General features: G+C 34.7%; 45 protein-coding genes and 3 tRNA genes (1 of these 48 only partly in view). 26 read left to right on the forward strand and 22 right to left on the reverse strand.

The window, feature by feature from the left end:
• The 3 genes from pepN to QE177_RS05345 all read left to right on the forward strand — a co-directional run.
• Positions 1-2,547, forward strand: partial view of an aminopeptidase N gene (pepN, locus tag QE177_RS05335; protein WP_280551761.1) — the 3' portion only. It extends 75 nt beyond the left edge of the window; the window shows 2,547 of its 2,622 coding nt (coding positions 76-2,622); its start codon lies off the left edge, out of view; it ends in the stop codon at positions 2,545-2,547.
• 306 nt (positions 2,548-2,853) lie between these two features.
• Positions 2,854-3,864 carry a quinone-dependent dihydroorotate dehydrogenase gene (gene pyrD, locus QE177_RS05340; RefSeq protein WP_280551763.1) on the forward strand — a complete coding sequence of 337 codons (1,011 nt, stop codon included), beginning with the start codon at positions 2,854-2,856 and terminating at the stop codon, positions 3,862-3,864.
• Positions 3,865-4,092: 228 nt separating this feature from the next.
• Positions 4,093-4,641: a cell division protein ZapC gene (locus QE177_RS05345; protein WP_280551764.1), complete on the forward strand. Its 549-nt coding sequence runs from the start codon at positions 4,093-4,095 to the stop codon at positions 4,639-4,641.
• Between the two features lie 113 nt (positions 4,642-4,754).
• Here the strand turns inward: QE177_RS05345 and QE177_RS05350 are convergent, their stop codons facing one another.
• On the reverse strand, positions 4,755-5,864 hold the full coding sequence (locus QE177_RS05350; protein WP_280551766.1) for a YcbX family protein: 1,110 nt from the start codon (positions 5,862-5,864) through the stop codon (positions 4,755-4,757).
• A gap of 102 nt (positions 5,865-5,966) precedes the next feature.
• On the opposite strand from QE177_RS05350, the gene rlmKL reads away from it, so the two are divergent.
• From rlmKL to pqiC, 5 genes are read left to right on the forward strand one after another with little or no spacing between them, the layout of a single operon-like run.
• Positions 5,967-8,084 carry a bifunctional 23S rRNA (guanine(2069)-N(7))-methyltransferase RlmK/23S rRNA (guanine(2445)-N(2))-methyltransferase RlmL gene (gene rlmKL / locus QE177_RS05355; protein WP_280551768.1) on the forward strand — a complete coding sequence of 706 codons (2,118 nt, stop codon included), beginning with the start codon at positions 5,967-5,969 and terminating at the stop codon, positions 8,082-8,084.
• A 3-nt stretch (positions 8,085-8,087) separates the two neighbouring features.
• Positions 8,088-9,998 carry an ABC transporter ATP-binding protein gene (locus QE177_RS05360; protein ID WP_280551769.1) on the forward strand — a complete coding sequence of 637 codons (1,911 nt, stop codon included), beginning with the start codon at positions 8,088-8,090 and terminating at the stop codon, positions 9,996-9,998.
• A gap of 33 nt (positions 9,999-10,031) precedes the next feature.
• Complete coding sequence (gene pqiA / locus QE177_RS05365) at positions 10,032-11,324, forward strand: membrane integrity-associated transporter subunit PqiA (RefSeq protein ID WP_280551771.1); 1,293 nt, start codon at positions 10,032-10,034, stop codon at positions 11,322-11,324.
• Entirely contained in the window at positions 11,317-12,954 is a 1,638-nt protein-coding gene (gene pqiB, locus QE177_RS05370; RefSeq protein ID WP_280551773.1) for an intermembrane transport protein PqiB, read from the forward strand. The genes pqiA and pqiB overlap by 8 nt, the downstream gene beginning before the upstream one ends.
• The gene (pqiC, locus tag QE177_RS05375; protein ID WP_280551775.1) at positions 12,954-13,511 is read left to right on the forward strand and encodes a membrane integrity-associated transporter subunit PqiC; all 558 of its coding nucleotides are present in this window, start codon (positions 12,954-12,956) and stop codon (positions 13,509-13,511) included. The genes pqiB and pqiC overlap by 1 nt, the downstream gene beginning before the upstream one ends.
• Positions 13,512-13,588: 77 nt before the next feature.
• Here the strand turns inward: pqiC and fabA are convergent, their stop codons facing one another.
• Positions 13,589-14,107, reverse strand: a complete 519-nt coding sequence (gene fabA, locus QE177_RS05380; RefSeq protein WP_280551777.1) for a bifunctional 3-hydroxydecanoyl-ACP dehydratase/trans-2-decenoyl-ACP isomerase — start codon at positions 14,105-14,107, stop codon at positions 13,589-13,591.
• An 87-nt stretch (positions 14,108-14,194) separates the two neighbouring features.
• A complete protein-coding gene (locus tag QE177_RS05385; protein WP_280551778.1) occupies positions 14,195-15,934 on the reverse strand; it encodes a Lon protease family protein in 1,740 nt (579 codons plus the stop codon).
• 547 nt (positions 15,935-16,481) lie between these two features.
• On the opposite strand from QE177_RS05385, the gene matP reads away from it, so the two are divergent.
• A complete protein-coding gene (matP, locus tag QE177_RS05390) occupies positions 16,482-16,931 on the forward strand; it encodes a macrodomain Ter protein MatP (protein WP_280551780.1) in 450 nt (149 codons plus the stop codon).
• 120 nt (positions 16,932-17,051) lie between these two features.
• Here matP and ompA read toward each other — a convergent pair whose 3' ends face one another.
• Positions 17,052-18,101 carry a porin OmpA gene (gene ompA / locus QE177_RS05395; protein WP_280551782.1) on the reverse strand — a complete coding sequence of 350 codons (1,050 nt, stop codon included), beginning with the start codon at positions 18,099-18,101 and terminating at the stop codon, positions 17,052-17,054.
• 378 nt (positions 18,102-18,479) lie between these two features.
• Positions 18,480-18,995, reverse strand: coding sequence for an SOS-induced cell division inhibitor SulA (gene sulA / locus QE177_RS05400; RefSeq protein WP_280551784.1), 516 nt, complete (start codon positions 18,993-18,995; stop codon positions 18,480-18,482).
• A 485-nt stretch (positions 18,996-19,480) separates the two neighbouring features.
• Between sulA and QE177_RS05405 the strand changes: the two genes are divergently transcribed.
• A complete protein-coding gene (locus QE177_RS05405) occupies positions 19,481-20,080 on the forward strand; it encodes a TfoX/Sxy family DNA transformation protein (protein ID WP_280551785.1) in 600 nt (199 codons plus the stop codon).
• A 67-nt stretch (positions 20,081-20,147) separates the two neighbouring features.
• Here the strand turns inward: QE177_RS05405 and yccS are convergent, their stop codons facing one another.
• Positions 20,148-22,298 carry a YccS family putative transporter gene (gene yccS / locus QE177_RS05410; RefSeq protein ID WP_280551786.1) on the reverse strand — a complete coding sequence of 717 codons (2,151 nt, stop codon included), beginning with the start codon at positions 22,296-22,298 and terminating at the stop codon, positions 20,148-20,150.
• 129 nt (positions 22,299-22,427) lie between these two features.
• Between yccS and helD the strand changes: the two genes are divergently transcribed.
• The gene (helD, locus tag QE177_RS05415) at positions 22,428-24,482 is read left to right on the forward strand and encodes a DNA helicase IV (protein WP_280551788.1); all 2,055 of its coding nucleotides are present in this window, start codon (positions 22,428-22,430) and stop codon (positions 24,480-24,482) included.
• 84 nt (positions 24,483-24,566) lie between these two features.
• Here helD and QE177_RS05420 read toward each other — a convergent pair whose 3' ends face one another.
• On the reverse strand, positions 24,567-25,025 hold the full coding sequence (locus QE177_RS05420) for a methylglyoxal synthase (protein ID WP_280551790.1): 459 nt from the start codon (positions 25,023-25,025) through the stop codon (positions 24,567-24,569).
• A gap of 159 nt (positions 25,026-25,184) precedes the next feature.
• Between QE177_RS05420 and QE177_RS05425 the strand changes: the two genes are divergently transcribed.
• Entirely contained in the window at positions 25,185-25,598 is a 414-nt protein-coding gene (locus QE177_RS05425) for a CoA-binding protein (RefSeq protein WP_280551791.1), read from the forward strand.
• Between the two features lie 52 nt (positions 25,599-25,650).
• On the opposite strand, the gene hspQ is transcribed toward QE177_RS05425, so the two are convergent.
• On the reverse strand, positions 25,651-25,971 hold the full coding sequence (gene hspQ / locus QE177_RS05430) for a heat shock protein HspQ (RefSeq protein ID WP_180560911.1): 321 nt from the start codon (positions 25,969-25,971) through the stop codon (positions 25,651-25,653).
• A gap of 201 nt (positions 25,972-26,172) precedes the next feature.
• Here hspQ and yccX point away from each other — a divergent pair, with 201 nt between their 5' ends.
• Positions 26,173-26,460 (forward strand): acylphosphatase, encoded by a 288-nt coding sequence (gene yccX, locus QE177_RS05435; protein ID WP_280551793.1) that lies wholly within the window; start codon positions 26,173-26,175, stop codon positions 26,458-26,460.
• A 3-nt stretch (positions 26,461-26,463) separates the two neighbouring features.
• Here the strand turns inward: yccX and tusE are convergent, their stop codons facing one another.
• Positions 26,464-26,793: a sulfurtransferase TusE gene (gene tusE, locus QE177_RS05440; RefSeq protein ID WP_280551795.1), complete on the reverse strand. Its 330-nt coding sequence runs from the start codon at positions 26,791-26,793 to the stop codon at positions 26,464-26,466.
• 183 nt (positions 26,794-26,976) lie between these two features.
• Here tusE and QE177_RS05445 point away from each other — a divergent pair.
• A tRNA-Ser gene (locus QE177_RS05445) sits at positions 26,977-27,064 on the forward strand.
• A gap of 374 nt (positions 27,065-27,438) precedes the next feature.
• On the opposite strand, the gene QE177_RS05450 is transcribed toward QE177_RS05445, so the two are convergent.
• Positions 27,439-27,855 carry a hypothetical protein gene (locus tag QE177_RS05450; RefSeq protein WP_280551797.1) on the reverse strand — a complete coding sequence of 139 codons (417 nt, stop codon included), beginning with the start codon at positions 27,853-27,855 and terminating at the stop codon, positions 27,439-27,441.
• A gap of 1,508 nt (positions 27,856-29,363) precedes the next feature.
• Between QE177_RS05450 and QE177_RS05455 the strand changes: the two genes are divergently transcribed.
• The 3 genes from QE177_RS05455 to QE177_RS05465 all read left to right on the forward strand — a co-directional run bounded on the left by QE177_RS05455 (position 29,364) and on the right by QE177_RS05465 (position 34,648).
• On the forward strand, positions 29,364-31,679 hold the full coding sequence (locus tag QE177_RS05455) for a LodA/GoxA family CTQ-dependent oxidase (RefSeq protein WP_280551798.1): 2,316 nt from the start codon (positions 29,364-29,366) through the stop codon (positions 31,677-31,679).
• The gene (locus QE177_RS05460) at positions 31,652-32,737 is read left to right on the forward strand and encodes a tryptophan 7-halogenase (protein ID WP_280551800.1); all 1,086 of its coding nucleotides are present in this window, start codon (positions 31,652-31,654) and stop codon (positions 32,735-32,737) included. The genes QE177_RS05455 and QE177_RS05460 overlap by 28 nt, the downstream gene beginning before the upstream one ends.
• A gap of 144 nt (positions 32,738-32,881) precedes the next feature.
• Positions 32,882-34,648 carry a hypothetical protein gene (locus QE177_RS05465; protein ID WP_280551802.1) on the forward strand — a complete coding sequence of 589 codons (1,767 nt, stop codon included), beginning with the start codon at positions 32,882-32,884 and terminating at the stop codon, positions 34,646-34,648.
• Between the two features lie 252 nt (positions 34,649-34,900).
• On the opposite strand, the gene QE177_RS05470 is transcribed toward QE177_RS05465, so the two are convergent.
• A complete protein-coding gene (locus tag QE177_RS05470) occupies positions 34,901-35,119 on the reverse strand; it encodes a hypothetical protein (protein WP_280551803.1) in 219 nt (72 codons plus the stop codon).
• Positions 35,120-35,285: 166 nt separating this feature from the next.
• On the reverse strand, positions 35,286-35,627 hold the full coding sequence (locus QE177_RS05475) for a hypothetical protein (protein ID WP_280551805.1): 342 nt from the start codon (positions 35,625-35,627) through the stop codon (positions 35,286-35,288).
• A 451-nt stretch (positions 35,628-36,078) separates the two neighbouring features.
• Between QE177_RS05475 and QE177_RS05480 the strand changes: the two genes are divergently transcribed.
• The 4 genes from QE177_RS05480 to QE177_RS05495 all read left to right on the forward strand — a co-directional run bounded on the left by QE177_RS05480 (position 36,079) and on the right by QE177_RS05495 (position 40,528).
• A complete protein-coding gene (locus tag QE177_RS05480; RefSeq protein WP_280551807.1) occupies positions 36,079-37,059 on the forward strand; it encodes a hypothetical protein in 981 nt (326 codons plus the stop codon).
• A 199-nt stretch (positions 37,060-37,258) separates the two neighbouring features.
• Positions 37,259-37,942, forward strand: coding sequence for a hypothetical protein (locus QE177_RS05485; RefSeq protein WP_280551808.1), 684 nt, complete (start codon positions 37,259-37,261; stop codon positions 37,940-37,942).
• Between the two features lie 526 nt (positions 37,943-38,468).
• Entirely contained in the window at positions 38,469-40,088 is a 1,620-nt protein-coding gene (locus tag QE177_RS05490; RefSeq protein WP_280551810.1) for a hypothetical protein, read from the forward strand.
• Between the two features lie 2 nt (positions 40,089-40,090).
• The gene (locus QE177_RS05495; RefSeq protein WP_280551812.1) at positions 40,091-40,528 is read left to right on the forward strand and encodes a tail fiber assembly protein; all 438 of its coding nucleotides are present in this window, start codon (positions 40,091-40,093) and stop codon (positions 40,526-40,528) included.
• Positions 40,529-40,897: 369 nt separating this feature from the next.
• On the opposite strand, the gene QE177_RS05500 is transcribed toward QE177_RS05495, so the two are convergent.
• Positions 40,898-41,134 carry a hypothetical protein gene (locus QE177_RS05500; protein WP_280551813.1) on the reverse strand — a complete coding sequence of 79 codons (237 nt, stop codon included), beginning with the start codon at positions 41,132-41,134 and terminating at the stop codon, positions 40,898-40,900.
• A 576-nt stretch (positions 41,135-41,710) separates the two neighbouring features.
• On the opposite strand from QE177_RS05500, the gene QE177_RS05505 reads away from it, so the two are divergent.
• Entirely contained in the window at positions 41,711-42,202 is a 492-nt protein-coding gene (locus QE177_RS05505) for a DUF1003 domain-containing protein (RefSeq protein WP_280551815.1), read from the forward strand.
• A gap of 77 nt (positions 42,203-42,279) precedes the next feature.
• Here the strand turns inward: QE177_RS05505 and QE177_RS05510 are convergent, their stop codons facing one another.
• A complete protein-coding gene (locus QE177_RS05510) occupies positions 42,280-43,095 on the reverse strand; it encodes a polysaccharide deacetylase family protein (RefSeq protein ID WP_280551816.1) in 816 nt (271 codons plus the stop codon).
• A gap of 243 nt (positions 43,096-43,338) precedes the next feature.
• Positions 43,339-44,475, reverse strand: a complete 1,137-nt coding sequence (locus QE177_RS05515; protein WP_280551818.1) for a glycosyltransferase family 4 protein — start codon at positions 44,473-44,475, stop codon at positions 43,339-43,341.
• Between the two features lie 739 nt (positions 44,476-45,214).
• Between QE177_RS05515 and QE177_RS05520 the strand changes: the two genes are divergently transcribed.
• From QE177_RS05520 to QE177_RS05535, 4 genes are all read left to right on the forward strand, one after another.
• Positions 45,215-45,571: a YcgJ family protein gene (locus QE177_RS05520; protein WP_280551820.1), complete on the forward strand. Its 357-nt coding sequence runs from the start codon at positions 45,215-45,217 to the stop codon at positions 45,569-45,571.
• Between the two features lie 1,711 nt (positions 45,572-47,282).
• The gene (gene agp / locus QE177_RS05525; RefSeq protein WP_280551822.1) at positions 47,283-48,542 is read left to right on the forward strand and encodes a bifunctional glucose-1-phosphatase/inositol phosphatase; all 1,260 of its coding nucleotides are present in this window, start codon (positions 47,283-47,285) and stop codon (positions 48,540-48,542) included.
• 682 nt (positions 48,543-49,224) lie between these two features.
• Positions 49,225-49,656 (forward strand): DUF3757 domain-containing protein, encoded by a 432-nt coding sequence (locus tag QE177_RS05530; RefSeq protein WP_280551824.1) that lies wholly within the window; start codon positions 49,225-49,227, stop codon positions 49,654-49,656.
• Positions 49,657-50,122: 466 nt separating this feature from the next.
• The gene (locus tag QE177_RS05535; RefSeq protein WP_280551825.1) at positions 50,123-50,353 is read left to right on the forward strand and encodes a hypothetical protein; all 231 of its coding nucleotides are present in this window, start codon (positions 50,123-50,125) and stop codon (positions 50,351-50,353) included.
• Positions 50,354-50,555: 202 nt separating this feature from the next.
• Here the strand turns inward: QE177_RS05535 and msrA are convergent, their stop codons facing one another.
• The 7 genes from msrA to QE177_RS05570 form a co-directional block, all read right to left on the reverse strand.
• The gene (gene msrA / locus QE177_RS05540) at positions 50,556-51,086 is read right to left on the reverse strand and encodes a peptide-methionine (S)-S-oxide reductase MsrA (RefSeq protein WP_280551827.1); all 531 of its coding nucleotides are present in this window, start codon (positions 51,084-51,086) and stop codon (positions 50,556-50,558) included.
• A 297-nt stretch (positions 51,087-51,383) separates the two neighbouring features.
• Positions 51,384-52,910: a peptide MFS transporter gene (locus QE177_RS05545; protein WP_280551829.1), complete on the reverse strand. Its 1,527-nt coding sequence runs from the start codon at positions 52,908-52,910 to the stop codon at positions 51,384-51,386.
• Between the two features lie 502 nt (positions 52,911-53,412).
• A complete protein-coding gene (locus tag QE177_RS05550; protein WP_280551831.1) occupies positions 53,413-54,357 on the reverse strand; it encodes a Kdo(2)-lipid IV(A) acyltransferase in 945 nt (314 codons plus the stop codon).
• A 402-nt stretch (positions 54,358-54,759) separates the two neighbouring features.
• Positions 54,760-55,359, reverse strand: a complete 600-nt coding sequence (locus QE177_RS05555) for a LuxR C-terminal-related transcriptional regulator (protein ID WP_026823668.1) — start codon at positions 55,357-55,359, stop codon at positions 54,760-54,762.
• 475 nt (positions 55,360-55,834) lie between these two features.
• Positions 55,835-56,884 carry a dihydroorotase gene (pyrC, locus tag QE177_RS05560; protein WP_280551834.1) on the reverse strand — a complete coding sequence of 350 codons (1,050 nt, stop codon included), beginning with the start codon at positions 56,882-56,884 and terminating at the stop codon, positions 55,835-55,837.
• Between the two features lie 168 nt (positions 56,885-57,052).
• Positions 57,053-57,128: transfer RNA gene (locus tag QE177_RS05565), tRNA-Asn, on the reverse strand.
• A 202-nt stretch (positions 57,129-57,330) separates the two neighbouring features.
• A tRNA-Asn gene (locus QE177_RS05570) sits at positions 57,331-57,406 on the reverse strand.
• Positions 57,407-57,671: the final 265 nt, after the last annotated feature.

Consider the following 57,671-nt stretch of genomic DNA (forward strand, 5'->3'; position numbering starts at 1 on the left):
GATTTTGAGCTTGATCCAGCAACCACCATAGTTACCGCTATTAGCCAAGTAAAACGATTAAATGCACAGGCTAATCGGTTGATACTCGATGGTGAAAACTTGATTTTGCATACGATTCATATTGATGATAAGCCATGGAGCGCCTATCGGGAAGAAGCTGGGAAATTAATTATTGAGTCAGTGCCTGATAGTTTTGTCCTTAAGATCGTTAATGAAATAAATCCACTAAAAAATACCGCGCTAGAGGGGCTTTATGTGTCAGCTGATGTCCTTTGCACTCAGTGTGAGGCAGAAGGTTTCCGTCATATTACCTATTATTTAGATCGGCCAGATGTGTTAGCGCGTTTTACAACCTCTATTACCGCCGATAAAACCCGTTATCCTTATTTGCTTTCCAATGGCAATCAAATTGATAAAGGAGAAAAGGAAGATGGCCGTCATTGGGTAAAATGGCAAGATCCTTTCCCTAAGCCGAGTTATCTTTTCGCCCTAGTAGCAGGTGATTTTGACGTCCTATATGATAATTTTGTTAGCCAAAGTGGCCGAAATGTAACGTTAGCACTTTTTGTCGATAAGGGTAATCTAGATCGTGCCGACTGGGCAATGGTGTCGTTGAAAAACGCCATGCGGTGGGATGAGACACGTTTTGGTTACGAATATGATTTAGATATTTACATGATTGTTGCTGTTGATTTCTTTAATATGGGGGCGATGGAAAATAAAGGACTCAATATTTTTAATGCCAAATATGTGTTAGCAAAAACAGAAACGGCAACGGATAAGGACTATCTAAATATCGAAGCGGTGATCGGTCATGAATATTTTCATAATTGGACGGGTAATCGTATTACTTGCCGTGACTGGTTTCAATTAAGCCTTAAGGAAGGATTAACGGTTTTTCGTGATCAAGAGTTTAGTTCGGATTTGGGTTCTCGTTCAGTAAATCGGATTGAAAATGTCCGGCTGATGCGCGCGCAACAATTTGCTGAAGATGCCAGTCCAATGGCGCATCCTATTCGTCCAGAAAAAGTGATTGAAATGAATAATTTCTATACTTTGACTGTTTATGAAAAAGGGGCGGAAGTTATTCGAATGCTGCATACTCTGTTAGGTGAGGAGCTATTTCAGGCGGGTATGAAACTTTATACTGCTCGTCATGATGGTAGTGCAGCAACCTGTGATGATTTCGTCCAAGCTATGCAAGATGCCTCTAATATCGATCTGACGCTATTTTGTCGTTGGTATAGCCAATCGGGTACACCTTTAGTGACGGTCAGAGATGAATATTTAGCGGATAAGCAGCAATATTTACTGCATATTAGCCAAACCACAGCGCCAACGGCAGATCAAGCAGAAAAATTACCCTTGCATATACCACTAGATATCGAGCTGTATGATACCAAAGGTCATGTTATTCCCTTACAGCATAATGGTCACGCTGTGCACTCAGTGCTTAACGTGGTTAAAGCACACCAGACTTTTGTTTTTGATCAAGTTAATTCGCGGCCGATACCTTCATTATTGCGTGAGTTTTCCGCACCCGTGAAATTGGATTATCTATATACCGATGAGCAATTAGCATTTTTGATGCAATATGCTAGTAATGAGTTTGCTCGTTGGGATGCGGCGCAATCACTACTAGCAATTTACACTAAAGACAATGTGGTACGCCTACAGCAAAGGGAAGATTTAATATTACCGTTGCATATTATTGATGCATTCCGAGCGGTTTTACTTGATGAAGCCTGTGATCCGGCTTTAAAAGCGCAACTATTTACTTTGCCATCAGAAAATGAAGTCGCCGAGTGGTTTGAGATCATTGATCCAATAGCGATCCATGTTGTTATTAACTTTATTAGCCAAAAATTTGCCACTAAAATGGCGGCTGAATTTATTGCCGTTTATCATGCCAATAAAGTGACCGAGTATCGGATCGATCATGGCGATATTGCCAAACGTTCTTTGCGAAATAGATGTTTATTTTACCTGGCTTTTGGCCATGATAAGCAACAAGCTGATAAATATGTATCCGAGCAGTATTATCAGGCTAATAATATGACTGATGCGATGGCGGCATTAAATGCTGCTACGGCGGCACAATTACCGAGTAGTCAACAGCTTATGGCAGAGTTTGAACAGCGCTGGCGCCATGATGGTTTGACAATGGATAAATGGTTTATGCTGCAAGCTAGCAGTCCGGCTAAAAATGTTCTGACAACGCTACGTTCTTTGCTAACTCATCCAACATTTAGCATGGAAAATCCTAACCGAGTACGTGCACTGATAGGGGCTTTTGTTGCCCAAAACCCCTCGGCGTTTCATGCTGAAGATGGTACTGGCTATCAATTTTTAGTGGAAATGTTAACGATTTTAAATAGCAGTAATCCGCAAGTTGCTTCGCGTTTAATCGAACCATTGATTCGTCTAAAGCGCTATGATGAAACACGGCAAAATCGGATGTATCTAGCGTTAAAACAGTTACAAGGATTAAGCGATCTTAGCGCTGATCTATTTGAAAAAATTACTAAGGCGTTGGAAAACCAATAGCATTTTATTTTTTTACTAAATTGCTAGTATTTTCCTTAATCAAAACGATTAGTCAAATAAGATATCCCTTCTTTTGCAAGATTATCTGGCGGGATATCTATTAGTTCACTTTTACCTATTATTTTTAAAAACTTAAATGACAAAAAGCAGTGTCATATTAGGCATATTTAAATTATCATGATCATCTGTACATACCATTTGAGTTTACTGATAAATTTAGCAGTAGACTGTTTTATAGAGTAAAAAGCGGCAAATGGTTTCTACGACTAAATAATTTACATTATCGATCAAAATAAGGTACAGCTAATGTTTTATCCCCTTATCCGCAAGGCGCTATTTCGTTTAAATCCAGAACAAGCCCATGAAATTACCTTCCGGCAGCTTAAATACATCATGCATTCACCGCTCCAGTTTATGATCCGGCAGTCGGTCAATTTTAAACCAACGACTTGCATGGGACTAACATTTAAGAATCCATTGGGATTAGCGGCCGGTCTTGATAAAGATGGCGAATGTATAGATGCTTTTGGTGCGATGGGATTTGGTTTCGTAGAAATAGGAACGGTCACACCTCGCCCACAGCCAGGTAATGATAAACCTCGGCTATTTCGCTTGGTTGAAGCTGAGGGCCTGATTAATCGCATGGGTTTTAATAATCTAGGTGTTGATAACTTAGTTGAGAATGTTAAAAAAGCAAAATACGACGGCATTATTGGTATTAACATTGGTAAAAATAAAGATACACCGATTGAACAGGGTAAAGAGGATTATTTAATTTGCATGGAAAAAACTTATTCCTATGCAGGTTATATTGCGGTCAATATTTCTTCACCTAATACGCCAGATTTAAGATTATTACAATATGGCGAGGCATTAGATGATTTATTGCAGTCAATTAAAAATAAACAACACTTATTAGCAGAACAACAGCAAAAGTATGTTCCTGTGGTAGTAAAAATTGCGCCTGATTTAACGGAAGAAGAGATTATCCAAATTAGCGATAGTTTAATTCGTCACCAGATTGATGGTGTTGTGGCGACAAATACCACTTTAGATCGGAATTTAGTGAAAGGATTAAGATATTCAGAGGAAGCGGGTGGTTTAAGCGGCCGTCCTGTGCAATTGAAAAGTACTGAAATCGTTCGTTTATTGGCAAAAGAATTAAAAGGGCAGTTGCCAATCATCGGCGCTGGTGGAATTGATTCTTTGGTTGCAGCTAGAGAAAAATTGGCAGCAGGAGCATCATTATTACAAGTTTATTCGGGATTTATTTATCACGGACCTAAATTAATTAAAAATATTGTTAATTATATTTAATCTTAATTTAGATCATAAAAAGGTAGGCAGCTTTTTTTATTCATTAATATTTATTTTGTAATCTGATAATTTATTAAATTCAGGATCTTCTTTGAATATCTTTACATAAAAACTCGAAATTTTTTTTATTATTTCTATTATTTATTTATAGCAATACTTTTTTATCTTAATTTTAATTTGTATGGATTTTAAGTTAGTAAATAGAGTGATCAGATTGAGGGGTGATAAATGAAAATAAAACCCAATAATCAGTGGCGCTGGTATTACGATGATGAACATGAAAGGATGATGTTAGATTTAGCTAATGGAATGTTATTCCGTTCATGTTTTCCAGCAAAAATGTTGGTTGCATCTGCTTATGGCGAAATGATTTTCAATATTGATGATGCGGGGTTATATCATTGTATTGAAGAACAGGTGCAAAAATTATCACTTTCTAATGAGCATAGTGCGGAATTGATTTTAAATGCATTAGTTGCTTTTCGTTTTTTAAAGCCGCAGATGCCTAGAAGCTGGTATTTTTTACCAGTACATTGCCATGATGATTTGGTGTTAGGGGATGTTGTTCAGGTTCATATTGAAGATAGCGGACAACAAGCGTTGTTTTTAGTGGCAGAAGCAGGAAAATATGCCAGCTTATGTTTATTAATTGAGCCTAAATTAGTATTGAAAGATCGGGTAATGCGGTTTTGTGACCCGATTAAGATTATGAATAATCGTTTAATGATTTATCAACCACCAGCCAATAGTTTATTATATGAAAGGGCTGTTTCATAAAACATAACCTGAATTAATCAATATTCAAGGTTTATATAATAACTAAATTGCAAAACATCTTTTAACCAACAGTAAATATCCATCATTCATTGATGACGAATGATGGATAAGGATTAGTTTAATAATAATTTAATATTTGTTTTCGGAATGCAGCTACAACTTAAGATAATTCCATCTTCTTTGATTGCTGTTTTTGTTAACGGGATCACTTCTCCTGCTATTAGTTTCATTTTACAACAACCACAAATACCTGCTCGACATGAATAAGGAATTTTTAAGCCATGTTTTTCCAATTGTTCCAAAATAACCATTTGGTTATTAGCTAAAAATTCTGTGCCATTAACATTGATTAATAATGTTGTTTCCTGTTCTGGATTAACTATTAGGGCCTGGCTATTTTTTACTGCCCTATACTGTTTTGGCTGTTTTTTAGTTAAGATTTTTACCGCATCACCAATCCGCATCAAACCGCTATTTTTGGCAATGGCATTTTGGCCAAAATCAATTTCACCATTCTCGTCAGTGCGGAAATTTTTTAGTGTAGTTAATGGCTCCCCAGTTGGATGTTGTGCGCCATGATCAACATCAACGGTCGTCAAAATGCAGCGGCTACAAGGTTTGACCAGTTCGAAAATAACCTCACCGATTTGTATCGTTTGCCAGCTATCTTCAGCGAAAGCCTCTGCACCTGTGATGATCAAATTGCCTCTAAATTGTTCTATGTTGATTTTAGCAGGGCATAATTGTTGAACTGCTTTAAATGACGCTTGATTAATAAGAAGATAAGGATAGCCATCAGCAAATGAGAGCGGAATGGTTGGAAATCTTTTTATTCGGCGGCTGGGTATGTTACCTAACCATCTTAATTGAACGGTAAAATTAAAATATTGCGACAGCCATTGATTAATCTTTGTTGGTGCGGCAAAGGCGGTAAAATGATTTCCCCACACTTCTGTTGGCAACGGATCATTAATAAAATCTTTATATAAAATAGTTGCTGTTTGATTATCAGGTGCCTGTATTTGGATACCATTATCAAGTATTATTGGCTTAAATAACAGCATTTGTGGATATTGCCGCGCAGTAATGAACCCACCTTGATCATTGGTTACCATAAAATTGCGATCGAAAACCAGGCCACTATTTTCTGCATAAGCCTTTGACAAACGAATGCCTTTCATTGATTTAACGGGATGGATATAAAGACGAGATAACCGGATCATTCTTAACTCCTGTTTAAGCGCAATAATTTTGCTAGTAACTTTATGATATGTGCGCAGGGTTAGCTATAATGTGCAGCAATTTTTTATTTAGGTGACAGCGATATGAAAGCTCTGTTTGCTACTACAGCATTTGGACTGGAAGAATTACTTAAAAGTGAACTGGAAGTATTAGGCGCAAAGCAGTGTCATATTGCACCAGGGGGCGTGCATTTTCAAATTGACGAACATGGCATGTATTTGAGTTTGTTATGGAGTCGTTTAGCCTCAAGGATTTTATTACCCTTAACTCGCTGCCCGGTTTTGAGTGATCTTGATCTCTACCTTGCAGCACAGACAATTGATTGGCCGGCTTTATTTACCGTTAATGATACTTTTGCCGTTTATTTTAATGGCACTAATCAAGTTATCCGCAATAGCCAGTATGGCGCTCTACGGGTGAAAGACGCTATAGTTGATAGCTTTCAGCGTAAAATGAACAAGCGGCCTAATATTGCCAAACAGCAACCCGATATACGCATTAATGTCCATTTATATAAAGATAATGCCACAATATCATTAGATCTAAGCGGTGATCCGCTCCATATTCGTGGATATCGTAGTTTGGCAGGGCAAGCGCCTATCAAAGAGAATTTAGCCGCAGCAATTGTTTTACGCTCAGGTTGGCTGCCTGGCTCGCCAATGATTGATCCGATGTGTGGTTCCGGCACACTTTTAATTGAAGCAGCAATGATGGCTTGTGATCGTGCACCTGGTTTAGCGCGACAAGTTTGGGGATTTCAGCGTTGGTCAGCTTATAATCCAACGCTTTGGGCTAGGGTAATTGCTGAAGCAGAAAAACGTTTTCAAACAGGTATCCAGCAAGCTACTGCGCTTTTCTATGGTTTAGATATTGATCGCCACATTTTAGAACTCGCCAAAAAGAATGCTAAACAAGCGGGTGTTCAATCCTTAATAAACTTTCAACATGCTGATGCGGCTAAGTTGGAAAATCCATTTACCTTTGCCCAACAGGGTTTTATCATCAGCAATCCACCCTATGGTGAGCGTTTAGAAAGTGAACCTGCATTAATCGCACTTTATAGTCTATTAGGTAGGGTAGTAAAAAGTCAGTTTCCTGGTTGGCGTTTGTCACTATTTAGTGGTTCGCCAGAACTATTAGCCTGCTTAGGACTACGAGCTGAACGTGAGTTTAAAGCTAAAAATGGACCGTTAAATTGCCTGCAGAAAAATTATCTTTTATCCGCTAAATCCGTTGGTGTTCAGGCCATGGTTGGCGAAGATTTTGCTAATAGGCTGAAAAAAAATGAGAAAAAACTTAATAAATGGGCAAAGCAACAGGGGATTGATTGTTATCGAATTTATGATGCAGATTTACCTGAATATAATGTCGCCGTCGATCGTTATGGCGAACATATTGTTATTCAAGAGTATGCTCCACCAAAGAATATAGATAGCCATAAAGCGAAACAACGTCTGTATGATGTGATTAGTGCAACTATGCAGGTTTTGGCGTTAACTTCCACACAATTAGTGTTAAAAACACGCCAGCGCCAATCAGGTAAGCAACAATATGAGAAATTATCCCAACAGGGTAAATTTTTATTAGTCCATGAATATAATGCTCAATTATGGGTAAATTTGACCGATTATCTGGATACAGGATTGTTTTTAGATCATCGTTTGGTGCGTAAAATGCTAGCCAACATGAGTAAAGGAAAAGATTTCTTAAATTTGTTTGCTTACACGGCATCGGCGTCGGTACACGCGGGTCTCGGTGGTGCTCGTTCAACCACCAGTGTTGATATGTCGCGCACCTATTTAGAATGGGCAGAAAAAAATTTACAGACTAATCAATTAACCGGACAGCAACATCGGCTTATTCAGGCCGATTGTTTAAGTTGGTTAGCACAGACGACAGATGAATTTGATTTGATTTTCATTGATCCACCCACTTTCTCCAATTCAAAACGTATGAATACTACCTTTGATGTGCAACGCGATCATATCAACTTGATGATGCAGATTAAGCGCTTGTTGCGTCCTGATGGTACAGTTGTATTTTCTAATAATAAGCGTGGTTTTAAGATGGATATGTCAGGGATTACTCAATTAGGATTAACGGCTAAGGAAATCACTCAGCAAACTGTTTCACTTGATTTTATACGTAATCGCCAGATCCATAACTGCTGGCTGATTGGTCATGCAGATGAGGAAAAGTAATTTATGTCATTAATTAATATGTCAGCTGCCTATCTGGCTTTTAGTGATGCACCATTATTAGATAATACAGAGTTGCATATTGAAGATAATGAAAGGGTCTGCTTGGTTGGTCGTAATGGTGCTGGCAAATCAACCCTAATGCGTGTATTGACCAAAGAACAACCGCTTGATGATGGACAGGTCGTTTATCAACAAGATCTACAAGTTGCTCGTTTACAACAAGATCCACCGCGTGATATCGGTGGTACGGTTTTTGATTTTGTCGCTGAAGGTGCTAAAGAGCAGGCAAATTATATTAAGTCCTTTCATAAAATAACCAAAATGGTCGAGCAAGATCCCAGTGAAAAGAATCTTAATAAGTTAGCGGAATTGCAAGAGATATTAGATCGCGATAATTTGTGGTTACTCGATACACAAATTAATGATGTGATTAAGCAATTGCAATTACCAGCTGATAGTCCATTATCTGCTTTGTCCGGCGGTTGGTTACGTAAAGCTGCGTTGGCGCGTGCCTTAGTTTGTGGGCCACGCGTTCTTTTTCTTGATGAACCAACCAATCATCTGGATATTACTACTATTTTGTGGTTAGAAAATTTTCTTAAAGATTTCCAAGGTAGTATCGTGTTTGTCTCTCATGATCGCTCTTTTATCCGCCATATGGCAACGCGCATCATTGATCTTGATCGGGGTAAATTAGCTTCCTGGCCCGGTGATTATGACGATTATCTGACCAACAAGGAAGAAGCATTGCGGGTAGAAGAGCAACAGAATGCTGAATTTGATCGCAAATTGGCGCAGGAAGAAGTTTGGATCCGCCAGGGAATAAAAGCACGTCGTACCCGTAATGAAGGCAGAGTAAGAGCATTGAAATCCTTACGGCAAGAACGTTCGCAACGTCGTGAGGTACTTGGCACAGCAAAGATGCAGGTTTCTGATGCAAGTCGTTCTGGCAAACTTGTGTTTGAGCTTGAAAATGTCAATTATCGCATAGGTAAGAAAGTGTTAATTGATAATTTTAGTGTACAAGTACAACGGGGTGATAAAATTGCGTTAATTGGCCCTAATGGCTGTGGCAAGACAACATTGCTCAAGCTAATGTTAGGGCAACTTGAGGCGGATAGCGGCAATATTTATCGCGGTACCAAACTTGAGATTGCTTATTTTGATCAACATAGATTAACGTTAGATCCCGATAAAACTGTGATGGATAATTTAGCTGAAGGTAAACAGGAAGTGATGGTTAATGGACAGTCGCGTCATGTTCTTGGCTATTTACAAGATTTCTTATTTCATCCTAAACGGGCAATGACACCGGTACGAGCCCTTTCCGGTGGAGAGAAAAATCGATTATTATTGGCACGTTTGTTTTTAAAACCTAGTAACTTATTAATTCTTGATGAGCCAACCAACGATTTGGATATTGAAACACTTGAACTATTGGAAGAGCTCGTTGATAGTTATAAAGGGACAGTCTTATTGGTTAGCCATGATCGTCAATTTGTTGATAATACCGTAACCGAGTGCTGGATGTTTGAAGATCATGGTAAAGTTGAGCGGTATGTAGGTGGTTTTTATGACGCTTCTTCTCAGCGTGAACAAAAAGTTTCTTTATCACATTCGACTACTAGTAAAACCAATATTAAGGACGTAGAAACAACTAAAGAACAGGCAAAACGAAAAAGTAATAAAATTAGTTATCATTTATTGAGGGAACTAGAAGAATTACCGGTACGGTTAGAAGCCTTAGAAGCTGAAATTGCCAGATTGCAATCTCAAGTTAGTGCTCCAGAGTTTTTTAATCAGCCCCATGTTGTCACTGAATCAGTATTAAAAGCGTTAGCCGAGAAAGAAGCAGAAATGGAAATGACGTTTGAGCGTTGGCAAGAATTAGAATCACTAAAGGATAGCCAATAATTTAGCATTATGACTGTATAGAGGAGAGAAAAGTTGTGCTCTCATAATCATCTTAATGAAAGTTGTCATAATAAAATACTTTGCCCGCAATGTGATTTATTGGTGGCATTACCGGTGTTAGAGCAAGGCACTAAAGCCAGTTGCCCACGTTGTCATACGGTTTTATCTGCTAAATGGAAGTATCCAGCTAATCAACCAACAGCAATTGCGATTAGCGCTTTAGTGATGTTAGTTATTGCTGCTTTATTTCCTTACGTAAAAATGAGTGTCATGGGTATTGAAAGTCAGATTTCACTGCTGAATATTGCCCATGCCATGTTTGACGTAAATTATGCTAGTCTTGGCTGGTTTTTTATCCTTTTTGTTGTTGCGGTACCCGCTTTTTGTATGATTGCCATTATTTTGTTATGTCAAAAAGTTAATCTTCCGCTTTGGTTAAAAATAAATCTTGCCAGGACGTTATTTCAGATGAAAACCTGGTGCATGGTAGAAATTTTTCTAGCGGGTGTGTTGGTTAGCTTTGTTAAGCTGATGGCCTATGGTGATATTAGCTTGGGTATCAGTTTTATTCCTTATTGTTTTTTTTGTTTGTTGCAAGTTAGGGCATTTCAATGTTTAGATCGTTATTGGTTATGGCAGCAGATAGGTGAAATACCAAAGTTAGAGATCCCGCTGCAAGAAGGCAAAAGTGGTATTAGTCAAGGCGTCAGATCCTGTCATATCTGTATGGCCATTTTGCCAGTCGAACGCAAATACTGTCCTCGTTGTCATGCCAAAGGTTATGTGAGGCGCCCTAATAGTCTACAGAATACGGTTGCTTTATTGATCTCTTCTTTAATTCTCTATGTTCCCGCAAATGTTTTACCTGTTATGATCACCAATACATTAGGTAGTAGACTAGACTCTACTATTATGTCCGGTGTTATTTTATTATGGGGTGATGGTTCCTATCCGGTCGCCATTATTATTTTCATTGCTAGCATTATGGTACCAAGCTTAAAAATACTAGCTATAGGCTGGTTATGTTTTGATGCTAAAGGTTATGGCAATCGAGATCCGGCGAGGATGCACTTTATTTATGAACTTGTTGAATGTGTTGGACGATGGTCAATGATTGATGTTTTTGTGATTGCTGTATTATCGTCACTGGTGCAAATGGGTAGATTAATGAGCATTGCACCGGCAATTGGGGCGATTTTGTTTGCTGCTGTTGTGATTTTAACCATGTTTGCGGCAATGACTTTTGATCCGCGTTTAACTTGGGATCGTTGTAATGTTGTATCGCAAAGTAGAATTCGGTTAGAAAAGGGGTTGCAAGGTGGCTAATAAAGATAACACTGATGTAAAAGCAAAGATCAGTAAACTAAAAAGCTGGTCACCGATCTGGATCATTCCCATTATCACCATATTTATTGGTGCCTGGATCTTAATTTATCATTTTAGCCATTTAGGCCCTGAAGTCACATTGATTACTTACAATGCAGAAGGCGTAGAAGCAGGAAAAACCAAACTTAAAAGTCGTAGTGTTGATATAGGGTTGGTGGAAAATGTTTCTCTTGATAAGAACTTCAAGCGTGTAATTATTAAAGCACGCTTAAATGATGGCATGAGGGATCTGTTAAAGAAAGATACTGCATTCTGGATTGTTAAACCCGCTATTGGCAAAGAGGGAATAACCGGATTAGGCACGCTATTTTCTGGCGTCTTTATTGAAGTACAACCTGGCAATAGTGAAGAGCATGCTGACAAATTTGACTTATTAGGTTCGCCGCCATTAGCTTCACCTGATGCTAAAGGTATCCGAGTGATTTTAACCAGCGATCAAGCTGGTAGGCTAAATATGGGTGCTCCAGTACTGTTTCATGGTTATCGTGTTGGTTCGGTAGAAGCCAGTTCGTTTGATATTAAAAGTCGCAATATGCATTATCAGCTTTTTATTAATGCTCCTTACGATGGACTGGTAACAGAAAATGTTCGCTTTTGGCGAGATAGCGGTATTGCGTTTGATTTGTCGGCGCAAGGTGTTCGTTTAGAGATGGGCTCTTTAACCACACTCTTTAGTGGTGGGGTTAGTTTTGATGTGGTGGAAGGCTGGCAACCAGGTAAGCGAGTGGAAGATAAAAGCCTATTCAGACTTTATGAAGATCAAAAAAGTATTCAGAACTCTTTATATACTGTGCATAAGGATTTTGTCCTGTTTTTCACTGACTCAGTTCGTGGATTACAACCTGGAGCGCCGGTCGAATTCAGAGGAATTCGTTTAGGAACAGTGATGGAGGTGCCTTTTGATTCTGAAAAATTACGGCAAAAATTGGATAATGAATTTCGTATTCCAGTTTTAATTCATATTGAACCAGGTCGTGTCAGTACCGATATTGATTTAGAAAAAGAGTTTGCGGTGGCATTGAGACAAGGATTAAGAGCGGCTTTAAAATCGGCTAACCTAATCACCGGAGCCCTATATGTCGATTTGGATTTCTATCCCGAAAAAGGCCAATGGAAAGGGCCATTAAAAATTGCTGATTACGATATTATCCCAACGGTTAGTGCAGGATTATCACAGATCCAGCAAAAAGTAGTTGAGGCATTGGATAAAATCAATCGTATGCCGATTGAGCCTATGATAAGTCAAGCCACAAATACGCTAGCAGAAAGTCAGAAAACTATCCGTGAAGCACAACGTACCTTATCTGAATTGAATAAACTGATGACTAGCAAAGACTTTCAGAATATCCCTGCTGATCTGCAACAGACGCTACTTGAATTGAATCGAGTCATGCAAGGTTTGCAACCAGGTTCTCCAGCCTATAATAGAATGCTCGATAATATGCAGCGTCTTGATCAGGTATTAAGAGATATTCAGCCCGTGATTAAGACATTAAACAATAAGAGCAATGCCCTTATTTTTGAAGCAAAACCGATGAAGGATCCAGAACCGAAGAAGGTGACAAAATAATGAGATATTTGGCATGGATTTTTTGTTTTTTACTTATCGGTTGTAGTACTGGGATTGAAAAATCTTATTATCAATTACCAACGACACCGAGCTTAATGACTAAAAAAAGTGATTTACTAACGCAAAAACAGCTATGGATACAGACAGTACAGTTGTCTGGAATATTGGCAGCTAACGGTATTACTTATCAAACTAGTGACGTTAATTATGTTAATGCAGCCAATCATCTATGGGCAAGTCCGTTGGAACAACAGTTGATGCAAAATTTAGTCAATGAGTTATCGATGGCGTTACCTAATCGATTAGTATCGGCTCAACCATTAGAAAATAGACCTGATAGTCTTAATGTTATCTTAACCGCTTTTCATGGCCGCTATGACGGTAAAGTGATTATCCAAGGAGATTGGGTTTATAAAAGCGATAAAGGCATTATCAAGCGAGATTTTAGTTTGCTGCTTGATCAAAATGAAAATGGTTATCCAGCATTAGTTAGGACATTAGCAAGAGGTTGGACACAGGTTGGGCAATCTATAGCCAACCAATTACCAAAATCTTAACTGTATAAAAGATAACAATAACATATTTACCCCTTCAGCTAGATAACAGAAGGGGTTTTGATAAAAAAGGTCTGGCTTTAGAAGCTGCTAGTATCTTGAAATAAACCGACTTTCAAATCTTTTGCTGTGTAAATACACTTATCATCAACCAAGACTTCACCATCAGCTACACCCATAATTAACTTTCGATTAATAACACGTTTTAAATGGATACGGTAGGTTACTTTTTTTGCGGTTGGTAAAACTTGCCCAGTAAATTTGACCTCACCTACACCCAGTGCCCGGCCTTTACCTTTACCACCAAGCCATCCCAGATAGAAACCGACCAGTTGCCACATTGCATCCAGACCTAAACAGCCTGGCATAACAGGATCATTGGTAAAGTGACAGCTAAAAAACCACAAATCAGGTTTGATATCAAATTCGGCTTCAATAAAACCTTTATCAAACATGCCACCTGTTTCGCTCATTTTTATGATGCGATCCATCATCAGCATATTACCGGAAGGTAATGGCGGCCCATTTTCGCCAAAAAGTTCGCCTCTACCGGAAGCATCCAAATCTTCTTTACTATAGGAGCTGTGTTTATCAACCATAATACTAAATAGCCTTATTATAAATAATAAGGCTAAAGAATAGCTTACACTTGTAAGCTGAACAAGTCCGATCAGCTAATTTTTTATTTAATTTAACCACTTTAGAAGTCCCATAAATTTGGGTCTTTCTTGATTATTAGCTTGAGTAATTCGTTCTTGTATTAAAGCTAACAGATGTAAATTATTTGTATCATACTGTTGCTTATAATAAGCATGCTTTGTTAAAATCGAAATCGCTTCAGAAACGTGTTCAACTGGCCAGATATGAAATACGCCAGATTTGACTGCTTCAATAAGATCGGCTTTTAAACATAAATGACGAATATTAGCCATAGGAATGATAACACCTTGCTGACCAGTTAATTCGCGTTGGAAACAGACATCAAAAAAACTTTCGATTTTTTGGTTGATACCACCAATAGGCTGTACATAACCGAATTGATCTACCGCACCTGTAACAGCGATTTGCTGATCGATAGGCTGAAGAGAAAGTGCACTAATTAATGCACAAAGCTCAGCTAAGGAAGCACTATCACCATCAACTTCATTGTAAGATTGCTCAAATACAATTGAGGCAGAAAAGGGCTGTGGCTGTTCAAGTTTTAATTCGTAATTAAGATAGGCTTGCATAATCATCATGCCTTTAGCGTGAATATTACCGCCTAGCTCAGCTTTACGTTCTACATCCGTAAACTCACCATCGCCGAAGTGAGCAACACAGGTAATTCGTGATGGTTCACCGATCAGTTCTGGATGCCCGGGATACTGCATAACAGATAATCCATTGATTTGGCCAATCATTTCACCTTCAGTTTTTATAAAAACTTGTTTTTGCAGAATATCATCTAGATTGCGTTTAGCTCGATAACCGTGTTGCCATTGGCGTTGCTGGATTGCTGTTTGGAACGACTTTGCAGTTAGCTGATTATCTTGTTGAAACTGGTTTGCTTCAGTTAAACAACGAGTAAGCCATATTCTATCTAATGGTAGGGTAGATTTATCTTCAGTATATCGAATTGCTTGAGTAATGAAGATTGGCCATGCATCAGCCGTTAAAGTAGGAAGTTGGTAATCAGTAATAATTTGTTTAACAAATTGCATCCATAGCGATAATTGACCACTATGTTCAAAATTCAATTCAAATTCATACTCGCCATAAGTAGCTTGAGCAAAAAGTTCAGGCTCTTTTGCTTCAAATTGCTCAAGACTAAAATCATCACCGACTAAAATAAGTTTAATATCCAGTGGCATTGAATCAATTGGATAGGGGAAAAATTGATTATCATTAGCTGGCAGCCACTCAAACCGTTTTTGCATTACCATCTGTTTTAGACGCTGCCACATCAATGGCTGTGCCAATAATGAACCAACGGAAAGTAATAATACTCCACCATTGATTTTATGTAATAGCCCAGGCTCTATGTGAACACTATTTTGCTGTTGGTGGACACTACCAAATAATTGAGGCATTTCTATCCAATTACAGAAATAGACTGAGTGGCAAGGCGTAAATGCGCCTTTAATGCTTTCTTGCCAATGAAATCTTCCATTTGATTGTTGATAATCGCCAGTTATAGATACTGAGGATGGAGTAATATTTTTAATGCATTTTGCTAATTCCGATAAGTAGCTATGGCATTCTACTGCTCTAATGACAGCAAAAGGGGAATAGGTTGGTGTTGATAAAAACCTTTCGAGACTATTGTATAATCTCGGTTGAATACTGGCCAGAGTGGCATTATCTAGTTTATCAGCAGAAGCAAAAAGATTAAGATAAGGTTCATAATCAGGTGCTAAATTCTGCCATATTAATTCGTTACTAATCACGCTATTTTTCAACTTATAATTTAGATAAAAAGTTTATAAATTATCCCCAATGTCCTGATTATATAGAGTCAAGATAGAAGATATTTTAGCAACATACTATTGTTGTTAGAGAAACAGGGTACATTTTACTGTGAAAACAAGATATCTGTTTCCAACATTATAAAATTTTTATGGTGAATCATTATATTAACGTTTGTTTAAATTTATGCCACTATTAATTTTGTATATTTTAAATATAATTTTATTTTCAAGTAGTAAGCTAATGACTAACGCGCAAAAACTCCTAATACAGTAGATACAATCTATCATTTCAATTCAGAATACAGTGGAAATTACGGGCTATAAATGTGAATAATTATATTCTATCGCATTAATGATGATTTTTTGTTAATTGACTTACATAAATAGGAAAAATTATATTTTTTGCTAACATTTCAATATAAGTGTGATTTCTTACTAGGATTTTACTAAATTGATTAAATAAACCAAATGTTTTTATATTTTATGTTGTTATAATTACATAAGTTACGTTGTCACAGAGATGATTATGAAATATCAACAGCTTGAGAATCTTGAATGTGGTTGGAAATGGGATTACCTGGTTAAAAAGTATCGGGATGGTGAAAATATCACTAAGCATATTGAAAAAAGCGCCGCTCAGGATGCGATTGAACAACTGTTGAAATTAGAAAATACGCCAACAAAAGTGATAAACTGGATAAAAAATCATATGTCGCCAGATTTATCTAATCGAATGAAGCAAACCATTAGAGCTCGCAGAAAGCGACATTTTAATGCAGAGCATCAACATTCGTGCAAAAAATCTATCGATTTAGATTTCCTCGTGTGGCAAAGGCTCTCTATTCTAGCAAGAAAACAAGGACGTACATTGTCTGAAACTATTGTGCATCTTATTGAAGATGCAGAAAGAAAAGACCAATATGCTAACCAAATGTCAACATTTAAACAGGATTTACAAAATATACTGGGTGACTAGTACAAAAGGTATAATTATAAATGCGAATTTTTAGTCACTCGAGCCAAAAATTTTAAGCAAAAAATAACCCTTGAAGCAAGGGTTATTTTATTTGGTAATAAATAATCTTTTAAAGCGATACTAAGGTTGCGGAGTTACCTCTGTAGTACCTTGGATCTCGATCTCAACTCGGCGATCTGGTGCTAAGCAATTAATTAATGCAGCGCGAGGTTTTACGTTATTACAAGTACTACCGGTTACTGGATTTTCTTCCCCGCGGCCTTGTGAACTAATTGCATTCGCTGGGATACCTTTAGAAATCAAATAGCTCATAACTTCATGTGCGCGTTTTTGAGATAAAGGTTTGTTGTAGGATGGTGAACCAATACGGTCGGTATAACCAAGAACCATAACACGACCTTGAGTTGGATCAAGATTAGTTAGTTCACTATACAACTTATCAAGTTCAACTTTACCTGCTGGTTTCAATGTATGTTTATTGAATTCAAACAAAACATCAGAACGTAAAGTAAAACGTTTGTTTTCGATTGGTGCTGGTGCTGGTACAATTACGGGAGCAGGCTCTTGATTGAATCGATATGCAACACCAACGCTCAACATTCCATTATCTGGACGAACAGACAGTGAATCTTTATCGCCAATATGGCTAACCCATTGATAATCTAAACGAGTTGCCCATTCTGGGGTAATAGCATATTCAAGGCCTAGCGCATAAACTGGAGAAACACCAGTGTCATGCTCTTTGAAGGAATCTTGACCGGCTACGTTTGCTTTTGCGTCAGTACGCCATACCATACCACCTAGACGAGTATAAACATCTAATTCGTCTGTAAGTGGATAGCTTAGACGAGCGGTTAATTGAACACCCATTGATTTCAGGCTACCGTTATTTGGTTGACCAGAATATTTCATTCTGCCAAACCAGTCATAACCTAATTCAAAACCGAGATATTGATTATGTTGGTAACCAAGATAGGCACCAGCGCCTAGTTGATCGCGCTTAGTTTTACCACTTCCAACATTTTCACCGTAAGGGTGAAAGCCTGTATCTTCAAAGTGTGACCAACCTAATTTAGCACCGGTATACCAGGTATTATCTTTGGGTGCTGCCTGGGCTGCAGTTGCGAAAGCTGCCACTGCTACTGCTACTGCGATAGCTATCTTTTTCATTTTACGCCTCGTTATCATCCAATATAGGCATCAGCTTCTTGAGCTTTTTTATAAGCCGTATGGTTTAAAATACTTGTTAAGTTATTACGCTCTACTATCTTCGTCTCTACTTTATCTGCCTAAGTAATCTTCAAATAAAAAGTAGAATCAAAGCACTACCTTAACGTTGTAAAGTCTACAACGAACTTCGAAAGTTACAAGTAGAGGAAACATTAATCTCATTAACTTTTTAAAAGGCAATCGGTGAATTATAGATATAATTTATAACTATATTGCCATGATTAATCAATTAACCAAATGATTTATATTATTTTTTTTTGTTTTTGTCTATTGTGGTTTACAACCCATCAAACAGATTAGGAATAATCCTAATCTAGACTAGTGATAATAATTAGAATGAATTTTTAGTTGATTAGGATGTCCGCCGGGGCAATTTGTTTTTTGAGGCCGCATAACAAAGCCAATGCTGTTTCCTATCTGTGCTGCGTGCTCTAAATGCTGTAAATATGATTGTGATAAAGTTGGTAACCATCCTAAGACAATACTACAGTTGCCGCTAGATAACGCTTTTATCATGGCAGCAACGCTCATTTCTGGGCTTAGTGAATTTATTTGTACTGTTTTATTTAATGGTAGCTCTGAATTAATCAACCAATTACGGCTTAATTTTCGGTTAGGATTTAGCCATAATAGCCAACGAGATTCATCGCTAAGTCTGTGTAATAGTGATGTTAGAAGGACTTCAACCATAGGATTATTTTCATTATATACCCATTCATTAACTGCGCCGTTTGGATAAATTGACACATTTCTATAATTTGGTAATAGTACATTTTGGACATTATTACGTTGATTTTTTATTTTTATTGGGTAATTACATAAGTCGTTATTCATATTGGCCTCAGCTTAATACTGTATATGTATACAGTAATCGTGTATTCATATAATATCAAGCCAATTTTTACAAAGCGCTTCGCAAAAAATTAACTTTTTCGCTTAATTGAACACTTAATTGTTGCAGTTTGGATAAGATGGCGTATTTTTCTATTTTACCTGTTAAGTTGAATATTTTTATTAACTATTAATGATTTAAATGGATATAGGATACGATTTATTTATTATAAATATTAAATATAAACGGTAGTAGCTAAGTTATGTTTTGTAATTGGTAAGATATTTATTTGGCTATATTTAATTTAATATTAAACGATGCTTAAGGTTTTGTTCGTCGCCTTTAGTATATGAGGTTTTGCAATAACATAGAGGTTCTTAAAGTGGGTGAAATAACTTAATAAATTTTCTTGCTATTTTAACTGATTAAAATATGGAGAAATATAAAAATATTAGATTTGTGAGCGTTCACATGGAGAGTGGCAATTATGCTTTTATTTGATTCTTGTTTTTCTTATTTGCAAAGGCTAATGGAAAATTATGGCCATATAAAACAAAAACCGCATTTTGGTGGTTATCGTATTCTAGTCAATCATGTCATTATTGGACAGGTATTGGACGGCAAGTTTTATCTACGAGGTTGTTTATTTGCGGAACTTCAATTTGAAGTATCTGGATTGCAAAAATTGGTTTACACCAAGAAAGGTGTTCCCCTTATATTAAAATATTTTTTTATCAACGAGATGCTTTGGAATGATAATTTACTTTTATGCTATTACATTGATCTAGCTTATAAAGCAGCAGTAGAAGAATTATCTCAAAAACAGCTTTTACATATCAGGATCAAAGACTTGCCTAATATGAATATGTCAATAGAAAGAGCATTAGGAAAAGTTGGAATTAGCGATGTAGGCTATTTGAAAATGTTAGGTGCTAAAGCTTGCTATTTAAAATTAAGACAGAAGAAAGTGAATTTGAGTATTAAGTTACTATTTGAATTAGCTGGTGCTATCGAAGGTTATCATATAGCAGTACTTCCTGAGTCCATAAAAATTGAATTAATTACTTGGTACAATAGCCTTACGTAAGGAAATACACCAAGAAAATGATTTTATGGTCAGTTTTAAGTTAAAAACTTTGCTAATTAAAACTATTTCAATTTGGCTCTTGTTGGTTAATAAAAACAATTAGAGAGGTGATTTCTGGCAACAGATTAATTAATAATAATAATTGCTCAACAATAAGTTGTTCTTTGTTATTTTCTCCTAATTGTATTGTTTGGAAGCGTTGAATTAATGGGTTATTTAACTCTTTGACTATTTGATTATTCAATAAGGCAAAGTTCAACGCCGATTCAATATAGGCGATTGTATTATCAAGAATAGATAAAATAGTTTGATTATTAAGTTGTTCCCTATGTGCTCCCAGGGCTGAAATATAACTTAACATACTGTGATTAAGACAGAGTAATCTAAAAATTTTTTCTGGCGAAATACTATTAGTTTTCGTTCTGGCAAGCATATCTGATAATACAGAAACCAGTTCCGCGTCATTTATATGGGCGTCGCGACGAGCAATGCGATAATCGACACTGTTATCTCTACCTTGATGATATTGAAATAAAATAGCGGCAAGATAACGGCAATTACTGTGTAATGTTTGTTGCAGAACTTTAGGTAGTTGTCGAAATTTCCAATCAGGCCAAATATAATTTACTGCAATCCAGGCAATGCCACAACCGATGATTGTATTCGTTACCCGAGGAAGCATAACGTTGAAACCTTCGCCTAATAAGTTAAAACTAAGCAAAACAAGCAAAGTAATAAATAAGGTGGCTTGGGCATATTGACTATTGCGGCAGGTAAAGAAAAGAACGCCACTAATAATAATGAGTAAGAGTTGCCCTTCTATCGAGGGTACAAAATAGAGTAAGGGTAACCCAATTAGAATAGCGGCAATGGTTCCAAGAATACGCAATATTAAGCAATTCTTAGTTGCAATATAATTTGGTTGGCATACAAATAAACTGGTCAGTAATATCCAGTAACCCTGAGGTAAATTAAAGCATTGAACAATAATATGACCAGTACACAATACTACTGACATTCTAATCGCATGTCGAAACAGGGTTGAATTAAGTGTTAAGTTACTAGTAATTGTCAGCCAAAAATCGCCAATGTTAGATAATGAATTGTCAGAAAGTTGTGTTTCAGTCAATGCTTGGCCATATGGGATTTCTATTTGCTCGACGGCAATACTATTGAGTTGAGTATCTATCTCTTTCAGATTAACTAATAGGTTATAAAGGGTATTTATCTGTTTGTTATTGGAATATTGTTGTGTCAGATGTTGCAACGACTTTTCCAGCTTGGTAAATACGTCTTTAAATTTTGCATTATGCTGATACCTGGTGTGCGATAAAATGGAGTGAGCAACCAATTGGCATGCTTCAGCTTGCATCGATAGTAATTTCTGGAATCGGAAAAGAATATCACTATGTGGAAAATCTTGATTTAAGTTTTGATATTTAATATGTGATGAACTTGCTCGTTCATGTATATCTTGGACAATAAAATAGTAATTTAGACTATTGTTAGTACCTGATTGGTTTTTATTATTTTTTAAGCGGCTTAGTAATATTACTTTCATTTGGTTCATCGTATTGACCAGCTTGCTATTGGCCATTGCAAGATCAAAGATCGACTGTTGATAATTTTCTTCAATCTCAGGGTTAAATAGATTGGCTTTATTAGCCAGGTAGATAGCAAGCTGTTGGTAACATTGGGCTAATTTATTATGCAAGGGCTGAATAGGGAAAAAAATATGGCTGATAAGTGTTAACAAATAGTACCAAATAGCACCTATAAGTAACAGTAACGGTTGTTGATACCAAATTGTAAAAATAGCTGTTCCAAGCATGGTGTAGATTGCGACCAGAAGTGCGCCAAAGGCAATTGTGCCATAGGGTAAACCCAAAACACCAAGAAATGTGAAGCAGAAAGTCGATAACGCTAATCCAATAAAAAATAACCAGGGATAGGGAAATAGTAACTCAACTGAGACAGAGGCAATCAGAAATGATAATAACGTGATGGCAATATTACGCAGCTTACCAATAAATCGGTCATCAAGATCAGTTAATGCAGCGGCAACAACACCCAGTGTTAAAGGGATAGTTATTTTAAGTTGCTCACCTAAAATCCAAGGAATTAATGCTGTTCCTGAGAGCGCGATTAGTATTCGGATATAATAAAGGATGTTGCTATTATAAAATACATGACGAAAGCCAGAGAACATAGTAAGCACAATAACCTCTAATTTGTCAGCGCACTAATTAATATTATAAAAAGTATCCATAATAACCTATAAGGTTTAATAAAGAGAAAAAACTTTTTCTTGCCATGGCCTAACATATTTTAGCTAAGGTAGTGTGTAATGGAATTGAAATCGACACATGTAGGTCAGCGTTTAGCTCAACATCCTTATAATCGAGTTCGCCTATTAAATGCCGGTGTTGAAGTGAGTGGTGAAAAACATCAGTATCTCATTCCTTTTAATCAACTTGTTGATATACGTTGCAAGCGAGGTATTGTTTGGGGAGAGCTTGAATTTGAAGTACCAAACAACCAAGTGGTTCGTTTGCACGGTACTGAATGGAAGGAAACCCAATATTTTTTTCATTATCTTATGGATATTTGGAAAAAATGGAGCCAAGAAATGAGTTTGATTTGTGCTGATATTTTATCTGAACAAGTACAAGAAATAGAAAAATACTTAATTCAGGATAGTTGGTTTACCCAGGCACAACTTATTCAGTTGCAAAACCAAATTAATAGCAGATTAAATACTCTTCCTATGCCGCTTGTCCGTTTAAATGAATTTGTAAACTGTCGCCAAAATTTTGCTGTTTGCCAGCATTGGCTTAATTTGAGCCATGAGTCATTGGGCGATATTAATCAATATTGGGTTGCTCGTTTGCTTAAGCAGCACTCTGAATTTTTTCAGCAATTTACCATTACTCCGTTAAACTTATCTCAAGTTAATTGTGTAGTTAACAGCGAAGAAAATATTTTAGTATTGGGTGGGCCAGGAAGTGGTAAAACCTCTGTTTTAATAGCGAAAATGGGTTGGCTTTTACTCAGGCAGCAAGCTATTACTGAACAGATTTTATTACTTGCTTTTGATGATAAAACCGCAAAAAAAATGGATGGACTTGTTCAAACTAATTTAGGACAGCAAGCTTTTCACACAAAAACCTTTAATAGCTTGGTACTGCATATTATTCAAACTAGCAGTAATAAAAATGTCACGATTAGTGAATTAGAAGTAAATGAACAAAAAAGATATAAGTTGCTGATCAATGAATGGCAAAAGCAGTGTCATGAAAAAAAATCGCAGGCAAAAGGGTGGCGTGAATTTTTAACGCGCGAATTAGCCTGGGATATTGCTAACGGTGAGTTTTGGCATGACAAACAATTAGCAGAAAGAGTAGTGGTTCATTTAGATAATTGGCTTAATTTGCTACGTAGACATGGTGGAAGTCAGAAAACAATAAGTGAATTAGCAACGCCAGTAGAACGTAAGCAACTGCAAATAGAGCTACGATTAGTCGCACCTATTATTAAAATATGGAAATCGACGTTAAAAGCTGAAGGTGCAGTTGATAGCTTAGCGCTTATACATCAAGCAATTAATTTATTACAAAAAGGAAAATTTATAAGCCCATGGAAATACATTTTGATTGATGAATTTCAAGATCTATCGCCATTAGAAATGCAGTTACTACAGTTATTACGAGCACAGAATAGACAAACACACTTGTTTGCTGTTGGTGATGATAAGCAAGCAATTTATCGTTTTCCGGCAGCAAAATTAAATTTAATGGCTTCTTTTGAACATTATTTTGCTACCGGAGTTTACTGTGCACTTGATACAACTTACCGTTTTAACGATTACATTGCTAAAATTGCTAACCAATTTATACAAATGGAGCTTGATCAGCAGGCTAGACCATTAAAAAGCTTTGTTAAAGCAAATAAAAAATCGATAGTTCTATTGCCCGAGGAACAACTAGAAAATTTACTTAATAAAATGAGTGGTTATGTTACTGAAGAAGAAACGATTCTCGTTTTATCGCGTTATTTTTATTTGCAACCAGCGGTGATGAAAAAAGCTAATATTCGTTGGCCAAAATTAAAGATTAAATTTATGCCTATCCAAGCTGCTAAAGGGGGGCAGGCCGATTATGTTGTCATTCTTGGCTTACAACAGGGAATAGATGGTTTTCCTGTCTGTGAACCTAAGTCTGCAATAGAAAAAGTATTATCAACGAAGTTTGATATTTTTCCCGATCGACAAGATAGCCGCTTATTGTATGTTGCTTTGACTCGAGCTAAAAAGCGAGTTTATTTATTGTATGACAAATTAACACCGTCTATTTTTGTTGAGCAATTGAAAAAATTAGGTGTATCGCGACTGAAAAGACCATAACTCTTATTTATTATAGTTTTTACTGTCTTAACTAAATTTATGCCATTTTTACTAAAAATATATTTTAATAATAAGTTAAATTTATTAGTTAATGCGAGTTTCAAGGTACTGTTGATAATTAGGCATCTCAATTTCAGTTTCGTGATCAAAAGCGGGCGAAGTGATAATAAAATCAGCACTTGCTATATTAGTGGCAACAGGAATGTTCCATACAGTAGCGAGACGAAGAAGTGCTTTTACGTCCGGATCATGTGGAACTGCATTTAATGGATCCCAAAAAAAGATCAAAATATCGATTTTTTGTTCGGCAATCATCGCACCAAGTTGTTGATCTCCTCCCATCGGGCCGCTAAGCATATTAATAATCTTTAATCCGGTATGCTGGTGGAGTAAATTACCGGTTGTACCAGTGGCAAATAATTTGTGTGTTTTTAGCGTAGAAATATGTTTTTGAACCCAGGCTAATAGTGATAATTTACGGTGATCATGGGCAACAAGCGCAATATTTTTATTTTTTTTTAAACGGCGAATAACGGATTCCATAAAGTTCCTTACATTGATAGATATTTGCTAACGTAGCAACTAAATCACTATGCTAATATTCATTGAGTTAACTCAACAGATTCCACAAGTTTAGTAGCACTTTGTTGCCATTTATATCATAGTTTAGGTGATTATTTTTAAATTATGGAGTTGTCATAAATGCTTGAGAAAAAATTGATAGATATTCTAACAAACGTAAAATATATAGCATTAGTTGGCGCCAGTGACAAAGTTGAACGCCCAAGTTACAAAGTTATGAAATATCTTATAAATCAAGGGTATAATGTGACTCCTGTTAGTCCAAAACTAGCCGGAAAAGAATTACTGGGACAAAAAGTTTATGCCCAATTAGCTGATATTCCATATCCAATTGATATGGTTGAAGTTTTTAGGAATTCAGCGGCAGCGTTAGAGGTTAGCCAACAGGCAATTGCAATTAATGCAAAAGTACTTTGGCTACAATTAGGTGTTATTAATGAAGAAGCTAAAGAAATGGCTGAGCAAGCTGGATTAGCGGTTGTGATGAACGCTTGTCCCAAAATAGAGATACCTCGCTTAGGTTTAGAAAAATAGATCAAGGAAGATGATAAACTAATCATCCCCATTGATTGTATTCAAATATTAGTTAATTACGTAATTGTGGTGCTCTAAGTTGAGTTTTGATCGATTCCGACAACTCATCTAAAGACGACTGTTCTGGGTGTTCATCGGAAGTTTCATAAGTAATCTGTGCTTCAGCCAGATAAGTGTGAATAGGTTCACCATTATCATCTTCCATAACGACATGGTACCAGGGAGCTGAGCGTAGAGCTGCATTAGCTGCAATATCGTCATCCTGTGGTTTATCCAGAGAGTATTCGGCGTCAACGTCGACTATTACTCCAAGATAACCGAGGAGTTTGTGCCTTACTTGTTGTCCAATACTAAATTTACTGGTAGTCATCATAGCTACCTCCTAGAAGCCTTGCATATTCTATAGGTAATGATATGTGGGTAATAATATAAATTTCAAGCAGGTCACTCTGTTACGCTAGTTTCTTAATAGCTCTAATCTATGTAGATTAAAAACTCTATACTATGAGAGTATCTGTTGTTTAGATAAAAAACAATATGTTGAAGTTATTATTTATTATAAGAGAGCACTAAAATGCGAAAGATAGGTAGAAATTACTATATATATGGGCGAGTTCAAGGTGTAGGGTTTCGCTATCATACCTTACATTGGGGGAAAAAACATGGGCTATATGGTTATGTTTATAATCGTTGTGATGGTAGTGTCAATATAAAAGCTTTCGGTACGTTAGAGCAAATTCAGCAATTAGAGAATTGGTTAAAAGCAGGTGGCCCAGCAGGCGCTAAAATTGAATATTATAAAAGTGAAGAGTGTCATGTTGAAAAAGAGGTAGTCGATTTTCATATTCGACACTCATCGTAATAGTTAAATACATTTTACCGGCTTAGGTAAACCGGCAAGTTTTGTTGCTTGCTTCGCCGGGCCTTTTGGAAAAAGGCGATAAAGATAGCGACTATTACCAATATCCTCACCATATTTTTTAGCAATGGCCTTTACTAACATACGAATAGACGGCGAAGTGTTAAATTCGAGATAAAATTCACGAATGAAGCGAATTATTTCCCAATGTTGTTCTGTTAATATAATATTCTCTTGTTTAGCTAAAAGAGATACCATGGATTCACACCATTCGTGGCTATTTTTAAGGTAACCATCAGCATCAGTTTTAATTTCACGACCTTCAAATATAAACATATAATATTTCTAAGCTCAAATAAAATGTATGGCTAATTTAGCAAAATGGAACATTTTACCCAAGTATATTAGTAAATTGCCGATAAATTAAGCAAATAATTACTTGTTAGCATAAATATAAAGCGATTAAATTATATAAGGCTTTACAACCTCTCAAGCTGTGTTTATAGTTTTGAACATTGCGGAGGGGTGGCCGAGCGGCTGAAGGCAGCGGTCTTGAAAACCGCCGATGGGAAACCATCCGAGAGTTCGAATCTCTCCTCCTCCGCCATTTTCGTTCTAGTCAAGTTTTTAAACGCAGACAAATCTTTATATCCAGCAAATTAATAAATTTTCTTGTAATGCACAAGTTTTGTAATCCTGCCATTTTTATCCAAGAGATCTATAAAACGGTTTGTTATGACTAGTAAGCTTATCAAGTCGATGTGATTTTGCGCCAGCCCAAACTAAATAGATGATAACCCGCTAAGACATTAGTCGAAGTTTGAACAGTCCGATTTTATTTGATAGAAAGCGCTATTATCTTTTTTGGGAAAAAGTTTTGCAAAAAATTTAACCTGACAGAAATCATATAAATAACGGATAACTGTCAGGTTGATTAAATTGAGTTAACAATTTCAACGTGTTTAAATTGTGATTAAAATGTTAACGGTTTAACTTTGAGCAAAGAGAGCCAGTTGCACGAATAAGTTGGAGATTAAAATAAGGATTTTTTGAATCATCTAATTTTAAAGCCACTCCTTCCATGTTTTTTTGTTTGAAGTCTAAGACATGTAGTTTTCTAGTGATATCATCGTATTTAATTTTTGCCTCTCCTTCAGATACAACAATAGCGTTATCGGTGCGCTGAATTATGTAAGCTAATATTATTGGTGCTGCAGAATCACTAATTTCGATTGGCGCATATTTATCATCGGAATCAACTGGGCTAACTGAATCAATTTTTATTAGTTTGCCAGTGGAGCTGGTAATATTTACTCTAAATCTATTATTTGTTTTAAAGATGTGATCAGTAAGTCGAAAAAAAACAAAAAAACCGTCACCCATTGTATTTGTACTCATAGTTAAATTCCTATAGTTAATAGTTGAAAATATTTGCTTTAATTACCATGTTTTATTGTTCTTATTGACCGACAAGAACATTCTAAGTATTAGTTTTTGATAATATAAATCTGTATAAAAATAAAATATATACAAAGTAATCTAAGAGTATTTAAAATTAAAAATTAATATTTGCTACTTACTTTTTATAAGATATTTTTATGTTTGCATAGTTTTTAATTTTTTTCTATTTAATTTGAAATAAAAATTATGAATTTCTTATCAATAAGATTAATTTAATATTTTTTTTGAAAATTAACAATTAGGCTAAAAATAAAATAAGCACACATTTATTTAAGTCAGATAAAAACATTTTATTTTTATTAAATAACTTTACCATATTATAAAAATTACTCTGAATTGAAATGTTTTTATGATAGATAAAATTCGTTATTTATAAGAAGAAGATGACAATTAAATAAAAATTTTTACACTTAATCGAAAACGGTATAAAAATTAGGGTTATTTTTAAACCAGTAGCTATCAAAAAACCTGCCTCATAATGGGAATATGGAAAAAATAACAGTATACACAAAGCCGATTTATACTATTATCAAAAAATGATATTAGCTTGCGCTAAGTTAAAAAATATACCCTCCCTTGGCAAAAATGTTACTGGAGGAATAAAAATGCTTTCTATATTAAATCAATGGAAAATTTTTTTACGTTGTTAAATAATTTGATCAGGAAAATGTATTTTATATATTAGCTATGATAAAAAGTCATTATTCTTAATACAAAATAACTATTTAAAATATAAAATAAACTATGAAAACTGAAAATTTTAAATTTAATTTTCTGCTAAAACAGTAAAAAACAAATAAGTTTGATTAAAAAAACACTAGAATTATGAAAAAAATAAAAATGCAATAAAAAAAGATATAATTAAAAATTCCTCTTGATTAATAACATTCAATTAATTATATATATCATCATGTTAATCAAATAATATTTTTATAATAGTATAATCAGAGAACGAACTAGTTTGTTGATAGAAGTATAAAAAGGGAATAGAAAGTGAAAAATTTATTTAATACATGTGAATAGTGGGTAGTTTTTTTAAAGAGGATTATAGATTTGATATGAATATTAATATTGTTACCAGTAAATAGGTAACAATTAACTTAGTTTAATTTATTAAACTGAGTATATAACAAATTTATATTTGCTGTTCGAGCATTAATAACAGTTTTTAATCTTGTTTTATAACATAAAAATATATAGCTAAACAATGTTATAAAATAAATATGACTATTTATTCGCGCTGATTTATTTAAAAGTGCCTAGCAAAGTCATAAGAGTATTTATTGGGTAAAAATTTATAGCTAAACGATCTAATAATGGCCAGCAAAAATTTTTATAAATACTTAATAAAATTAATAAATATTTATTTAAGGTAATAAAATGTAGATATTTAACTATGGCTATGAAAATCAAGCTTAATAACAATATCAATATGGGAAAGTTTTATGAATACAGATATTAACATAAATAGAAATAAACCAGCACCCGAAGTCGCAGGAGTTTTGAATGGCATGCTGGCCGATAGCGCCAGTCAGATAACTGTAATTATTCCGGAATCTGCAAGCCTTAAAAATTATGATCTATTAACCATACACTGGGCAAGTTTTTCTGAGGAAAGTATAGGTAAAAGCTATCCACTACCTATTACTAAAGAAAAAGCAGGGAAAAGTTATTCGTATATTATTTCTGCAGAGGAAATTAAGAAAATTAATAGTACCTCGGTTAAAATTTGGTATTCGGTTCAGCAGGCGGGCGCTAATCAGACTCAGATCTCCGATGCTTTAACCTTAATAATACCAAATTCCCTTGCCATAGATAAAAGGATAGTTTACGCGAAAATTCATCCAGGCATTGGAGTAGGGCGAGTAGGAAACAGTAAAAATGAATTTTATATTGGTCCAGAATATGCGAATGCAGCACCGCTAGAATTTGGAGCAACACGAGATAATACTGGCGCAATTAAACGGCAAGCTGCACGGTTTAGAATTTACGGCTACAACAAGCAAGGTGTTGCAGTTGCGGAACTGACGCCAGACATGGCCGATATCGAATGGAAGGTTGAACTTGCGAACAAAAAATCATCTTGGTATGAATTTTATGCCGCCATGGATCAACCAAAGACTAAGCCAGTTAAACGTCGAAATCCATTAATTACCGGTGAGCAACGCAAACAGTTGGAGGTTAGACCATCAGCTAAAACAATAACGGGTAAGAACAGTAGTGGTGTGCAATTTGATGATGGTAAATTTAAAGAAGTAACTGTTAATCTTGGGGAATTACGCACTGATGACAAAGGACGTTTGCTGGTGCTTGGTGGGCATGGTAAATCAGCATCACCGAGTGGCGCTCCACTGTTAGTTATTGGTGAAGACGGAAAAGAGCAAAATTTCAATAACTCAGTTGACTGGTATGATGATATTTCTGATGGTCCTGTTTCGGCTAAGGTAAAAATCGACGGTAAAGATATTCCTGTTACCGAAGCTTGGGTTATTATGGGACCTCCAGACTATGCCCCAGGGCTAATTCCATTTCGTTCAATGTACGATATGATCAAGCATTCAGCCATGGATGCGGGCATAATCTCACCTGAAGAAAAAACGTCTTATGCTAAGGATATCTTGCCACTGCTACAACGTCTCTCCAATCTGCAGTGGGCTAATCTAGGCTTTGCACAAACATTTGGCCCAGGTGGCTCATTTCAGCTAGATGCAAATCTCATTAATGAATTATCTAAACCAGGAAATGATACTAAACGTTTTAACGTTTATGAGCGATTCCGTTCCCCAGATGATGAAAGTGTTGAGGGAGGAGATAAGATGAAATGGCCTCAGCTGTATGGCGATGGTTATGCTGCTGAATATCCTTCTGGTAAAGGTGATCTTCTGGCTGTTGATCGACAAAATTATAAGCATTTGGAAAATTTCGTATCAGCGAAATTTAGCGCCGATATGACGTGCAATAGATATGTCAATGGTATTTCCTTCCCAGATCCGTGTTATGACAAACCTGTAGATGAAATGCCAATTGCAGAACAGCCGGCCATTTTGGATAAGGGGCCATTATCCTATTGCCTCGCAGATGCATTTCATCCGGGTTGTGAACTGACTTGGCCGATGCGTCATACCTCATTATATAGTGACAGTGACTTTTTACGTATCAAACGCCGTAAGGATGGTGTTTTGGAACAGGATTATGGTGATGTACTAACACCCGAGCAAGCTCTGGCGGCTGATGGTCCTCTTCATGCTCAAGGCCCTGGTGATTTAACACGTTGGATGGCGATGCCATGGCAAGGTGACACCGCTCGCTGCCGCTCAGGTTATGACAAAGAATTTCATCCTTATATGCCATCTTATTGGCCAGCACGAGTACCGAATGAAATTTTGAGTGAGAAAAATTATAAAATATTTATTGACAGTGAGCTGAGTGCCGAAGAGCGCGACAATGCGTTTCAACAGCGTGACAGTTGGCTACGGGCATTTTTGTTAGAAGGTCATGACAATGAGGCCGTAATGCAAGCAGTTGTATCCCGTTTTGATGAACTGGGTATTGTACAACGTATGCCTGCCCCAGAGGATTATTCGTCATGTATTGAAAGCGTATTTGTTGAACAACTTAAGCCCGGTCAACCTCCTTTGCCTGAAGCAGCTTCTGCTTTTAGTGGACGTGTTGATGGCAAGCCAATTGATAACCAAGCCGATTTATTAAAACAAGCAGGATGGACTGAAGAAAAATGGGACAAATTTCGTCGTACACGTTAACACCTTTGACATGTGATGTCCTTATTGCAGGCGCCGGCCCAGCCGGTGCTGTAGCGGCTCGTTTGCTGGCTCTTGCTGGAATACAGGTCGTATTAGTGGATAGTGTCAATATTGAACAACAAAAAATAGGTGAAAGCTTGCCGGGAGCCGCCCGGCCTATGCTTGACAGGCTAGGGCTACTTCCTTGGGTTGAGAAAAGTTCTTCAATCACAAATATGGGTAACTTATCTTGTTGGGGCGGGACACAGTTGGTAGCCACAGATTTTATTCGTGACCCATATGGTTGTGGATGGCATCTCGATCGACAACAGTTCGACCAGAATCTTAGAGATGCTGCTGAAGATGCGGGTGCTTTAATGGTTAAGGGGCGTATATCTTCTATCGCTGAAATTAATGATGGTATACAGGCAAAAGTTGGTGAACAGAGTATTAACGCGGATTGGGTAATTGATGCAAGTGGCAATTCACGCGTTGTTGCTAGTATGTTTGGTGTTTCAAGACACAGAGATGCGCCTTTGTTTGCGCTTTACGCTTGGTGCAGTAATAACACTGTTGATACACGCAGTGTTGTTGAGGCTGTTCCAACAGGATGGTGGTATACAGCTGGGTTACCTGACGAACAACGAGTACTGGCATTTTTTTCCCTACCAGATCAAATAAAAATTCTTCGTGATAAGGATCATTTTATATCTGCATTGAAAGACACGATACATATAGGTCACTGGTGTTGTCCTGAAAAAATCTCCTCAAGTTCGTTACAAGTTACTGATGCGACAGGTAGCTATCTGGATAAAGTTTTTGGTTCACGTTGGTTAGCTGTTGGTAATGCAGCACTGTCACTTGACCCGTTATCTTCCCAAGGAATTTACAACGCAATTTATACCGGTTTACGAGGCGCTGAAGCGGTTAAAGCCGCTTTGATAGATAACGATCGTTCTTTACTTGTCCAGTATGGTGAACGGATTAAGTCTATACGTGCTGCCTACTGTATCGGAGAGCAAGAACCGAGATGGGCAAAACAACCGTTCTGGATAGCACATCAAAATGAACGACGATAACAAGTTTTCGATAGTTTGTTATCGGCAAATTTGTTTGATTTGAATTAAAAATTTTACGAGTTGACTTTATTTATATTTTTTAAAAAAAGTTAACGATTATGATCTTATGTTATGGAGGCGGGTAGTAATATGAGTAAAGATAATATGAAAGATTCTTCCGCAATGCATGCTCCTCCGACACCAGAATGTCAAGAGATGGAAGCGGCAATAGAAGGGATCCGTAAGATGTTTGTCGATAAAGTACAGCATGATCACATCGTTAATAACAGACAGACGCCAGCACGCCGCGCGGCCTTTATTAAACAGCACGGTAGTGCTTATGCAATTTTTCAGGTAAATAATCATCTTCCAGCTCAATATCAAGTAGGAATATTTAAACCAGGTGCTAGCTATAAAGCGTGGCTGCGTTATTCAAGTGATACACCTCACACACTTCCAGATAAAAATACTACGGTCGGTATCGGTATTAAACTGTTCAATGTAGCGGGTCATAAAGCGCTTGAAGAGGATATTAATGCGACGACCCTAGATTTTATTCTGCAAAATACGCAAGTGTTCTTTGCCGCAGATGCTGTTGAAATGTGTGAGTTTAAGGCAGCAGCCTTGAATGGCACTTTAGACGAATGGCTTAAAACACATCCGGAGACGGCTCGCATTTTAGCTGAGATGGGTAGTCGTACTGTTAAGAGTGTTTTAACGGAGCCACTCTGGAGTTGCGTGCCATTTAAGTTTGGTGACTATGATTATTGTAAGTTCAAACTGGCAGTCCAGTCAGTTGCAGATCCTATTCGAACAGTAGATATCAACGCTCCAGGTTATTTAGGTAGAGATATGCAAGAGCGGCTGATACAGCAAGAAGCCAGACTGGATTTCTATGTTCAACTTCGCAATAACCCTCACAAACAGTCTATTACTAACGCTCGTAATCTGTGGGACGAAAAAGAGGCTATTCCGGTTAAGGTAGCAACGTTAATTATTCCGCAGCAGAATATCATGGCACGCGGGCAGGCTGATTATGGAGAGTCTTTATCCTATAATATTTGGCGGACATTGCCCGAAATGGCGCCGGTAGGTAGTATCGCTGAGGCGCGAAAAGTGGTCTACCGATCATCAGCTCAAGTCCGGCGGAATGTCAATGGTCAGACGATTGGCGAGCCAACTGAGCCACGGCCGTCAAGTGCGCCGGTTCCTCCTTATAATCCCAGCCTTGAAGTGCCATGGCCATCAGGAACAGTTGGTGACGTCATAGAAGACTTTCAGAGCTTCGGAGAATATGAAATTCGACCCAACTTTTATTATACTTATGGCCCTCTAACCATTAGCGCTCTTGATATGACGCAGAGTGTTTGGATTACCACCGCACAGCAGGACGTGGCTGGGGTTGTTGATGGCATGGTTGTTCAGTACATTAATAAAAAGGGAAGGCCTGTACCTGGCGAAGATGGTGAGGTTGAGCATACGGTGCAGAGTCTGCGAATTTTGTTAGAAAAAATACCGGCTGAACGTATCCGATTTGGATTGAGCATGAAGTCTGACAGCAACGACGCAACGTTAATAATTACAGCTTATCAAAAGGACAAGAAAGACGAGAAGAAGAATAAGTTAGTTGCTGATCCTGTTATCGTTTCACAAGGTAATGCAGTAATCTATCTTGAAGCGAATAAAGGTGAAAAAATAGATCTTCTGACATTCAAATTCACTGAAGAAACCGAAAGTTTTGAATTGGATAACTTTGTCGTGACATATGCCTCTGAAAAGACTACTGACTACCCACTTTGGCAGGCAGATAAATTATATCATTATGGTGATAGAGTAAGCTGGAAAAACAAAAATTGGCAACTGATAAGTTCCGCAAACCAGGGGTGGGAGCCAGGTGCTCCAGGTTCATCACACTTTTGGGCAGAAATTTAGATATCTAACTGTAGGGATCGGATTTAATTATTGATGAATGACTTTATCGGAATCTGATCCTTAAACCTAAGTCTTTATTCAGTAGGTAAAAGTAAGACTAATCAGCTAAAAATGAAACTAGCTGATTAGTACTATTTTCATCGTTATTCCATTTGGATATTATTCTTTTTTCATTATGCTCAATATAAACTTTTTGCTGTAACGACGATGATGGAGTGGTTAATATTTAATAACAAGGATAATAATTTGATATTAAAGTCTAGGACAAATATTTATTTTTTGACCATTTTCAGTTGTAGAGCCTAGCGGTTGTCCGTATTCAAACTGAGTGTCGCACACCTCATCTGTCGCTATTTTTTCATCTGAAGAATTATCTTTATTAGCATCTGATAAATTATCTTTATTAGCAAAAGCTAGAAAACTGATACCTAAAACAGATGTAATAGCAAATATTTTAATTAGCCGTTTCATAATTTATCCTCAGTGGATGGTTGAAAGCCTTATTCGAAAATAATTTCATTTTTTATTTTCAATAATATTTTGTTGTCAGATTTTAGCGACAATTTTTTGCTAAATGGTTATTTTTCAGCCAAATTTGGCATTTGCTGCCGTTTAGGCAGCAATGAATTAGAGGCTTCTATTGATAATTATTTTCAGAATCACAAAGATTAATTTCGTGTTGAGCATTATGGCAAGGGGTTATAGTATTAGTAAATTGCGAATAAAAAGAGGGGTCTGGGCTACTAAGATCTGCATGTTCCTGTTGTTCGCCATGACCTTCGTGATGACTATGCTCACCATGTGTACCAGTATGCTCACCATGACTGCCATGACCACTATGGCCACCGCCATGACCGCCACCATGACCGATATGACCACCATGATAATTTCTGACATAATTATCAACTTTTGCTGAACTATTAAAAGCAACAAAAGAGAATAGTACAGTGATAAATAGAAACTTAGATAATATTTTCATAATATACCCCAGCTAAATTGTTTGTTTATCTATTTTCATACCGGTAAATTATCAGTAATAAAATATAGTAAAGAATTATTTATATGTAAAATATTACATAATTATGTTTAATATATGAAAATATAATGCTTAAAATATTTGCATTTTTATGTGTTGTACTTTTTAATAAAGTAAGAAAGAGTTAGATGTTTTTTTATATTTTAAATTACCGACTTTAAGTCATCGTTTTATAATTTTACTAATAATAATGAATTCCTTATATCGCCATTTGTTATTACCATAGAGATGTAACGTGGAAATCAAAATAAGCAATGGTGGATATTCCTGAATTGGCAACTTATCAGCGCAAATATAAAAGCTAGCATTCTGCCACTTTGTGCGGCGAAAAAATGTTAGGGGGTATATTTTGTCTATAATAATAATTAACAGCTTGAAGTATAAGATAGGAAAAATGATAAAGAAAAAACAGCAATGGTTTTTTTTCGTTACTCTGATTAGTCATCTGTTTCTTTTTATTTCTTCTGCTATTGCCAATGAAAATAATGACGTAAAGTCCCGGCAATTTATTGTTAATTTGGCTTATGGTAATGGCTGGGCTAGTCAAGGTGGTGAAATGAACTGGGGAAGCTATCAGGTGAGCTTTGGTGAAAAGATAACAGAAAACTTTTTCGCCTCAATGGTTTATTTAAATGAAGGGCATCCCAATAATAATCACCGCGATGGCTTTGCCGTTATTGGTACTGGGGTAGTTGATTTCAATCAACGAGTAAAGTTAGATTTTTCAGTTGGCCCCTATTTTAGTATGAATACAACTCACCGTAATAAACAAGTATATAATGATAAACGGGTTGGCATTTACGGTTCAGTCGCGTTTATTTATTACCTTATTCCAGATGGATTCTTTCTAAAAGCCCAATATAATCATGTGCAAATGTTTAATTCTTTTACAACAGATTCAGTCATGGTTGGTCTTGGGGCAAACTTTCAAAATGAGCTGCCATCTCCATTTCTTGCTAAAGATATGCAGATAAGTTATTGGTTAGGAACCTCGCAAACTAATCGCTCAAAATTACCATTAAAAATCGGTCAGCAACTAGAGTTTAAGCATTTTATCAATGATGCTGCTGCTTATTCAGTGAGTTACCTTTATGAAGGGGATAATGGTCTGATTAATAGGCAAGGAGTTGTTGGACAAATTTGGTATGTCATGCCGATATCAACCCACTGGGAGCTTAGTGCAGGTATGGGTCCTTATTATAACTACGATAGTCATGAGACAAAGAACAAGAATGATTTTGCCGGTGTCATTAGCTTGCAGATAAATTATCAATTAGTTAAGTGTTTAAGTACTAATTTTCGTTTTAATCGTGTTGTTTCATTTAATGATAAAGATCAAGATATGTTTATGGCAGGCATTGCCTGGAACTTTTAATAACATAAGTTAATTATTGTTACTGTTAATTGCTGATAAATTATGACTAGTAGATATCTTTAACGGTTGTTTAATCAATTATACAGCCTATATTATTAAAATATATTTACCAAATATGTTTTATATATCACTTATTTTTATCAATTTAGTTTATTTATTACCGTAAAAACAAGTTAGGAAAAGCGTAAATAGAGGATGTATGCTTAAAGAAAAGTTTTATGTTTTTATATTGATGTTATTGTTTCCTGCTATTGGATTAGCAGCGAGTTGCACCATGTCGAATAAAGATGGTTTTCACCTATATGGAAATGATTTATGTCTATCAACGTTAAACTATATTGATAGCATAGCATCACAAAAACAATTGAATATTAACAGTTTTCGTATATTAGATAATAAAACAGTTATCTTTGCTGCTAACTCTAAGGCAGGTTCATTTTTAATGTTGGCAACGCCAAATAGGATCGTGAAGATTTTAGCTGAAATGCCAAATAAAGATGTCAAAAAAAATATTGAAAGTATCAGACAAGTCGATGTCTTTTTAATAAAAAAAGATATTTATTTCTTATCCAGTGCTTGGGCTACGTCGGGAGCAATACATAAAATAACTTGGAATAAAATAATCAAAGCGGTTAATAATATACCTGTAACTATTGATGATATAAAATTTATAACAAACGGTAATTCATTTTATATTATTCAAAGCGGTAAATATCAGGGTTATATAATTGCTAATAAACATAAATATAGAGCTGGCGGCGGTTCTTATGATATCTACGTTCTGGTTTCTCCTTTGGGTAAAGAAATAAAAGAAATTGGACTAGAAAAACAAAGCGTCAATAATTTTCTATCATTAGTGGGGAGTGGGGAAACATTACAGTAAAAGAACTAGTGAACATTGACATATTAAAGCTAATATTTATTAGCCAGCTAAACAAGTCTGAAGAGAGGTTTTTAGCAATTGATAAAATAACGCATAATCGCAAAAATTTTCCTGAAGCGACCAAACAAAATCATAAAATTTAGCAATCCTAGTTACTATCCTTTATTAAATTAATGACTGCTAATAACATTCTATTTTTCTCTAATATTACTATCAAATATAACATTTCTAACAATATATTACTGCTATCTCATTGATCTCTATCAAAAGCAAATGATAATAATGAGCTCATCAATGAATTTAGCGTAAAGATATTAATAACGGTATTACACCTGGGTTTGATTATTGCTTAAAAGATTTATTGTGGTTATCATCTATATTGACTTGAACAAAGATAGTAACAACGATCGTAAGCACTGAGGTTAGCTAAAGGAATTGATCGGTGATAATTTTAGGGTCATTTAGTTATTCCTGTGTAGGATTTATTATCGCTATTGCATTATTAGTTAAAAGGAGGATAGCAATAATGACGGTAGTTACTGAGGTTTGTGCCAACCAATATATTGGCGATTGCGCTTCAACTGAATTTGATTATAAATTTAAAATATTTAGTGAGCATCATTTAGTTGTCATTATGACTGATGGCAATGGTGATCATGCGCAAAAATTGACATTAAATAAGGATTATACAGTAACCGGGGTTAATTGTGATGAAGGAGGCAAAATCATCTTGTCATCCCCTTTATTTAATGGAAATCATTTATTGATTGAGAGACATTTACCAGCAAAACAAGAGATCGCATTTGAAAAATGTAAACAGTTTCATGCCAAACAACATGAAAATGCATTTGATTATCTCACGATGTTAGTGCAACAAGTGTTAGGAAATGCGTCGCTATTATTGCAGCAGCCCAGTAGGTTAGAAAATTACTTTGATGCGAAGAATTATCGTATTTCTAATATTAGTCAAGCTAAAAATGATAATGATGCAATTAACTTAGCGATAATGCAATCTGCTATAAAAGATATGGAAATCAGATCAATACGGGTTAATGACATTGATATACCTGCCTTACCTGATGCAAAAAGCCGTAAAAATAAGCAGCTTGGTTTTGATCAAAATGGTCAACCGACCTTGTTTGATCTTAATGAATCAGGCATGTCTGATTATATTTTAGTCGATTCATTTGAAAAAGGATTTGAAATAACAAGCCGTTATCATGCATTACAATATGAGAAAGAAAATAGATATTACCGCTGGGCAGGTAAATTACCAAAACAGGTTGTTGAAAATTCTACACCCGAATCGACAGGTGGGATAAAAGCTGGAGCCTGGATACAGACTATTGTCAACTCATACACAAAAAAGGAAATTGATAACCAATTTGTTAAAGTTAAAGATAACAGAGCTGTGCAATTTTCTACATTAGATTTAGTGAGAACAGATAATTATACTGGCATGTCAATGAAGAATAATGTCCAGCATTTAGCTTTATATGTTTCTGGTAATAGTGCTTATACCGTAGTGGCTCGAAATAGTGATAACACCATAAAGTATTCAATATTATTTCCCACTTATTCAAGTACATTGGCTACGACCAATACTTTAGATCATATAACTGCTTATGGATTTAACGCTAACCATCCTACCAGCGACACGGTTATCAGATTAGGTACTGACAAAGGAGACTATGACTTAGTTTGTGCAAGAAATAACCATAGATTTTTTATCCGCAATAATAACACGCATCAAATTATTTATTTGCCAGAAAAACAAGGAACATTTGCTGTTCAAGAGGATAATTATAATAAACAGCAGATTGATGCTAAATTAGTTGCTACTCATTGGAGCGCTAAAAAAGCGGTAAATGGCTGGATGAAAGAGCCCTACACCGGCATAATTATTCAATGGGGACGAGTCCCTAGAAAAAATAGTTCAAGAAATTTCTTTCCTATTGCTTTTCCTAATATCTTAGCCAGCATGGGAGTTGCTAATTTCAATTCTAATTCAAATCTAACAGAATTGTATACACCTAATATTTTAGATGCTAATAATAGCGGATTTACAATGCGCCAAACTAAGGTGACTAATGGTAGTAATGCTTCTCCATTAGTTGATATGAGATGGATTGCAATAGGATGGTAGGGATGAAAAAGGATGATGTTTATTATTTTAGTGCAACAAAGTTATGTTGGTTATCTGAATCTTTGAAAGAGAGTTATATCAGTGCAGGTACTTGGGATGATGAAGCAATTAAAATTCCTTTTAATATATATAAAGAGTATGCACTTTGTGCGCCGCCGGAGGGAAAAATTTTAGGTGCAGATAAAAATGGTGCACCGATTTGGGTTGATATTCCACCTAAAACTAAAAATGAATTAATCAAAGATGCAGAAAATACAAAAATTGAATTAATGCAAAATGCAGCAGCAATTATCACACCCTTACAGGATGCCATTGATTTGAATATGGCAACCGAAGAAGAATGTAAAAAATTAATGGAATGGAAAACCTATCGCGTGCTATTAAGTCGTATAGACATATCAATTGCACCTAATATCGAATGGCCAAAATTGCCCAAATAAAAAAGTTATTTGTTTTGTTATAGAATAAAATCCTGATAATTAATTTATGAACTACTCTCTTTAATTATGATGCAATTAGTTAATTAAAATAGTGCAAATATAATATAGTGAAAATATAAATTACCTTTGATCTAACAGCTGTTTTGTAATAATTTTTACATCTGTTAGATCAGATTAAAATAGTCTATTTTAGAGAATAAAAAAACAGACGGTGATTGGAATTTATTTTACCATTGTTTATTAACAATCTTTTATTTTTCTCCAGGGGAATTCACCACTATCTGGCTCTGGGAAGCCTGGTTCAATACCTTTGCTCCACCATTTTGCTTCCCAAACAGCTTTATTCCATTTGACTTGACTTCCGATCTGCTAAGCTGCCTCTTTTAGCCATGGTGCGGCTGTATAACATAGATCAGCATCACAATTTTTTATTTTTTCCCAAGGTAATTCACCGCTGCCTGGTTCAGGATATCCTGGTTCAGTGCCTTTGATCCACCATTTTGCTTGCCAAATAGCATTATTCCATCTCACTCGCATACCAATTTGATAGGCAGCATCTTTGATCCATTCTGCGGTATTTAGACATATATCATTTTGTTGATTCATATAAATTGCTCCATTGTTTTGTAAAAAAATAAAGTACTTTTACTTTATGTGTATTCGAAATGAATGATATTCTTTTATTTTTTAACAAACGAATTAATTTTTATCAAAAAAAGTTATGTTATAACTAATATCATTCTTTACAATTTAATATATTAATTAAATATTTATATTTTATTTTCATGTGGTCACCAAAAATTAACAATGAAGTGAAATTATATTGTCAATAAATTTATTTTATTGACATAAATTTTTATGTTTTTTATTTAATTAACATTGGTATCTTTATTTCTTTTATGACAGATAATTTCATGTTGATTGTGAATAGCATTTCTGAGTGAGTAACAATTAAATTAATGTTTATGAAATAACGAAAAAAGTATTTTTAATACCAGATTGATAATAAATTAAATTACCTTAATAAAATAATTAGAGTCGTTAGCACTGTTTCTGCAATGAGATAAAATTGGTTTATACTTTCTTTCTATATTGTAGTTGTTAATTTTATTGTTTTTAGTTTTAAACTCGATTTACAAACCAATAATTAGAATGATTTTTATCATAGGGGAGTAGGTAGTTATGTCGGAACATAAAAAATTTCGCTTTTATCAGCCGCTAAAAGGCCTCAGTCATACATTTGGTGATGAATGGTTTGCTCTTAAGGCAGAAGCATTTGCACGCTTTTTTGGCACCCCAGGTTTTTTAATTGGGCAAACTGTTGTTGTTGCTGCATGGATCTACATTAATATAACTGGGATAACTAAATTTGATCCCTATCCGTTTATTTTACTGAATTTAACTTTTAGTCTGCAAGCAGCCTATGCGGCTCCGTTAATATTGCTTGCGCAAACTCGACAATCTGAACGTGATCAAGCACATGCGATAGGGGATGCTCAACATAGAGAAGATTTAGCTGAAGCCATGGCGCAAAGGCAAGCTATTGCGGAATATAACACTGAGCAGTTATTTGTATTACTTCAACAAAACACAGAGTTAACCAAATTAACAAAAGAAATGGCCGAGCGCATTGAAAAATTAACTATTCAATTAGAAAGCCGTACTCGCAAATAAAAATTATTTAGAATAATGGCAAACAATACTTTTATCTAACACAGGCTATTTGCTTAAGGTAAATAGTGTTTATCCAGTTAAGTATATCTAGGTCCTTTATGTAAAGCATAAAGTGAAGAGACAACTGGCGTAGTGTAATAGAAAAGACGACGTTTTAACCACTGTGCATCTTCTCTTTCTTTGGTGCTAATTCGTCCTAATCGCCAAGTTTCTGGTTGGCAAACCCTATTCATACGACGTTCTGTCGTATAGAGATAATTAAATCCCAGTTCTTTTGCAATTTTTGCGTAGTCTCTATTATAAAATCCTTGTGGCCAACATAAGTGCTGACTGCAATAACCAAGTTGTTTGATAAGTATATTACGGCATTGTTCAATATCTGCAATTAATGCTGCATGACGTTTTTCAACATTAGCTTTTAATTGATCCCAACGTAAATGTGAATGTGTGTGATTATGGAATTCAATTAATTCACTAGCTTGCATGTGTTCAATTTCTGACCATCGCAGCATAACATCATCGGCTTGGCCGTTACGGATTTTTATTTCACATTCACGGTGTGAATATTCGATATTAGATAGTTTTCTAACCTGACCATTACCAATATCTTTGGTAATGAGAAAGATACTGGCTTTAAGCTGCAATTGTTCTAACACAGGAAAAGCGTAAATCCAATTGTCTAAATAGCCATCATCAAAAGTGATCATGACACTCTTTCGTGGAAAAGGCTTACCCTGATAAAATTGCTCTAATTCTTTTGTAGAAAGGGTTTTCCAGCCGCTATTAGCTAGCCATGTCATCTGCTGTGTGAAAGTTTTTGGGGATAAAGTAACTAATCCGGGAGACGGGCTAACGTGATGGTACATAAGAATAGGAATAGTTGTTGCATTCATTATATTAATAAAATCATAGATTAATAGATAGTAAATTATTTTTACTCAATTATTAGCATAATAGCAAGTATTTAATAAATTGCATAAATGATAATTTTATTAATCAAACAAATAGTTATAAAAAAAGGGGTGAACACGAATAATTTGTGTGGTTAGCAGACAGATACAGTTAGTTATTAGCATCACTTAATAAATTATCTATCAGTAACAGAATTTTTTTAATCTATCGACACATGATTTGAGCTAATTATTTGATCGTTCCTGATTAGTTTTATCCTGTAAATTAATATTAGACACTTTGCCAATTTGTAATAAACGGAATAAGCATGACTCGATTGAAAATTTCTTGGTTACTTGAAGTTGTCCGCGTTGGGCCATTTCTTGATATTTTTTCGGTTGCTGTAGAAAATCATCAATAGCTGCTATCCAATTGTTGATATCAGATGGTGGCAATAATAGTCCATTACTTTTATCTTGGATAATATCAGGCAGCCCACCCACATTACTAGCAAACACGGGCACAGCAAAGAAAAGTGATTCAACCGCTACCATACCAAATGCTTCCTTAGTAGAAGGAATCACAGTTAAAGATGCATATGAATATATTGAGGAAGAAGGAAAAACAATACCGGCGAGAAATGTTTCAGGTACTAAATCATAGTCAATAATTTTTTTCTTTAATTTAGCCTTACAGGCGCCATCGCCAATAATTAAATAACGAAATGAACGACCCTGGCATTTTAATTGGGCGAGTGCCGCTAAAACGATATCATGTCCTTTCTCTTCTCTTAACATACCGACTTGAATTATGATTGGGGCTGTTCCCTTGTTTATCCAAGTTAAAATATTATCAGCGATAGGGGTATGTTTTTCGGCAACCATTTTAGAAAAATCAAAACCGGGATGAACAACCTTCACCTTTTGTGGCATACAACCACTTTGCAATAAGGTTTCTCGCATTGGTTCGCTGGGAACAATGATATAATCAAATAAGTAATTCATACTGAAGGCTTTTATTTTACCTGACAGATAGGTTTTTTGTCTCAGTACACATGGTCGTTGTTTCTTAGCTAGTGTTTTTACAGCGATGGCAAGGTTATTCGCATCATGTCCACTGTGGCAAATGGCTAAAATTGCTTGTTGTTGGCGTAGTAGTTTGCGTAGGCGTATGATTGAGGCAGGGTGAGCACTATTAATAAATGCAACATGATAGATTGGAATGTTATTTTTTTTTGCTTCATGTGCAATTTGACTGTCGATATGGCAAGCTAAAGTTACGTTAAAGCCTCGATGAATTAATCCTTTCATTTGTAGTAAAGCCTGAGCTTCTTGGCCACCAAAGTTCATCGAAGATTCGGTATAGATAATGGATGTATTCATAGTATACCCTGATAGTTAGCCCGCTTGTTAATTGACTTGCTATTCAATCAACACAAAAAATAACATAATATTCTAATTTCTTTATTATTTTAGCTAAAAGATTTAGCGCCATAAGTTAGTAGTCTGTAACAAAACCGTTCTGTATCTAATGTTATAACTTTGTTATATTGAAGTATTTAATCAGAATGTGTTAACTATGCTTACTTTAACTAATTGTAGTATTTTTTTATAGTAATTTTTCCTCTTATTTTTCATGATTTAGATTTTATAGCATCATTTTCTATATTTTATAATTATTTATTTATGATTATAAAAATATCAAAGGTATAAGATTGCGATGAGATGATATTAATACTATTTTGGTGCGCAACTGATGCATATAGCGTTAAACTAAGACAAGTATTATAATGAATAATAATTTTATTATGACTATCATGTAATTAATTGATAATCTATATAAAGTTGTTAAAATATTTAATCCAATAGCTATGCAATATAGTTAAATCGATGATTTTATCATTATAGAGTATTTTATACTTAACACATAATTTAATTACCTTAACTCAATAGGTTAATTGTTACAATGTTTTATTACATTGATGTTAAATAATTATTTATGTTGCTTAAAATGTCTATTTTTACTCGGCAAATGTAGAATAGAGATTTATGTATCGCTTTATCAGTTTTGTATTGAATACTTTTTTATTTTTTAGATAAAGGTTAAATGATGAATATTTTTATGAATAAATTTATATTATTGTTATTAAGCGTCGTTTTATTTTTCTATTCAGCTTTTACTTTGGCTATCTCATCCAAATTACTTATTTCACCAGAACCTAATGTACTATGTGATAGATACATATGTGTTGAAAGTATTGCAGGAGTGTCAGTCAGTTTAACAGAAAAATATTTAGGTAAAAAACAAGCTAATCGCTTATTGTCTCAAGGTTCATTTGATAAAACGGCATTTACATTTGATAACGGGGTATTTTGCGACATAAAGGATAGAAAATGCTATGTTAATAGATATTTTAATGGGAAAGGACAACGAAGCAAAGTGTGTCAGCAGTACACAAAAAAATTATTTAGTAATTAAATATCGGCAAAAGTGACTCGTGGGTGTATTTTTTATAAATTAAAAATGACTTTTTACTATCACGCTAGAAACGATATTTTAAACTCAAAATTTACTTATTTGTTTTGGCATTTTATTGTTTAAAAATCACTTACTCTTTTAAAGTAAGTTGTGATATTTTTATGCTTATCAAGTTGTAAAATAGAAGAATTAATATTAAAAACGGGAAATTTTACCATAGAAATTTTTAATTAAATATAAATACTACGTAAATTATTGATATAAACGATCGATAATTGCATTACAATAGTTTAAGTCTATCATATATGCAAGTATTGATCGTTTATATCAATTTTTTTTATGTGTCTATTTTAGGTATGATTTATTCTATAAATTTTGTTTTGGTTTAATTTATAATGATTACATTAACTAAGAGTTATATTTTCTTTTTATATCTATGGCTTGATGTATTAAATTTTACTGAACTTGAGGACAATGAAAAATGTACTGCTAACACGTTTAGGCAAATATTGTATCAACATTGTTAGTAGTGTTAATCGTCAGCTTTTCTGAGCTATGATTTCTCTGCTTATCGGTATTTTTATTTTTACTATAATTAGAAAATTTATAGGCAGATATTTTAGTAAAATAATTTTTACCAAAGCGCGTTTAAACAATAAAAAGTCGCTTTAGTTTGAGTAATTATTATTTTTTATGTCATGATTGGCGCCAACACTTTAGGGATTATTACTATTATATTAGTTTTATTATATTTTAGATTTGAGTAATATGAGCGTTTTTAGTAAAAATTTAATAATAATAAGAGTATAGGTATAAAAGATAATTAAAGTCACGAATTACTTGATAGAATGGCTAGGTGAGAATTTTATTAAATCATTTTATAGTAAGAATTGTTGGTTTGAGAAGGATATCTATTCATACAGAATATTAGCTATTAAGCTCAATAAAACATAGTTTTTATTTGGATTTTCTAATTAATTTTCATTTATGTTAGATATAAATATTTTATTGTTTTAATGTGTTTATTTGTAATGTTTTTGATTGCTTATTTGTAAATATCCAAATTTTATCTCTTGATAATGAATTATATGCTTATAAGCTGATTAAAATAAATATTATATAAAATACTAATATTTTTACTCTCAGTTATGAGAGTAGATGGGTAATTTTTATTAAAAAATATTATTTTTCCTTGTGTGTTTAAAGCCAGTCATTTTGGCGATGCTGGCTTTTTTTTTGTAATTATAAAAAAGTTAAATTTTATTAATTTAATAATAGCAAATTCTTATTTTATATAACAATAGCTATTATAGGAGATTTTATTTTTGCAATATAAATTTTTATAATTAAACCATAATAATTAGATAAACGTTTTGGATTTTTTCACTAACATATTTTTTAAATCAGTACATTATTCTTATTATTGTTGCAATATATGTTTGCTAAAGGTATGTAAAGAGTTATCGAATACTAAATAAATATTACTCGCGCTAATCAATTTCTTATTGATAACATAAGAAAAATTAATTATTAGGAAATATATTGCCAAATACTCTCTCATTTCGTGTGATTAATGTGGTAGTTAACAAATATTCCTCAAAATAATAGAAATCTGAGTTTTACCATAAATGAAATTTTTTTAATTGACTCCGTTTAAATAAAATCTTATTAATAAAATAAATTATAATGAACTTTAAAGGAACGTTAAAAGATGAAAAAAATATTAACGTTATGCTTTATTTTTATTTTAATGCCATCAGTAAGTTATTCTTTAGAAAAATCTCAAGATTATGAATTGACTCAGGTATTAATTTTAAGTAGGCATAATGTAAGAGCACCAATCATATATGAAAATATATTAACCCGTGCAACGAATAAAGCTTGGCCTATTTGGCATACTAACAATGGAAATCTTACGACTAAAGGTCGCCAATTTGAGATTAATATAGGAAGTTACTTTAGATCTTGGTTTGATAGAAAGGGGCTATTGCGTCAAGACAAATGTCCAGATTCAAAAAATGTCTATGTTTATGCGAACAATCAACAACGCACTATTGCTAGTGCTCAATCTTTTATTACAGGCGCTTTTCCTGATTGCTTGGTTAAAACATTTTATCGTTCAGACATGAGTGAAGGAGAATTCGATCCTATTTTTGCTTCAGTTATCACTGATAATAGTGAAGAGTTTAAGCGGCAAGCCAAAAGCGCTATGACAGAAAAATTAGCACATTTGGATTTAGCTGAAGCTTATAAACAAGTGTCAATGATATTGGATTTTAAGAATTCAACGCTATGTAAAAAAGATAAATTGTGTGATCTGGTTAGCTATCCAAATACGATGATTATTAGTGCAGGTAAAGAGCCCCTTGTGTTTGGTCCATTAGGATTAGCGACCAATGTTGTAGATGTATTTGATCTTCAGTATTACGAAGGGTTTGCTACCAACGACGTTGCTTGGGGAACAATTAGTACACCAGAGCAATGGAAGACACTTAATAAAATTAAAAATGGCTATCATGCAGTTGCATTTACAACTAAAATAGTTGCTAGTAACATAGCTAAACCTCTATTGAAATATATTAATTTGCATTTTGTTCAACGACGCAAAATTGAAGGTTCAAAATTGCTTATCATGTTTGGTCATGATTCAAATATCGCGTCAGTAATGTCTGCTCTGGATTTCGCACCTTATCAATTACCTGAACAATATGAAAAAACCCCAATTGGTGGAAAATTAGTATTTCAACGTTGGCATAATAAAAAAACTAATAAAGATTACTTAAAAGTTGAATATATTTATCCTTCAGTGAATCAATTGCGCAATGGTACGGCATTGACATTGAATAACCCACTAAAACAGGTAACTTTATCGCTAAAAAATTGCCCGATTGATGGGAATGGTTTTTGTCATTGGGATGACTTTGAAAAGAGCATGCAGCAAGCATTAAAAGATAAAGTTTTTGTTGATTAGGTAAGATTAGAGGCAGCGGGATTAACGCTGCCTTTATTAATGTTCATCAAGAAAGTGAATATTTTGCTCGTTATTTTTTATAAAATGCGAATTTTTATTTTTTTTTAGCTAATTATAAAGTCTCTTATTTGATTATTAGTATTTGTTATAACTTAAAGATAATATTACCTTATTGTTAGCTTAATAGGTATTTAACCAGAAATCCCTCGATTTTTTATTTTTTACTGACTAGTTTTGGTATTAAGTATCATCTCCAACAATGAATAATTGAGTACTCAACTTTTGCTGCTACTCCCGACAGTATTTGTTGTTGGATTTATTCAACTTAAAGAATTAATAAGTGATTAGCATAAAAAAATAATATTATTTGACGCGATAATCTATACGTTAAAAAAAATGAAAAATAATACAGATAACTATTTTATTAACAAAATAGGGGTTATAAATAATTTAATAACATTAAATTATTTTAATGCCATAGAATATTTTATAAAACAGTTATAAATGTAAATTAATTAGGCCATATCTTACTTAGCATAATCTTGTGTTAATGTATTTTTTGTTATACAAATAATGCCTTGTATAAGTATATAAATAATAATTTATATAAATATACAAATCATGATCTACGTAAATATATAAATAGTAGTTTGTACAAATGTATAAATAAGGAGCGTTTGACATGAAAAAATTAGTAACTCTCACAATAGCAGCATCATTGATTGGCTTTTCTCTAACATCTCAGGCCACTGAAAATTGTCCGGCATTAAATAAAATTGAAAGTAGTAATGGTGTTTTCCGCGCAAATGGGGTAAATGGAGAATGGCTTGGCGTGCTGCAAGGCATTATTGCAGAAAAAACTACGGTACAATCTTTTGAGGGTGGGCTTGCAATTACGGAAAGTCAGTCGGCGCCTATAAAATTTCAGTATTGTACTTATCGCGTTGGTGTTGATAAAACCCTTGATATGCGTTTCATTCCAAAGAATGAAAAAGAGTTTACTATCCAAACTGTAGGTAATTTATGGAAAGAAGAAACTGGGCCTTTTGCACTTATTTATAAAGTATGTGAAAAAACCGCGCCAGAGAATTGTAAATTTACTATTCGTCAATAAAATATTATTTAAAAAATAATTTTTGTTTGGTTCTGTACCATTAAAATTGCTTCAATTTGTTTCAAGCAACTGATATTAAAGTATTGTAAGCAGCTATTGCTTTTATTTGATATCTATTTTAATGCGGCAGAGCCTTTATTTTTACTTTAGCTAAAAGCTTCGGTGCTGTTAAAAGAGGAAGCTGGTTTATAAAGGCTAAATGTTTATTAAGCGAATTTTTGTTTTAGCTTAATACGAAGTAGAATAAATTTCCCACTTTCATTATATTTATTAATAATTAATTTCTATCAGGTGACGTATATGAATAATTTCCGGTATTGGCTCTAAACATGGTTATACACGATTATTAAGTGACAGTTCTATAAATACAACAGCGAGTGATATTAGCCATACTTCAGTATTACCTGATAAGTTTATTGGGGCAAAAAATAGTGCCGCTAGTAACTATGAACCAGGTGATTATGACTTGGCGCATAATGGGCGTAATAATACAGATAATGGCAGGGATGTAGTAAGAATGTCGATAAGTAGACTTTTAAAAGAGGTCAGTGATTCTCCTAAAACGAAAATTGTTGATAAAAATTTAGATAATCTAATTGATAAAATGAAGAATAATGAGATTAACTATTATGTTATAAAAAAGGAGGTTAAAACTAGAGGTGATTTAAAAAAACTACATGATCGCTTAAGGGGTTAAAACTAAGATAGCAGACCATAAATGGTTTTTTTAAAAGATAATAATTAGCTAATGTTAGTGATTTTTCTTATCTAATAAATAGCGAATAGATGTATAAGTGTTTATAAAAAGTGAGTCAATGCTGCTAAAAAATAGCAGCAAAGTCTCTTACGCTAAATTAATTATTTCTTTTGTAAAAAAGTTGACTGTTTGTTTATGATGGTTATCGACTCTGCTTGGCAAACAGAGAGCGTAGTTTTTGTAATTTGGCTGGGATTATGGCTAAACAATAACTGTTCTGTTGACCTTCATTCTGCCAGTAATTTTGATGATATTTTTCTGCTGGATACCATTTTTTAAATAGCTCCAGTGTCGTTACTATTGGTTTAGTATGGTTTTTTTGAGCATCGTTTACCGCTATTTCGGCAGCCTGCCTTTGTTGCTCAGAGGAGAAAAAAATAGCGGAACGATATTGGCTACCAATATCATTGCCTTGTCGGTTTAACTGTGTTGGGTCATGGGTAGCGAAATGGATAGCTAGCAATTCATCATAGCTTACTTGTTGTGGATCAAAAGTGATGCGTATAGCTTCTGCATGCCCTGTTTTACCGGAACAAACCTGTTCATAAGTAGGGTGTTCTACCGTCCCACCGGTATAACCGCTTTCAACCGATTTTACGCCAATTACTTCTTTAAATATTGCTTCGGTACACCAAAAACATCCACCACTTATCACTGCATATTCAATTGTCATCGTGATTGCCTTTTAAACTTATAAATAGCGTGAGCATCAATAAATACGATTTACCAAAAAAAGATGATAGCTGTTTTGTCATGTTAGATAAGCCGCTTGAGGGTTATTTATACTGTAATATAACTTGGTGTTGATAGCTATCAAATGATTAGTTTATTATTTTGATGGTGAAAATAGGTTAAATTTTGCTTCTTGTTTGATATTCATAGCACTGTAGTGAAAAAGTGACTTTTTGTAACAATATTTTACTAATAGATCCCCTTAATTTTTACTAAGGGGAAAAAATAATTATTTGAGTTAACTTGTTGGTTGATTGGCGTTCTGGAGCATTTTCTTGATTGGAATAATTAAGATTGCCAATACCGCAGCGCAAATCATTAATGCAATAGCAACCTGGGAAAAGAGGGCTGGCATAGACTGTAATTGTTCTTTATTGATATTTCCGGCCATAATTCCTGCTACAAGATTACCTAACGCACTGGCACAAAACCAAAGACCCATCACTTGTCCGCGCATTTTTTTAGGTGCCAATAGTGTCATCGTTGCTAGCCCAATGGGACTTAAGCATAATTCACCTAAAGTTAATAGTAACATACTACTGATCAACCAAACGGGAGAAACACTGATATTATGCGTAATAACTATATTTGCGGCTACCATCATAATGGCAAACCCAGCGGCAGCAAATAAGATGCCAATAACAAATTTTGTAGTACTTGTCGGATTTATATTGCGCTTAGCCATTGTTGGCCATAGCCAACTGAATAGCGGAGCAAGAATGATGATGAACAGCGCATTAATTGCTTGAAACCATATGGTTGGAATTTCAAAGCCATTAGTAAGATAGCGATCAGTATAATCACGAGCAAAAATGTTAAATGAGGTCGGTTTTTGCTCAAAGGCTGACCAGAAAAATGTCGCTGAAATAAGTAAGATAAGGCAGACTAACAAACGCATCCGTTCATTTTGATTTAAACCCGTTAGGAAAAACATATAAATAAAATAGAGGCTAACAAAGGTGGCAATGATATAAGCAAAACTTTTGGCCACAATGGTAGCATTAAATGGCACGATATCTGTCGCAATAAGTATCACGATAGCAGCCAATAATACCATTACTAATGTAATCCATTTACCGACGTTTTTACGCTTAACAGTTGGTTGCTCCCAACTAGCAGCAATGCCTGTTTCTTTACTGTAGCGACGCATTTGTGGAACGGCATAAAATCGGAAGATAAGGAGTGCAATCAGCATACCAATTCCACCAAGCCCGAAGCCGATATGCCAGCCGTATTTTTCATATAGTGGTCCAATAATTAACGGTGCGATAAATGAGCCCATGTTAATTCCCATATAGAACAGTGAAAATCCGCCGTCACGCCGCGTATCATCTTTTCTATACAAAGTGCCAACCATAACAGTAATACAGGTTTTAAATAAACCGGTTCCAAGTACAATGAATAATAATCCGATAAAAAATAGACTATTACCCCAGATTGCAGAAAACGCGATGGATAGATGGCCTAATGCAATAATCAGTGATCCATACCAAACCGCTTTACGTTGCCCAAGCCAGTTATCAGCTAACCAGCCGCCAGGGAGTGAAGTGATATAAACACCACCGGCAAAAATACCGACAATAGCTGATGCTTGCTCAATTGTTAATCCCATTCCTCCTTGTAATAAGGTTGCGCTCATAAATAGGATCAGTAGTGGCCGCACGCCGTAAAATGAAAAACGCTCCCACATCTCAGTTAAGAAGAGAGAACTCAGTGGATAGGGATGACCAAAGAAAGTTTTAGTTTTTGTTACAGTGCGTTGCATCTAAATATTCCCCATCAATAACTCTACCAGTGAAATTTTAAAAGTTAAAAAATAGTTTTCGGTTATAAATATTATCTTTTTCAGTTCAAATATCGTTGCTAATCTAATATCGTGCAATATTATTTTTTTATCATATTATTAGAAAATTATGATTACTTTTATTTAAACCATTTTTTTATACAAAAGTCGACAAAAATATTATTTTCCTACCTTAGATCGACTAAAAACAAAGGATGTAGTTAGTATAATTTTATAAATTAAATTATTTTTAAATATAAAAACTATGTAAAACAATAAGATAAAAACTTATTTTCTAATTGTTATCGTATTGTGGCTAATAAATGTAATTTGAGGTAAAAAAATTAAGAAAACTATCATTTCATCACCTGTTTAGTTGATGTTTTAGCATTTAATCGATAGTGAAATAATAATAGCTGATTAGTGAAAAAGATTGTCTCGATAAGTCTAGTGACTGGTTTGACAATACAGCCACTAGTAGTTGTTAATCGTGTATGTTATCCAGATCGCCATAAAGAGATGGCTTGCCTGCGGGTCTAGTTTTAAATCGACGATGTAACCACATATATTGCTCAGGTGCTTGCATAATCTCTTTTTCAATTAGTTTATTCATAAAAGTTGCGGTAGAAATTTCATTTTGCTGTGGAAAATGGGTTATTGCTGGTTGAATGACTAATTCATAACCTTTAGCGTTTGCTAATCGTCTGGGAGTATAAGGTATCATGGCAGGATCGGCAAGCTTTGCCAGAATATGGGTGCCTATGGTGGTAGCGGTATGTTTGACAGCAAAAAAAGGCACAAAAACACTTTTTCTTGGGCCATAATCGTGATCTGGCGCATACCATAAAATTTCTCCTTGTTTGAGATTGCGTATCATGCCTTTTATATCTTTGCGATCAAGCATAAATTTATTAGAGCGCAATCGTCCCCAAGTTTGCAACCAATCCATTACCGGATTGTCGTTAGGTCGATAAACACCAATACCAGGATTTAAGATACCAAAGATACGCGCGCCTAATTCGAGAGTTAGAAAATGAATTCCTATTACGATAATTCCTTGCCCTGTCAGCTGAATTTTTTCAATATTATGCTGCCCCTTAATCGTAAACCAGCGTTGTACTCGTCTATCAGACCAGAACCACGCCATACCCGTTTCAAATAATCCCATACCTACTGATTCAAAATTTTTATTGATTATTTGCTGGCGTTGCTTTTTGTTCATTGCAGGAAAGCAGAGCTCCAAATTACGTTTTGCAATCTGTAGGCGTTTTTTTAGAAAATATTTTGATAACCTTCCAAGGCGAGTTCCTAGCCAATAGATAACAGGATAAGGTAGTAGAACTAGTAAATAAAGCAGACCAATTCCTAGCCATGTTAACCAGTATTGGGGATGTAAATATGAAATTTTAAAAGGGGATTCTTTTATCATCTGCGTTATGTTTAGTCAGTATTAATATCAATATTATCTATTGTGACACTTTTTTTAGCAAAGCTAAAACTTTAACTGGATATTTAATCACCCTTCAATACTTATCCTTGATTTGCTCCAGCGTGGTTTGTCATACATTTTTCTGAGGAAGATGAAGTATTGCTATTTTATATGGTCTTGCTTGTCAACAGTTGGTGATCATTTATTGAAGATCATATATCGAGGTATTTTATCAGGCATATCAGGTGTAAATGAAATAAAAGGGTAGTGAGCACGAGAATGATTGGTCGTACTCATTTTAAATAAATGCAAAGCAAGAAGATTGATATAAATTGCGAATAAAATTAATTATATTATTTATAATATAACTAAGTTACATTCTTTTTGTAAATAAGAAATATTTTAATCATTTGAATAAATATATTTAAAAATATTATAAACAAAAAAAAGTTCAATTCGATTATTAACAAAAATTTTTTCAGTAATGTGTCTTTTATGAGAATAAACTGTACTATTACTAATCCCAAGTTTTCTGGCAATAACATGATTAGGTACTGCATTCATCCAATTTTTGATAATTTTTTGTTCTTGATAACTAAAAATTGATGCATTGTCATTTGATAAATAAGTAATATTTTTTAATATGCTATTAGTTTCTATTAATCGCTCTAATACGTAGTTTAATATTTTTTTTGACATAATAAAACATTGGTTTTTTAGCAATATAGGCCGATTTGTGAAGGGGTAAGGAGAATCAAGATAAATATAGAAGCGTACATTATGTAGTTTTTCAATAAATGTTTGTAGTTGATTACAGTATTCTGCATGATGACAATAATGAGTTAGATTGGCTAAAACAACATCAGGAGAAAAATTATTAATATGATTTATGGCAGATTTAATACTATCTTGACTAATAAACTGAAGTTTATTGATTTTTGATAAATATTCACTGATACCTAATCTGGTATAATAACACTCGTCAATAATTAAAACTTTCATTACAAAACATCCTTGTCTAAATAATAGATAAACAATAAATTTCTTATGGGTTACTCACCATAAGTGCAATAAAAATAGCGATAAAAAATTGTAAATATCTTACTGTTATATAATTAAAATATCATAGTAAGTATTTAATTGAATACCCATATTAGCTTAATATTCTTTATTAATTGATTTGGTTTATTTATATAATTTAGTTTTATTAATAATAATTTTCAGAAAGTATATTCATTGTCTTTCTGGATTTTTATTGGTTTTATTGTTTATTTTTTATAAAAATTTTGGCTAAAAGATTAACCAATGCATGATGTCATATTAATCATAAATAATATATTATTAGCAAAATAAACCTAGATAACAGCGTTATTTTAAATGAAATAATGGTTTTTTACATACAAATCATAGGATCAAAGATGGCCGTGGTTGATTGGTTAATAATAGACCACAGCCATGATAACTTTATAGTAGATAATTATAGAACATTGATTTCCCAATTAGCGTCTTCATTTGCTAAAAAAGGAATTAAATGATTTTCACCTTGGGAAATTTTGTCAGCAATAATATTTTTTTTACGTTTAAGCTCAATAAAGCCTTCATTAACGGGTAAGCCATAAAATTTGGCGCCGTTTAATGAACAAAATGCTTCAAAGTTTTCCAGTGCATTCATTTCATCAAAAACACTAGCATAAGCTGCAAGGGCAGTAGGCGCATTAAAAACACCAGCGCAGCCACAAGCAGACTCTTTTCTATTTTGGATATGGGGGGCACTATCTGTTCCAAGGAAAAAGCGTTGACAATTCGTTGTTATTGCCTCACGTAATGCTTTTTGATGGATGTCGCGCTTTAGAACAGGTAAACAATATAAATGAGGTTTGATGCCACCAACTAACATATGATTTCTATTAAACATTAAATGTTGTGGTGTGATGGTAGCAGCCAGGTTGTCATTACCAGTAAGCACATATTGAACGGCCTCTTTAGTGGTAATGTGTTCAAACACAATTTTTAGACCAGGAAAATTTTTTCTAATAGGCTCTAACGTTTGATCAATAAAATAGGCTTCACGATCAAAAATATCAATGTCACTGCTTGTGACTTCGCCGTGAACTAATAGTGGCATACCTATTTTTTCCATTATGGCAAAAACGGAATAGATATTTTCTATCTTTGATATCCCGTATTTAGAGTTAGTTGTTGCGTTGGCTGGATAAAGTTTACAGGCTGTAAATACTTCTTGCTTAAAGCCTTCTTCAACTTTTTTTGCGTCAGTGGTATCCGTTAGGTAGCAGGTCATTAATGGTGTAAATGGATGTTCTACAGGAGTCGCATTCAGAATCCTTTCTCGATAAGATTTTGCTTGATTAATTTCAGTAATTGGCGGTACCAAGTTTGGCATAACAATTGCTCGGCCAAAAAATCGGCTAGTATAAGGCACTACAAGTTTTAATATATCATCATCTCTAAAATGAACATGCCAGTCGTCTGGGCGGCGAATTTTAATAGTTGTCGTGATTTGGGTCATGAAATTGACTCCATCTTAAAGGTAGATAATGAAAAAGATGAGTTGTGAGCATGTCAGATAGGGATGATAAAGTGAAAAAAACAAAATAGCTATACTAAAAAGCAGATTAATCTGGCATCAAGTGAATAAGTTATAAAAGTGATGACAGAAGTATAAGTTAAGAGGGTTTGGCTCCTCCAACTGGGCTCGAACCAGTGACATACGGATTAACAGTCCGCCGTTCTACCAACTGAACTATGGAGGAATAACATAAGATGTGCAGTGGATGTTATCGGCAGAAAGTCAATTTGTCAAAGACCAAAAAGAGTTATTTAAATCTTTGCATATAGCAATGTGCTGGCTAGCGAGATGTCGCTTGAATAGTAAGCATAGAGGTTGGATTTTTAATATATTTAATTTGCCACTGAAAGCAAAAAACCTGCCAATTAGACAGGTTTACTAAAATTTGGCTCCTCCAACTGGGCTCGAACCAGTGACATACGGATTAACAGTCCGCCGTTCTACCAACTGAACTATGGAGGAATTGGTCGTGTGCTTCACAACGAGCGGAATAATAGCGGGGCTTATCTTAGTTGTAAAGTGTAAAAATGAAAATATTCACTGTTTGGTTATAAGGTAATCAAGAAAGAGGATTATTAATTTAAAAATTCAAATCCTATATTATAAAAGTTCTAAAAGTGACCAAAACGAGAGGCGCATTTTGTATTGGTTAAAAGAATTAGACAAAAAAGCAAATTTTGTTATGGCTGCAATACATAATTGATGGGCATATTAAACTAAAAACAAA

The organism is Arsenophonus sp. aPb (genome assembly GCF_029873475.1).
Lineage (GTDB): Bacteria > Pseudomonadota > Gammaproteobacteria > Enterobacterales > Enterobacteriaceae > Arsenophonus.

Excerpts from the sequence above, each read along its gene's own strand:
- matP (WP_280551780.1), top strand. The coding sequence starts at position 16,482 with ATGAAATATCAACAGCTTGAGAATCTTGAATGTGGTTGGAAATGGGAT.
- hspQ (WP_180560911.1), bottom strand. The coding sequence starts at position 25,971 with ATGATGACTACCAGTAAATTTAGTATTGGACAACAAGTAAGGCACAAA.
- QE177_RS05495 (WP_280551812.1), top strand. The coding sequence starts at position 40,091 with ATGAAAAAGGATGATGTTTATTATTTTAGTGCAACAAAGTTATGTTGG.
- QE177_RS05475 (WP_280551805.1), bottom strand. The coding sequence starts at position 35,627 with ATGAAAATATTATCTAAGTTTCTATTTATCACTGTACTATTCTCTTTT.
- QE177_RS05405 (WP_280551785.1), top strand. The coding sequence starts at position 19,481 with ATGCTTTTATTTGATTCTTGTTTTTCTTATTTGCAAAGGCTAATGGAA.
- QE177_RS05530 (WP_280551824.1), top strand. The coding sequence starts at position 49,225 with ATGAAAAAATTAGTAACTCTCACAATAGCAGCATCATTGATTGGCTTT.
- helD (WP_280551788.1), top strand. The coding sequence starts at position 22,428 with ATGGAATTGAAATCGACACATGTAGGTCAGCGTTTAGCTCAACATCCT.
- agp (WP_280551822.1), top strand. The coding sequence starts at position 47,283 with ATGAAAAAAATATTAACGTTATGCTTTATTTTTATTTTAATGCCATCA.
- QE177_RS05470 (WP_280551803.1), bottom strand. The coding sequence starts at position 35,119 with ATGAAACGGCTAATTAAAATATTTGCTATTACATCTGTTTTAGGTATC.
- QE177_RS05460 (WP_280551800.1), top strand. The coding sequence starts at position 31,652 with ATGGGACAAATTTCGTCGTACACGTTAACACCTTTGACATGTGATGTC.
- sulA (WP_280551784.1), bottom strand. The coding sequence starts at position 18,995 with ATGAATAACGACTTATGTAATTACCCAATAAAAATAAAAAATCAACGT.
- rlmKL (WP_280551768.1), top strand. The coding sequence starts at position 5,967 with ATGAAAGCTCTGTTTGCTACTACAGCATTTGGACTGGAAGAATTACTT.
- QE177_RS05490 (WP_280551810.1), top strand. The coding sequence starts at position 38,469 with ATGACGGTAGTTACTGAGGTTTGTGCCAACCAATATATTGGCGATTGC.
- msrA (WP_280551827.1), bottom strand. The coding sequence starts at position 51,086 with ATGACAATTGAATATGCAGTGATAAGTGGTGGATGTTTTTGGTGTACC.
- pqiC (WP_280551775.1), top strand. The coding sequence starts at position 12,954 with ATGAGATATTTGGCATGGATTTTTTGTTTTTTACTTATCGGTTGTAGT.
- QE177_RS05555 (WP_026823668.1), bottom strand. The coding sequence starts at position 55,359 with ATGAAAGTTTTAATTATTGACGAGTGTTATTATACCAGATTAGGTATC.
- QE177_RS05550 (WP_280551831.1), bottom strand. The coding sequence starts at position 54,357 with ATGATAAAAGAATCCCCTTTTAAAATTTCATATTTACATCCCCAATAC.
- QE177_RS05480 (WP_280551807.1), top strand. The coding sequence starts at position 36,079 with ATGATAAAGAAAAAACAGCAATGGTTTTTTTTCGTTACTCTGATTAGT.
- pyrD (WP_280551763.1), top strand. The coding sequence starts at position 2,854 with ATGTTTTATCCCCTTATCCGCAAGGCGCTATTTCGTTTAAATCCAGAA.
- QE177_RS05450 (WP_280551797.1), bottom strand. The coding sequence starts at position 27,855 with ATGAGTACAAATACAATGGGTGACGGTTTTTTTGTTTTTTTTCGACTT.
- ompA (WP_280551782.1), bottom strand. The coding sequence starts at position 18,101 with ATGAAAAAGATAGCTATCGCAGTAGCAGTAGCAGTGGCAGCTTTCGCA.
- yccX (WP_280551793.1), top strand. The coding sequence starts at position 26,173 with ATGCGAAAGATAGGTAGAAATTACTATATATATGGGCGAGTTCAAGGT.
- QE177_RS05360 (WP_280551769.1), top strand. The coding sequence starts at position 8,088 with ATGTCATTAATTAATATGTCAGCTGCCTATCTGGCTTTTAGTGATGCA.
- QE177_RS05465 (WP_280551802.1), top strand. The coding sequence starts at position 32,882 with ATGAAAGATTCTTCCGCAATGCATGCTCCTCCGACACCAGAATGTCAA.
- QE177_RS05455 (WP_280551798.1), top strand. The coding sequence starts at position 29,364 with ATGAATACAGATATTAACATAAATAGAAATAAACCAGCACCCGAAGTC.
- QE177_RS05510 (WP_280551816.1), bottom strand. The coding sequence starts at position 43,095 with ATGAATGCAACAACTATTCCTATTCTTATGTACCATCACGTTAGCCCG.
- tusE (WP_280551795.1), bottom strand. The coding sequence starts at position 26,793 with ATGTTTATATTTGAAGGTCGTGAAATTAAAACTGATGCTGATGGTTAC.
- QE177_RS05420 (WP_280551790.1), bottom strand. The coding sequence starts at position 25,025 with ATGGAATCCGTTATTCGCCGTTTAAAAAAAAATAAAAATATTGCGCTT.
- QE177_RS05345 (WP_280551764.1), top strand. The coding sequence starts at position 4,093 with ATGAAAATAAAACCCAATAATCAGTGGCGCTGGTATTACGATGATGAA.
- pyrC (WP_280551834.1), bottom strand. The coding sequence starts at position 56,884 with ATGACCCAAATCACGACAACTATTAAAATTCGCCGCCCAGACGACTGG.
- QE177_RS05485 (WP_280551808.1), top strand. The coding sequence starts at position 37,259 with ATGCTTAAAGAAAAGTTTTATGTTTTTATATTGATGTTATTGTTTCCT.
- QE177_RS05515 (WP_280551818.1), bottom strand. The coding sequence starts at position 44,475 with ATGAATACATCCATTATCTATACCGAATCTTCGATGAACTTTGGTGGC.
- QE177_RS05545 (WP_280551829.1), bottom strand. The coding sequence starts at position 52,910 with ATGCAACGCACTGTAACAAAAACTAAAACTTTCTTTGGTCATCCCTAT.
- QE177_RS05505 (WP_280551815.1), top strand. The coding sequence starts at position 41,711 with ATGTCGGAACATAAAAAATTTCGCTTTTATCAGCCGCTAAAAGGCCTC.
- fabA (WP_280551777.1), bottom strand. The coding sequence starts at position 14,107 with ATGGTTGATAAACACAGCTCCTATAGTAAAGAAGATTTGGATGCTTCC.
- QE177_RS05350 (WP_280551766.1), bottom strand. The coding sequence starts at position 5,864 with ATGATCCGGTTATCTCGTCTTTATATCCATCCCGTTAAATCAATGAAA.
- QE177_RS05425 (WP_280551791.1), top strand. The coding sequence starts at position 25,185 with ATGCTTGAGAAAAAATTGATAGATATTCTAACAAACGTAAAATATATA.
- QE177_RS05500 (WP_280551813.1), bottom strand. The coding sequence starts at position 41,134 with ATGAATCAACAAAATGATATATGTCTAAATACCGCAGAATGGATCAAA.
- QE177_RS05520 (WP_280551820.1), top strand. The coding sequence starts at position 45,215 with ATGAATAAATTTATATTATTGTTATTAAGCGTCGTTTTATTTTTCTAT.